We start from the raw sequence: 57671 nt of genomic DNA, 5'->3' as shown, positions 1-57671 counted from the left end.
GTCGCGCAGGCACCGTTGTGGTTCCTGGTCCCGCTGCTGCTCGCCGCCTCGCTCGGTTCGGTCGGCAACGCCGGTCTGATGCTCTACTCGATGGGCCTCGACCTGGACGCCATCGTCCCGCGTACCACCCGCACCCGGGCCACCTGGACCGTCGCGGGGCTGGCCACCCTCCTGGTCTACCTCGGCCACTTCGTGTGGGAGGCGCAGGACGCCATGACGGCCTTCGTGCTGCTGCTGACCGCGGTGGGCACCCCGTGGGCGGTGATCGTGCTGATCGGGCACGCCCGCTGCCGGGGCGTCTACGACGCCGACGCGCTGCAGGTCCTCAACCGGCGCTCCGTCGGCGGCCGCTACTGGTTCTCCGCAGGGTGGAACGTCCGCGCCACCGTGGCCTGGGCCATCGGCTCCGGCGTCGGCCTGCTGGCCGTCGACACGCCGCTGTACACCGGTCCGCTCGTGGCGGAGCTGGGCGGCTTCGACCTCAGCTTCCTGCTCTCGGCCGCCGTCACCGCCGCGGTCTTCGCGCTGGTGACGGCGGGCGCGCCGGGCCGCCCGCCGGTCGAGGCGCCCGCGGCGGACGCGACACCGGAGCCGGAAGAGGCGGCGGATCCGCCGAAGGCCACCGCCTGACCTGCCCGTCTTCTGTCCGGCGGTGCGGCGGCCCGCGCCGGGCGGCGGAACCGGTAGCCTCCGCTTCCGGTAACCGGCCCGGTTGCTGTGGAGTCCCCACAGCAACCGGGGCCTGTGATGAGAGGTTCCGCTGCTTGGGCCGGCCGGGCCCTCCCGGGTTCTGTCCAGCGCTGCCATGAATCCGCCGCGGAGACTGTACGGATCCGACGACGGTGATGCGGCCCCTTGTTTCGTAGGGTCTATACATGACCGATCCGTCCCAGCCGTCGCACCGCACCGACGAGGCCGCGCCGGGCGCCGTTCCGGCGCAGGACACCCGCGGGCGCGTCGCCGAACTGCACGCGATCCGTGCACAGGCGTTCCAGGGCCCCAGTGAGAAGGCGACCGAGGCGCAGCACGCCAAGGGCAAGCTGACCGCCCGCGAGCGTATCGACCTGCTGCTGGACGAGGGCACCTTCCGAGAGATCGAGCCGCTGCGCAGGCACCGCGCGACGGGCTTCGGGCTGGAGGAGAAGAAGCCGTACACGGACGGCGTGATCACCGGCTGGGGCACCGTCCACGGCCGCACCGTCTTCGTGTACGCGCACGACTTCCGGATCTTCGGCGGCGCGCTGGGCGAGGCCCACGCAACCAAGATCCACAAACTGATGGACAAGGCCATCGCGGCGGGCGCGCCGCTGGTCTCCCTCAACGACGGGGCCGGCGCCCGCATCCAGGAGGGCGTCGCGGCCCTGGCCGGGTACGGCGGCATCTTCCAGCGCAACACCAAGGCCTCTGGCGTCATCCCGCAGATCAGCGTGATGCTCGGCCCGTGCGCGGGCGGCGCCGCCTACAGCCCGGCGCTGACCGACTTCGTCTTCATGGTCCGCGACACCTCGCAGATGTTCATCACCGGGCCCGACGTGGTCGAGGCGGTGACCGGCGCCACGGTGACCCAGGACGGACTGGGCGGCGCGGACGTGCACGCGGCGACCTCCGGCGTGGCGCACTTCGCCTACGACGACGAGGAGAGCTGCCTGGAGGAGGTCCGCTACCTCCTCTCCCTGCTGCCGCAGAACAACCGCGAGAACCCGCCGTCCGAGCCCACCGACGACCCGGCCGAGCGGCGCGGCGACGCGCTGCTCGACCTGGTGCCCGCCGACGGCAACCGCCCCTACGACATGCGCAAGGTGGTCGAGGAGCTCGTCGACGACGGGGAGTTCCTGGAGGTGCACGAGCGCTGGGCGACCAACATCATCTGCGCGCTGGGGCGGATGGACGGCGAGGTCGTCGGCATCGTCGCCAACCAGCCGCAGTCGCTGGCCGGGGTGCTGGACATCGAGGCCAGCGAGAAGGCCGCCCGCTTCGTGCAGATGTGCGACGCCTTCAACATCCCGATCCTCACGCTGCTGGACGTCCCCGGCTTCCTCCCGGGCGTCGACCAGGAGCACGGCGGCATCATCCGGCACGGCGCCAAGCTGCTGTACGCGTACTGCAACGCGACCGTGCCGCGTATCTCCGTCGTCCTGCGCAAGGCCTACGGCGGCGCCTACATCGTGATGGACAGCCAGTCCGTGGGCGCCGACCTGACCTACGCCTGGCCGACCAACGAGATCGCGGTGATGGGCGCCGAGGGCGCCGCCAACGTGGTCTTCCGCCGCCAGATCGCCGCCGCCGACGACCCCGAGGCCATGCGGGCCCGCATGGTCAAGGAGTACAAGGCCGAGCTGATGCACCCCTACTACGCCGCCGAGCGCGGCCTGGTGGACGACGTCATCGACCCGGCCGAGACCCGCGAGGTGCTGATCAGGTCCCTCGCGATGCTGCGCAGCAAGCACGCCGACCTGCCGTCACGCAAGCACGGCAACCCTCCGCAGTGATGGGAGCACAGATGAACGAGACCCCCAAGGAGTCCGCCAGTACCGGCTCCGCCGCCACCGCCGGTGACGTGGTGCGCGTGGAGAAGGGCCAGGCCAACGCCGAGGAGCTGGCCGCGGTGACCGCGCTGCTGCTGGCCCGCGCCGCCGCCTCCTCGCACGCGGACAGGACGCCCGCCCACGGGCGCTCCACCCGCGCGACGAAGGCCGGATGGCGCCGGCTGGAGCGACAGCACGGCTTCCGCGCCCCGCACAGCTGGCAGGGCTGATCCACCACCGGCTCGCCCGGCCCGCCGCGCCCGCGGGCCGGGCGGTGGCCGGTCCGCGGAGTGGATCCGCTGAGAATCGATCGGCGTGAGCCGGTTCGCCGGCAGGCCGACGGGGCAGAGAAACGACCGAGGCGCGTGCCGGAACCCCGGGGACAGGGTTCCGGCACGCGCCTCGGTGTGGTGTGCGCGGGGACCGACCCGCGCGGGCGGGGCCGCGCCTCAGCTCGCGACGGGCTCGGAGTCCATCAGGACGGTGCGGCGCGGGTTGGCGGTCCGGGCCGGCAGGGCCGTGTCCGCTTCTGCCGCCTCCTGCGCCGCGTCCGCCTCGACCGCGTGGGTCGTCAGCTCGTCGGCGTCCTTCAGGTGCGCCAGGGTGGTGCGCTGCGGGTTGGCTATCTTGCCCATGGTCAGCGTGGACTTCACTGGATGCCCTTACCTCGCTCGGCTTGTCATTTCAGGATGAGATGTAAACGCCGAGACTAGGCCCGCTATTCCCCGCCGGAACGTGACCTAGGCAACGCCCGGCGTGTGAGTTTGCTCACGAGGCCGTTACCAAAACAGACATAAGTAATCGTCGAATCCAGCTTCTTAATCGGGCACAGCGGGCCAACCGGAGCATTCCGTGCGTGACGCCGGTCTCGCGCTTTCGGTGGCCCGCTGAGGCGGCGTGCGCCTCGGGTCGGGAGGAATCCGACATTCCGTGGCCGGTTCTCGACGCACCGTAAGTGCGTGCGTGCGGAAGGTTACTGATCTTCGGGGGTTATCCACAGCCCTTGTTGGAGGTCCGGCACTGTGCTGGAATTCCACGGACCGCCGCAGGACGAAACAGACCGGCGCGCGTCGGACGCAGGAAGCGGCGCCGCGCGACGGAGATGAGGGGACGCGCCGGTCATCACGACCGCCCTGGGGGCCTGGGACCCCCACGACTCGATACCGTCCCGCCGCCGTGACGGGGGACGCCTGGTCCAGAGGTTGCGACGCTAGTGCAGGGACGTTTCAAGAGGGATGGCAGCGCCGAGGGAGCCCCGGAGGCGCGCGGCTCAGCCGGCCGCGGGTCCCAGCCCGGGCGCGCCCAGGACGGCGGGCCCACCGGTGGTGGCCAGGGCGTGCCCTCCGGCCGGCAGGTGAACGGCGAGCAGGGCGCCGCGGTGGCCCCCACGGGCGCCGCCGAAGCGAGCGGCAAGCCCGCGAAGCCTGGCCGGACCGCGAAGAACGAGAAGGGCGACAAGGCAGCCAAGACAGCCAAGAACGGCAAGGCTGCCAAGGGCGACAAGGCCGGGAAGAACGAGAAGGCCGGCAACGTCGGTAACGTCGGTAAGAATGGCAAGGCTCCCGAGGCGCCGGCCGCTCCCGACCCCGGCTCCCGCATGGCCCTGCGCAACTGGCGCATCAGCACCCGCCTCGTCTCCCTCCTCGCCCTCCCGGTCATCGCCGCCACCACGCTCGGTGGGCTGCGCATCTCGGACTCGCTGCAGAACGTCGACCAGCTCGACAACATGAAAGACCTCACCGAGATGACGGAGCAGGCCACCAAGCTGGCGGCCGCGCTCCAGGAGGAACGGGACCGCTCGGCAGGCCCGCTGGTCAGTACGGGGAATGAGAAGGACGACGTCGTCGTCGGCGCCCGCCAGGACACCGACGAGGCGTTCCAGTCCTTCAAGGAAGCCACCGGCGACATCGACGGCAGCGACAAGGTGATGGCCGGGGTCCAGTCCACCGTCCTGGACATCACCCGTCAGCTCACCGCGATCAACACGATCCGCGAGCGCGCCTACGAGAACCCGGAGTACGTCTCCCAGACGGTCACCACCTACAACCAGCTCATCGAGTCCCTGCTCTCCCTCTCGCAGGACATGGCGCAGGCGACGAGCAACTCGGAGATGATCAACTCCACCCGTGCGCTGGCCGCGTTCTCCAGCGCCAAGGAGTACGCCTCCATCCAGCGCGCGATCATCTCGGCCGGACTGGCCCACCAGCCCACACCCAAGCTCTCCGAGAGCGACCGGCTCTTCGCCCGGACCGCCACCGACAGCGAGGGGGCCGAGCTCGACAGCTTCGGCCAGATCTACGGCGCCGGGGAGACCGACGACCTCCTCAAGCCCCTCGGCGGCGACGACGTCAACGTCGTCATGGCGAACAAGTACCGCGACCGGATGCTGCACGGCCCGGACGCCATCAAGAAGCAGAGCCGCACCTACGTCGACTGGATGGACCAGGACGAGTCCAAGATCGCGGCGATGGACAAGATCGAGCAGACGCTGCTGGAGAAGATGGAGCAGCAGGCTCGTGAGCTGCGCTCCGAGGCTCAGCGCGAAGCGCTCATCAGCGGTGCCATCATCCTGCTGGTCCTGGGCATCTCGCTGGTCGGCGCCTTCGTCGTGGCCCGCTCCATGGTCCGCTCCCTGCGCCGCCTCCAGGACACCGCGCAGGACGTCGCCCGCAAGCGGCTGCCCGAGCTGGTCAAGCAGATGTCCGAGGCGGAGCCGCAGGACGTGGACACCTCCGTGGAGTCCGTCGGCGTGCACAGCCGGGACGAGATCGGCAAGGTGGCCTCCGCGTTCGACGACGTCCACCGCGAGGCCGTCCGGCTCGCCGGTGAGCAGGCGCTGCTGCGGGGCAACGTCAACGCGATGTTCACCAACCTCTCGCGCCGCAGCCAGGGCCTGATCCAGCGTCAGCTCTCGCTCATCTCCGAGCTGGAGTCCCGCGAGGCCGACCCCGACCAGCTCTCCTCCCTCTTCAAGCTCGACCACCTGGCCACCCGCATGCGCCGCAACGGTGAGAACCTGCTGGTGCTCGCCGGTGAGGAGCCCGGCCGTCGCTGGACCCGCCCGGTCCCCCTGGTCGACGTGCTGCGCGCCGCCGCCTCCGAGGTGGAGCAGTACGAGCGCATCGAGCTCAACTCCGTCCCGGCGACCGAGGTCGCGGGCCGCGTCGTCAACGACCTCGTGCACCTGCTCGCCGAGCTGCTGGAGAACGCCACCTCGTTCTCCTCGCCGCAGACCAAGGTCAAGGTCACCGGCCACGCCCTGCCCGACGGCCGGGTCCTCATCGAGATCCACGACACCGGTATCGGGCTCTCGCCCGAGGACCTGTCCGCGATCAACGAGCGGCTGGCCGCCCCGCCGACGGTCGACGTCTCCGTCTCCCGCCGCATGGGCCTGTTCGTGGTCGGCCGCCTCTCCCTGCGGCACGGCATCCGCATCCAGCTCCGCCCCTCCGACTCGGGTGGCACGACCGCGCTGGTCATGCTCCCCGTCGACATCGCCCAGGGCGGCGCCAAGGGCCGTCCCGGCGCCCCCGGCGGCCAGTCGGGCCCGCCGCCCGCCCAGGCGCGCGGCGGCAGCAAGAGCGGCAACCTCGCAGCCGCGCTCCAGCGTGGCCCCCAGCAGAACGCGCCGGGCGCGCCGAGTCCCGGCGCGGGCTCCGGCCCGGCCGCGGGCAACCCCGGCCCTGGTACGGGAGCCGGCGCGGGCGCCTCGGGGACGTCGCGACTGGGCGCGCTGCCCACCCGCGGCCAGAACGGCGGCGGCTCGCGCGCTGCGCTGCCCGGCGGGCAGGGCGCCTCCGGCGGCAGCGCCGTCAACTTCTTCGGTGCGCCGCCCAATCCGGGCCGGCCGGGTCAGGCCCCCGCCGGCCCCGGCGGTGCGACGGACGGCACCCCGCCGCTGCCCACCCGCGGCGGCCCCGCGGCCCAGCTCCCGGGCGGCACCGGCCGGCCCGCGCAGCCGGGCGCCGACGACTCCTTCGCCCCGCCCCGGTCGGGTGGCCCGGCGGACACCGGTGCGTACGCGCAGCCCGGTTCGCCGGCCGAGGGTCCGGGCAGCACGAGCGAGATCCCGCGGGTCACCCCTGACGGTCCCGCCGAGACGGGCCGGTACGCCCAGTTGAGCGGCCCGCAGGACGAGGCCGGGGGCAGCACGAGCCAGTTCCCGCAGATCGGTGCGGGCGACTCCGCCCGCACGGGCCCGTACGCGCAGCCCGGTTCGCCGGCCGAGGGTCCGGGCAGCACGAGCGAGATCCCGCGGGTCACCCCCGACGGCCCCGCCGACACGGGCCCGTACCCCCGACCGGGCACGCCCGAGGGCACGGGGCAGTTCCCGCTGCCGGGTGGTCCGCAGGGCACCGGCCAGTTCGCGCGGCCGGGTGGCCCGCAGAACACGGGGCAGTTCCCGCAGCCGGGCACCTCGCCCGAGAGCACCGGCCCGTACGCGCAGCCGAACGGTCCGGAGCGCACCGGCCGGTTCCCGCAGCCGGGCGGCCCCGAAGGCACCGGCCAGTTCCCGCAGCCCGAGCCGGGCGGCCCCGCCGAGACGGGGCAGTTCGCGCTGCCCGCCTCGGGCGACTCCGACCGTACGGGGCCGTACGCGCAGCCGGGTACGCCGTCCGAGGGCACGGGCCGGTTCCCGCAGCCGAACGGTCCGGAGCGCACCGGCCAGTACGCGCGGCCCGGCACCCCGGAGACCACCGGTGCGTTCCCGGCGCCGCAGCAGCCCGACGGCCCTGCGGACACGGGTACGTACCCGCAGCCCGGTTCCCCCGCGGACACCGGTGAGTACGCGCAGCCGTCCGGCTCCGACGAGCCGGGCCACCCGGGACACTCCGGCTACCCCCTGGCGGGCGGCGCGGCGGACACCGCGCCCCACCGTCCGAGCTGGGCCCGCCCGGAGCAGGGCCCGGGCGGCGCCGACGCCCCGCGCGGGCACGACGAGCCCGAGAACACCGGCGAGCACGCCCGGCCCCACCAGGCCGGCGCCGGCTTCGACGGCGGCATACCCTCGGGGCCCCCGGCCCCGGACGACGCGCCGACCCCGATCTTCGCGTCGATGGAGTCCAACTGGTTCCGCGGTGCGGCCCAGCCCCCCGGGCAGCCGCAGCAGCACCAGCCCCGGCCGGACCGGACCGACGGCACCGACGGTGCGGACAGCAGCGGCTGGCAGCCCCCGACGCCGGCCTCCGGACCGTCCGTCCCGCGGCCGGGGCAGCCCGCCTCGGCCGTGCCCCCGCTCCCGCAGCGCCGCGCCACCCCGGGCACCCCGGCGGGCGACGCCGCACCGGCCAACGGGACGGCACCCACCGGCGGCAACGCCCCCGTCGCAGGGCCCTCGCTCGCCGTGGGCGACACATTGCACGGCGGCAACTGGGGGGCCACGCCCAACGACGAGCAGTGGCGGCAGGCCGAGCAGCTCCGCCAGCCCGCCGCGGGCGGTGTCACGACCTCCGGTCTGCCGCGCCGCGTACCCCGCGCCAACCTGGTCGCGGGCACCGCACAGCAGCAGTCCACCGCCCAGTCCGGTCCACAGGTCTCCCGCTCGCCCGATGACGTGCGTGGCCGGTTGACCAATCTCCGCCGCGGCGTCCAGCAGGGCCGACAGGCCGGCACGGACCCCCGCGGCGCAGGTCCCACCTATCAGCAGGAGCGTTAGTTGAGTCCGATGAGCCAGGCGGCGCAGAATCTGAACTGGTTGATCACCAACTTCGTGGAGAACACCCCAGGGGTTTCCCACACGGTGGTGGTCTCCGCCGACGGCCTGCTGCTGGCCATGTCGGAGGGCTTCCCGCGTGACCGTGCCGACCAACTGGCGGCGGTCGCCTCCGGCCTGACGTCGCTGACCTCGGGTGCGTCGCGCATCTTCGAGGGCGGGGTGGTCAACCAGACGGTGGTGGAGATGGAGCGCGGCTTCCTGTTCATCATGGCCATCTCCGACGGCTCGTCACTGGCCGTCCTCGCCCATCCGGAGGCCGACATCGGCCTGGTCGGCTACGAGATGGCGCTCCTGGTGGACCGTGCTGGAAGCGTACTGACTCCGGATGTCCGCGCGGAACTCCAGGGCAGCATCCTCAACTGATCGACACGCTCCCCGCACCTGAGCCACACAGTCCGTCCGCCGACCCCATGCCTCGCTCGGAGGAGCCATGACCCCGCCGCCCGCCTCGCACGACCCGTACGGCGCGTACAACTCCCATGCGCCGTACGGTGGCGAGGGCGACCAGCCGCTGGTGCGTCCCTACGCCATGACGGGCGGGCGCACCCGGCCGCGCTACCAGCTCGCCATCGAGGCACTCGTGAGCAGCAACGCGGACCCGATGCAGTTGCAGGGGCTGCTTCCGGAGCACCAGCGGATCTGCCACCTGTGCCGGGAGGTCAAGTCGGTCGCGGAGGTCTCCGCGCTGCTCGCCATCCCGCTGGGAGTGGCCCGCATTCTCGTCGCCGACCTCGCCGAAGCCGGCATGGTGGCCATCCACCAGCCGGGCAGCGCCTCGGACCCGGGCGGCGCCCCCGATGTGACGTTGCTGGAAAGGGTGCTCAGTGGACTTCGCAAGCTCTAGCCCGCAGATGGACCCGACAGGGCCCCGGCCGGCCCCGCCGATGGGCGCGATGGATCCCCCGGTCCCGACGGGTGCCATGGAACCGCAGGCTCAGCAGGGGTACGGGATTCCCGCGGCTGCCCGTTCGACGACCTCCGCGAAGATCGTGGTGGCCGGCGGTTTCGGCGTGGGCAAGACGACCTTCGTCGGCGCCGTCTCGGAGATCAACCCGCTGCGCACCGAGGCCGTGATGACCTCCGCCTCGGCCGGTATCGACGACCTCACCCACACCGGTGGCAAGACGACCACCACCGTGGCCATGGACTTCGGCCGCATCACGCTCGACGACGACCTGATCCTGTATCTGTTCGGTACGCCGGGTCAGGACCGGTTCTGGTTCATGTGGGACGACCTGGTGCGCGGTGCGATCGGCGCGGTGGTGCTGGTGGACACCCGCCGGCTTGCGGACTGCTTCCCGGCGGTGGACTACTTCGAGAACAGCGGGCTGCCGTTCGTGATCGCGCTCAACGGCTTCGACGGTCACCAGCCCTACTCCCCGGAAGAGGTCCGCGAAGCTCTCCAGATCGGGCCCGGTACCCCGATCATCACCACGGACGCCCGGCAGCGGGCGGACGCCAAGAGCGGGCTGATCACACTGGTCGAGCACGCGCTGCTGGCTCGTCTCAGCTAGCGCCGCCGCGCGCCGTACCGCGGACCGTACGAACGGCCGCGCGTCAAGCTGTGTTTTTCGCCATGTGCGGGAACTCGCACGGCCTCACGTTCATAACGTTTCGAGCGAGAAACACACTCGGACGAACACGGCGGGCGCGCAGAACGTCTCGCTCTGCGTACGGAACCCGCGCCATTTGGCGTCGCACGGCCCCAATGCCCGTTTTCCGCTCGCCCGCCGTGTGCTGCTTCCCGGCGCTCCCGTAGCCCTCCGTAATCCGCCAGGTGTTTGGACGGGGCGGCCCTGACGTGCTGGAATTCCCTGAACTCAGCAGTAGTGCAGGCGCGGCACGACCGAGGGCGCCGCACGCCGAGAGGTGAGAAGTCGAGTGAGGCGAAGGACCAGGGGTACGCCGGGCCCGGAACCGGAGGGCGCCGCGGGGGGCGGTACGGCGGCGTCGAGGGGCAACTTCACCCCACCGCCGCGTCCCACCCCGCCGCGCGGGGCGCAGGGTGGCCCGGCCGCCCGGCCGGTGCCCGCCACCGGCCCGGGCAGCCGGTGGTCGGCGCGCAACTGGCGGGTGGCCACGCGGCTGAACGCGATCCTGCTCATACCCGTGCTCGTCGCTCTCGTGTTCGGCGGGTTCAAGGTCCAGTCGGACATCTCCGCCTGGCAGGACGCCAAGGAGGCCCAGCGTACGGCGCAACTGGTCGAGGCGGCCGCCGACTACGGCAACGCCCTCATCGACGAGCGGGACCGTACCGCCGAGCCGCTGCTGCAGGACAAGAAGGGCAGCTCCGAGGTCAAGAAGGCCAGGGACGCGACGGACACGGCCGCGAAGAGGTTCCACCGCGCCGCCTCCCATCTGCCGGACAACCCCGGTCTCAAGCGCCGGCTCGCCGCGTTCGAGAAGGTCGAGCCGAAGCTGGCCGCCCTGCGCACCGGCGCGTTCTCCAAGGATCTGACCGGGGTGGAGACCGAGGAGGGGTACGTCGACGTCCAGCACCCGCTGATGGAGTTCTCCAACGAGCTGGGTCTGGGCACCGGCAACGTCACCTCCTACGGGCGCACCGTCTACGCCATCTCGCTGGCCAAGGCCGCCGAGTCCCTCCAGCGCTCCCTGGGAACCCATCTGCTGATCGAGCCGGGCCCGTCCGCCAAGGACAAGGAGGCCCAGCTCACCGCGCTGGCCTCGTACCACTACCTGGAGCGCATCGCGCTGGGTGAGTACAGCTCCGGTGGCCGGCCCGAGGACGTGGACCTGCTGAAGAAGGAGACCGCCAAGGCCAAGGCGGCCGGCGCCCGGAAGCTCGACGAGGCACGTGAGCAGGCCGCCTCCCAGGACAAGAAGTTCGTGGCTCCGCCCTCCATGGACGCCATGGTCAAGGCGATCGGTTCCGGGGCGAGCGCGTCGGAGCTGAAGTCCAAGGGCATCACCACCGACAGCTGGTTCGCCACCTCCACGGCGACGTTCGACGCCTACCGCGCCGTGGAGTCGCAGCTGACCCGCGACGCCGTGCAGGAGACCGAGAACATCGCTTCGGACGCCCGCCGTGACGCGCTCGTCAATTCGGCGATCGTGCTGGTCGCCCTGTTGCTTGCCTTCTTCGTCGCGGGCCGGATGGCCCGCTCGATGAGCCTGAACATGCGGGCGCTGCGGACGGCGGCCTTCGACGTCGCCCAGCAGCGGCTGCCGATGCTCGTCGACCAGCTCTCCCGCACCGACCCGGGCCGGGTGGACACCCGTGTGGCGCCCATCCCGCTCACCAGCAGGGACGAGATCGGGGAGATCGCCCGCGCGTTCGACCAGGTGCACCGCGAGGCGGTACGGCTCGCGGCCGAGCAGGCCATGCTGCGCGGCAACGTCAACGCGATCTTCACCAACCTCTCGCGCCGCAACCAGGGCCTGATCGAAAGCCAGTTGGGCCTGGTGACCGAGATGGAGAACAGCGAGGCCGACCCGGACCAGCTCGAAAAGCTCTTCCGGATGGACCACCTGGCCACCCGCATGCGCCGCAACGGCGAGAACCTGCTGGTGCTCGCGGGTGAGGAGCCCGGCCGCCGCTGGACGGAGCCGGTGCCGCTGGTCGACATCCTGCGCGCCGCCTCCTCCGAGGTGGAGCACTACGAGCGCATCGAGGTCACCGGCATCCCGGAGACGGAGATCCACGGTCAGGTCGTCAACGACCTCGTCCACCTGCTCGCCGAGCTGCTGGAGAACGCGGCCTCCTTCTCCTCGCCGCAGTCGAAGGTGCGGGTGACCGCCACCCGGCTGCCGGACGGCCGGATGATGGTCGAGATCCACGACAAGGGCATCGGGCTGACCGCGGAGGACTTCGCGGACATCAACCACAAGCTCGCCAACCCGCCGACCGTGGACGCCGCCGTCTCCCAGCGCATGGGCCTGTTCGTGGTCGGCCGCCTTGCCGACCGGCACGGTATCCGCGTCCAGTTGCGCCCGTCGGGCGAGCAGGCCGGTACCACCTCGCTGGTCATGCTGCCCGACGCGATCACACACGGCGGGGGAGGGGAGCAGCGCCCCGAGGAGCAGTTCACCGTCTCGCGGATCGTCCCCGAGCACCAGCAGCCAGCGCCTGCGCGCCCCGCGGCCGAAGGCTCCCGCTCCGCCGCCGAGCTGGGTTTCGACGACACCCGCTACAGCGGCGACCGCGGCTCCACGGGGCGGGCGAGGCTGCGCGAGGAGCGCCGGGCCGCGCTGGAGCCCCCGCAGGGCCGGACCCCGGGCGCCGGGCAGGTCCCCGGACAGCAGCAGCCGCACGCCGCGCCGGGCGGACCGCACGGACCGCACGGGTATGACCTGCAGTTCGACCAGCAGCACGGCGGGCAGCCGGGGCAGGACCAGCAGCCAGGCCCCGCGCCGCAGGAGTACGCCCGTCAGGCGTACGACCCGCAGGGGCAGCCCCTGGGCGCCTACGGGCAGCCGGTGGACCCCTACGCGCCGCGGGGCGGCTACCCGCAGGGGAGCGAGCCGACGGGCGAGATCGCCGCGCAGCAGTACACGGGTCCGGGCCCTGAGCAGGGGTTCGGCCGCCAGGACGAGAGCTACGACCCCTTCGCGCAGGGCGGAGCGGCCGACGGGGCCGGGCAGCCCTACGCGGACGGGTACGGCGCACCCTGGGACGGCACCGCGGACGCCGGTGCCGGCGGCTTCGAGCAGCAGGCGGCGGCGCCCCAACAGGCCCCGTACGACGGCCAGTACGGCTCGGCGCAGCCGCAAGCGGAATCTTCCGCCGGCATTCCCGAGGGGGAGTCCGAACGCGTAGGCTTCGACCGTCCGGGCCCCCTCCCGAGCAGCTACCGTTCCACCACCGGCGTGGGTCTTCCCCGCCGTGAGCCGGGACGATCGCCGCAGGAGGGCGGGCCGGGGGCGGGGCACCAGTCTTCGGCGCCGGGCCGGCCGGCCCCGTCCGAGGCGACCACGCAAGGGGCCTCACCGCAGGGAACCGGAACGCCCCCGCGGAATGAGAACGACGAACTCTGGGACAGGGCAGGGCAGTTGCGCGACCCGCAGGCCGGCGGCGTCACCTCCTCCGGTCTGCCCCGGCGGGTGCCCAGGGCCAACCTGGTCGCGGGCGCCGCGGAGGAGGGCCCGCAGGGCGGGCCCGCGGTCTCCCGTGCACCGGAGGATGTGCGGGGGCGGCTGAGCAACCTGCACCGCGGTGTCCGCCAGGGGCGCACGGCGGGCGACGGCAACCAGAACGACCGACAGGGCTTCGGCCCCGGCAGCACCTACGATCAGGAGCGTTAGTGTGAGCCCGATGAGCCAGGCGGCGCAGAACCTGAACTGGTTGATCACCAACTTCGTGGAGAACACCCCGGGGGTCTCCCACACGGTGGTGGTCTCCGCCGACGGACTTCTGCTCGCGATGTCCGAGGGCTTCCCGCGAGACCGCGCCGACCAACTGGCGGCGGTCGCCTCGGGGCTGACCTCGCTGACCTCGGGTGCGTCCCGCATCTTCGAGGGCGGGGTGGTCAACCAGACGGTGGTGGAGATGGAGCGCGGCTTCCTGTTCATCATGGCCATCTCCGACGGTTCCTCGCTGGCCGTCCTCGCCCATCCGGAGGCCGACATCGGCCTGGTCGGGTACGAGATGGCGCTGCTGGTCGACCGCGCGGGAGGCGTCCTGACCCCGGATCTGCGGGCGGAACTGCAGGGCAGTCTTCTCAACTAGGGCACAACTGGCCCGCGGCCGTGCGCATCGCGTCCGAGCACCATAAGGTGCCGGGAGCGCAGACGGCCGTATGTCCGTGAGTCGGAGGAGGAAACGTGGCAACGCCCCCAGGAGGTCCGTCGTCGTACGGCAGTGGTCATGCCGACCAGCCGGAGGACGTCCAGTCGGCCGCGGCCCCGGGCGGGGACGCACCGTTCCTGAACCGTTTCAACTTCCCCTCGGCGCCCAGCGAACACGTCCGGCGCCCTGCCGGCCCCGGCGACCGCCGCCCGACTCCGCCGCAGCCGCCCCGTCCCCACCAGGGGCAGCAGCCGCAGCACGGCACCCAGCACCAGGGGGAGCAGCCGCACCACGGACAGCCGTACCAGGGGCAGCAGGCGCCCGAGCAGGCACAGCCGCAGCCGGAACAGGGGCCTCAGCCCCACCCCGCGCAGCAGCCTCAGCAGCACCAGCCGCCGCAGCAGCGGCGGCCCCAACAGACCCGCATCCAGCCGGTGCAGCCCACCCACGGTGAGATGGCCGCCGCCAACGAGAGCGGCGCCGACCAGGCGCCGCCTCCCCAGCAGCCGCTGGTGCGTCCGTACGCCATGACGGGTGGCCGGACCCGTCCCCGCTACCAGCTCGCCATCGAGGCACTGGTGCACACCACGGCAGACTCGTCGCAGCTCCAGGGCCAGCTCCCGGAGCATCAGCGGATCTGCCGCCTGTGCTACGAGATCAAGTCGGTCGCCGAGATCTCCGCACTCCTGACCATCCCGCTCGGCGTCGCCCGGATCCTCGTCGCCGACCTGGCCGAAGCCGGGCTCGTGGCCATCCACCAGCCCGGTGGCGACGAGACCACCGCCGACGGCCAGCCAGACGTGACACTGCTCGAAAGGGTGCTCAGTGGACTTCGGAAGCTCTAGCGCCGGGCCCGTCGGGGGTACGACAGCCCGTTCGACGACCTCCGCGAAGATCGTGGTGGCCGGCGGTTTCGGCGTGGGCAAGACGACCTTCGTCGGCGCCGTCTCGGAGATCAACCCGCTGCGCACCGAGGCTGTGATGACCTCCGCCTCGGCCGGTATCGACGACCTCACGCACACGGCCGACAAGACGACCACCACCGTGGCCATGGACTTCGGCCGCATCACGCTGGACCAGGACCTGATCCTGTATCTGTTCGGTACGCCGGGTCAGGACCGGTTCTGGTTCATGTGGGACGACCTGGTGCGCGGTGCGATCGGCGCGGTGGTGCTGGTGGACACCCGCCGGCTTGCGGACTGCTTCCCGGCGGTGGACTACTTCGAGAACAGCGGGCTGCCGTTCGTGATCGCGCTCAACGGCTTCGACGGTCACCAGCCCTACTCCCCGGAAGAGGTCCGCGAAGCTCTCCAGATCGGGCCCGACGCCCCGATCATCACCACGGACGCCCGGCACCGCGGCGACGCCAAGAGCGCTCTGATCACGCTGGTCGAGCACGCACTGATGGCGCGGCTGCGCTAGTCGTCCGCAGCGGCACGGGACGGCCGGGGCGGGCGCGGCGGCCCCGCCCCGGCCGTCACCGCGCGTGGCATACGCTGGGTTCGACCCGGAAAGCAAGCCCCGCACCGCAAAGGACCCCCGTGCGCATCGCAAGATTCTCCCTGGACGGAACCGTGGGTTTCGGCGTCGTGGAAGGCGACCCCTCGTCCGCCGAGGGCCCCGTCCTGGACATCATCAAGGGCCACCCCTTCGCGGAGTTCGAGCGCACGGGCCGGAAACTGCCGCTGAAGGAGGTCCGGCTCCTCCCGCCCACTCTCCCCAACAAGGTCGTGGCGATCGGGCGGAACTACGCCGAGCACGCCAGGGAACTGGGCCACGAGGTCGACGACGTCCCCGTCACCTTCCTCAAGCCGGCCACCTCGGTGAGCGGTCCGGGCGACCCGATCGTCTACCCGTCCTTCTCGCAGGAGCTGCACCACGAGGCGGAGCTCGCGGTCGTCATCGGCCGGCTGTGCAAGGACGTACCCCGCGAGCGGGCCAAGGACGTCATCCTCGGGTACACCTGCGCCAACGACGTCACCGCGCGTGACACCCAGCGTACGGAGAAGCAGTGGGCCCGCGCCAAGGGCTTCGACAGCTCCTGCCCGCTGGGTCCCTGGACCGAGACGGACCTGGACGCCACCGATCTCGGCATCATGTGCACCGTCAACGGGGAGCAGCGACAGCTCGGCAGCACGAGCGAGATGGTCCGCCCGATCGAGGACCTGATCGTCCACATCACCGAGGCGATGACCCTGCTGCCCGGCGACGTCGTCCTCACCGGCACCCCGGCGGGCGTGGGCCCCCTCAACGTCGGCGACGAGGTCGCCGTCACCATCGAAGGAATCGGCACTCTCACCAACAAGGTGATCAAGCGTGACTAACGCGACCGCGGGCACGGACGTCCGCGTACGTTTCTGTCCCTCCCCGACCGGCAACCCCCACGTGGGTCTGGTCCGTACCGCCCTGTTCAACTGGGCGTACGCCCGGCACACCGGCGGAAAGCTGGTGTTCCGCATCGAGGACACCGACGCGGCCCGCGACTCGGAGGAGTCCTACCAGCAGCTGCTGGACGCCATGCGCTGGCTGGGCCTGGACTGGGACGAGGGCCCGGAGGTCTCCGAGGACGGGTTCGTCGCGGGCGGCGGCCCGCACGGCCCCTACCGCCAGTCCCAGCGGACGGAGATCTACGCGGACGTCGCGCGCAAGCTGCTGGACGGCGGTTACGCCTACCCCTGCTACTGCACTGCCGAGGAGCTGGAGCAGCGCCGTGAGCAGGCCCGCAAGGAGGGCCGCGCCTCCGGCTACGACGGCAGGTGCCGCACCCTGACCGGTGAGCAGATCGCCGCGTACGAGGCCGAGGGGCGCACGCACGTGGTCCGCTTCCGGATGCCGGACAAGCCGATCACCTTCACCGACGCGGTCCGCGGCGAGATCACCTTCCAGCCGGAGAACGTCACCGACTACGGCATCCTGCGCGCCAACGGTGCCCCGCTCTACACGCTCGTCAACCCCGTCGACGACGCGCTGATGGACATCACGCACGTCTTCCGCGGGGAGGACCTGCTCTCCTCCACCCCGCGCCAGATCGCGCTGTACTGGGCGCTGATCGAGCTCGGCATCGCCCGCCGCGTCCCGGAATTCGCACATCTGCCCTACGTGATGGGGGAGGGCAACAAGAAGCTCTCCAAGCGGGACCCGCAGTCCTCCCTCAACCTCTACCGCGAGCGCGGCTTCCTGCGCGAGGGCCTGCTCAACTACCTCTCCCTGCTGGGCTGGTCGCTTGCCGAGGACCGCGACATCTTCTCGGTGGACGAGATGGTCGCCGCCTTCGACATCCACGAGGTCAACGCCAACCCTGCGCGCTTCGACCTCAAGAAGTGCGAGGCGATCAACGCCACGCACCTGCGCGAGATGCCGCTGAAGGACTTCGTGGCCGCCTGCCGGCCCTGGCTGCAGGCGCCCTACGCGCCCTGGCCTGCCGCCAACTTCTCCCCGCAGGCGTTCGAGGAGCTGGCCCCGCTGGCCCAGACCCGGCTGACGGTGCTCTCCGACATCACCGACAACGTCGACTTCCTCTTCCTGGACCGCCCCGTGGAGGACGAGAAGTCCTGGCAGAAGGCGATGAAGGAGGGCTCGGACGCCCTGCTGCGCACCGCCCGCGCCAAGCTGGAGTCCGCGGACTGGACATCGCCCGACTCCCTCAAGGACGCCGTCCTGGCCGCCGGTGAGGAACACGGCCTCAAGCTCGGCAAGGCCCAGGCGCCGGTGCGGGTGGCCGTGACCGGGCGCACCGTCGGTCTGCCCCTGTTCGAGTCCCTCCAGGTGCTGGGCAAGGAGCGCACCCTGGAGCGCGTCGACGCGGCCCTGGCGAAGCTGGCGGCGCAGACCTCCTGACGGCTCCCGGCAGCGAAGGGCTCCGCGGAACATCCGTACCCGGAGCCCTTCTTGCACTCCGGGTCGCGGGCCGTTCCTGACCCGGGGGAACTCGTTTTGGAGCACCGTCGTCGATCGGGTAATGTTCTTCCTGTCGCCGAACGGGGCGGGCCGGAAAGGCCGACCCGGAGGCGGCCACACCAAACAAGATCCCCACCTGGGGTTGCGTTTTGGTGGGCTATGGTGTAATTGGCAGCACGACTGATTCTGGTTCAGTTAGTCTAGGTTCGAGTCCTGGTAGCCCAGCAAGATCCGCGTAAACGGCAGCGCATGTTTCCGTGAGATCGAGGCCCCCGTTGTGTAGCGGCCTAGCACGCCGCCCTCTCAAGGCGGTAGCGCCGGTTCGAATCCGGTCGGGGGTACGGATTCCGCCCATGCGGTCGGGATCAGCGCAGAGCCCCCGTTGTGTAGCGGCCTAGCACGCCGCCCTCTCAAGGCGGTAGCGCCGGTTCGAATCCGGTCGGGGGTACTCGATCGAAGGGCCCCGCACCTCACGGTGCGGGGCCCTTCACGTGCTGTCTCCGAGGCTCGTGCCGTCCTTGGTACGCACCCTCACCGGTCCTCCGCCTCGCTCGGGAGGTGGTCCAGTGCGTCGAGATCGGCCTGCCTGCGCGGCGCGCTCCGCTTCTCGCGCGTAGGGCAGCAGCCGCTCCGCGTCGTGCAGGCCAGACCGGGGAGGGTCGCCAGGTGCGCGCCAGGGCGTGGCCCGGTGAGGGCCGCGTATCGTCCGAGGAGAGCCGCGCGCTGCCCAGCCGGTGAGGGCCTGATCCGGTGGGAACGGCGCCGCCGCGCGGTGACGGCCGCCACCTGCCGGTGAGTTGCGCTGCGCCACCTGTCGAGTACAGACCGTAGCCCGCGGGTGGGGCGGTGTCCGCTCCGCACCGCGGGACCGGACTTGAGGGGTGACCGGGCCGGGGAGCGAGCGGGTTTCCGGCCCGGGGTCCGCGATGTGGTCCGGCTGCGGATCCGTCCGCTCAGCTCGGGCGGCGCAGCGACTCGCTGAGGCGGGCGGCAGCGTCGACGATGGCCTGGGCGTGCATCCGCCCCGGGTGGCGGGTCAGCCGCTCGATGGGGCCCGAGACGGAGACGGCGGCCACGACGCGGTGGGAGGGGCCGCGGACCGGCGCGGAGACGGAGGCGACACCCGGCTCGCGCTCGCCGATGGACTGGGCCCAGCCGCGGCGCCGTACGCCGGACAGCGCGGTCGCGGTGAACCGGGCGCCCTGCAGCCCGCGGTGCAGCCGCTCGGGCTCCTCCCAGGCCATCAGGATCTGGGCCGCCGAACCGGCCTTCATCGGCAGCGTCGAGCCGACGGGCACCGTGTCGCGGAGTCCGGAGAGGCGTTCGGCGGCGGCGACGCAGATGCGCATGTCGCCCTGGCGGCGGTAGAGCTGGGCGCTCTCGCCGGTCACATCCCGTAGGTGGGTGAGTACGGGGCCCGCCGAGGCGAGCAGCCGGTCCTCACCTGCCGCCGCGGCCAGCTCGCCCAGCCGCGGGCCGAGTATGAAGCGGCCCTGCATGTCGCGGGCCACCATGCGGTGGTGTTCGAGCGCCACCGCCAGCCGGTGCGCCGTGGGACGCGCGAGCCCGGTCGCGGAGACCAGCCCGGCGAGGGTGGCCGGACCGGACTCCAGAGCGCTCAATACCACAGCTGCCTTGTCGAGAACGCCGACGCCGCTAGAGTTGTCCATGCGTCGATACTCGCGTCTCAAAGTGTGAAACGCAAGTTCAATTTTCCGCGCAACCCGCCAACCTTGAAGGACGGCCGCCGCTCCACGGGGTCCCCCCGGCCGGAGGCTGGGGGCGGCGGAAAGCATCTCGACATGTGGTCGGCGGCGTTGCCGGCCGGAGGGAAAGCGATGGGACGCACACTCGCGGAGAAAGTCTGGGACGACCATGTCGTCAGGCGCGCCGAAGGCGAGCCGGATCTGCTCTTCATCGATCTCCACCTGCTCCACGAGGTGACCAGCCCGCAGGCCTTCGACGGTCTCCGCAAGGCGGGCCGCCGCGTGCGGCGTACCGACCTGACCCTGGCGACCGAGGACCACAACACCCCCACCCTGGACATCGACAAGCCGATCGCCGACCCGGTCTCACGCACCCAGTTGGAGACGCTGCGCAAGAACTGCGCCGACTTCGGGGTCAGGCTGCACCCGCTGGGCGACGTCGAGCAGGGCGTCGTCCACGTGGTCGGCCCGCAGCTCGGGCTGACCCAGCCGGGTACGACGGTGGTCTGCGGCGACAGCCACACCTCCACCCACGGCGCCTTCGGCGCGCTGGCCTTCGGCATCGGCACCTCGCAGGTGGAGCACGTGCTGGCCACCCAGACGCTGCCGATGGCCCCGTTCAAGACGATGGCGGTCACCGTCAACGGCGAACTGCCCGAGGACGTCACCGCCAAGGACCTGATCCTGGCCGTCATCGCGCGGATCGGTACCGGCGGCGGCCAGGGCTACGTCATCGAGTACCGCGGCGAGGCCATCGAGAAGCTCTCGATGGAGGCGCGGATGACGATCTGCAACATGTCCATCGAGGCGGGTGCCCGCGCCGGGATGATCGCCCCGGACGAGACCACCTTCGCCTACGTCCAGGGCCGCGAGCACGCCCCGCAGGGCGAGGACTGGGACGCGGCCGTCGCCTACTGGAAGACGCTGCGCACCGACGAGGACGCCGTCTTCGACCACGAGGTCGTCATCGAGGCGTCCGAACTGGCGCCCTTCGTGACCTGGGGCACCAACCCGGGGCAGGGTGCTCCGCTGTCCCAGTCGGTGCCGGACCCGGCCACCTTCACGGACGTCAGTGCGAAGCTGGCCGCCGAGCAGGCCCTGACGTACATGGGCCTGACCGCGGGTCAGCCGCTGCGCGAGGTCGCCGTCGACACCGTCTTCGTCGGCTCGTGCACCAACGGCCGTATCGAAGACCTGCGTTCGGCGGCCGCCGTGCTGCGGGGCCGCAGCGTGGCGGACGGCGTCCGCATGCTGGTCGTCCCCGGGTCCGTACGGGTGGCGCTGCAGGCCGTCGAGGAAGGCCTGGACAAGGTGTTCACCGAGGCCGGCGCCGAATGGCGGCACGCCGGCTGCTCCATGTGCCTGGGCATGAACCCCGACCAGCTCCAGCCGGGTGAGCGCGCCGCCTCCACCTCGAACCGCAACTTCGAGGGCAGGCAGGGCAAGGGCGGCCGCACCCACCTGGTCTCACCGCAGGTGGCGGCGGCGACGGCGGTGCTGGGTCATCTGGCCTCGCCCGCCGACCTGGCCGATGTCCGCGAGATGGCCGCGGTCTGAGAAGCGCACGGCACCCGAGGGAGAACGCAAAGATGGAAGCCTTCACCACCCACACCGGCCGGGTCGTCCCGCTGCGCCGCAGCAACGTCGACACCGACCAGATCATCCCCGCGCACTGGCTGAAGAAGGTCACCCGCGACGGCTTCGAGGACGGGCTCTTCGAGGCGTGGCGCAAGGACCCGGACTTCGTGCTGAACCAGTCGGCACACCAGGGGGCGACGGTGCTGGTCGCCGGCTCCGACTTCGGCACCGGCTCCTCGCGTGAGCACGCGGTCTGGGCGCTGCAGAACTACGGCTTCAAGGCCGTCATCTCCTCCCGGTTCGCCGACATCTTCCGCGGCAACTCGCTGAAGAACGGCCTGCTCACGGTGGTGCTGCCGCAGGAGACGGTGGAGGCACTGTGGAAGCTGACGGAGGCCGATCCGGCCACCGAGGTGACGGTCGACCTGGTGCAGCGCAAGGTGCTGGCCCCCGGCGTCGAGGCGGACTTCGAGCTCGACGAGAACTCCCGCTGGCGGCTGCTGGAGGGGCTGGACGACATCAGCCTCACCCTGAAGAACGAGGAGACCATCGCGGAGTTCGAGAGCTCCAGGGCCGCCTTCAAGCCCCGGACGATCGCCGCCTGAGCACGGCCTGAGTACCTGTCGAGAAGTCACTGCGCCCCCGCCGCACCACGGCGGGGGCGCAGTGCTTGCCAGTGCTTGCCAGGTGCGGTGCCACGCGGGGTGTGCGGCGCGCGTGCGCCGCCGAATGACGTGAATTAGTCTTGACGTCGGCTCCCGCCGCACTCAAGAACAGCGCTGTTCGCGACGCGCCAGCCCGACACGGCGCGAGGTGTCAACTCAGCCCCTGCCCAGCGGAGTTGCTGCTCACACCTCGCCTGTTCCCGTTCCCCGCCGACCCGCTGGAAGCGACAACTCACCCCAGATGGCACAATCACCGCATGGAACGCGACGGTCAACTGGAGCTCTACGACCGACTCGCCGCCCGACTCAAGGAGGCGCACTCCCGGGTGCGCTCCCCGCAGATCCCGCAGAGCGAGCGGGTCGCGCTGACCCGGAAGCTGCTCGTCATCACCGCGGCCTCCAAGCACGATCTCGCCACTGCCGAACGGCGTCTGGAGCGCCTGATGGCCGACGTCGACGAGGGGCGATTCACCGCAGGACAGCAGGGCGTGCGCGCGGACGGAACTCCGTGACGGGCCAGTTCGTTGCGACACAAGGGTGATTCGCCCGTTTCGTGTTTGATTTGCGGTATATATCTGCCTAACGTGCGAAAAAGCTGAACACATTCGTTCCGCAATGTCTCCGAAGGGGAAGACGTGAACAAGGCGCAGCTCGTTGAAGCAATCCAGGAAGATCTCGGCGGACGCCAGGATGCCGCCAAGGCAGTCGATGTGGTGCTGGACGCGATCGTGCGTGCGGTCGTGTCCGGGGAGCGTGTTTCGGTCACCGGCTTCGGCTCGTTCGAGAAGGTCGACCGCCCGGCCCGTTACGCCCGTAACCCCCAGACCGGCGAGCGTGTCCGGGTGAAGAAGACCTCGGTGCCGCGCTTCCGCGCCGGTGCGGGTTTCAAGGACCTGGTGAGCGGGACGAAGAAGCTCCCCAAGAACGATGTCGCCGTCAAGAAGGCCCCCAAGGGCAGCCTCTCGGGTGGCACGGCCACCAAGAAGGCCACGGCCAAGAAGGCCGGTGCGAAGAAGGCGACGGCCAAGAAGACCACGGCCAAGAAGTCGGCCCCGGCGGCGAAGAAGAGCACCGCCGCCAAGAAGACCACCACGGCGAAGAAGGCTCCCGCCAAGAGCACGGCGAAGAAGGCCACCCCCGCCAAGAAGGCCCCGGCCAAGAGCACGGCCAAGACGACGGCCAAGAAGGCGCCCGCGAAGAAGAGCACCGCCAAGAAGGCTCCCGCCCGCAAGACGGCCGCTCGCAAGACCACTGCGAAGAAGACCACCTCGCGCAGGCGGTAAGGACGCGGAGGCGGACACCGCTCTCCGCTGCCCCGCACCATGGCGGGGCGAAACGATCCCCTCCCGGACCAGGGCCCCGGGAACGGGATCCCAGCGGCGCTACGCCGCGTCGGCAACGCCGGGCCGGGCTCCCTCGGGGGAGCCCGGCCCGCGGCCGTTCCCAAACCCTCGCCCTCCACGCCGCCCGTGCGGCCGCAGGCCGGTGGCCGGTGACCACGTTTCCTGCTCCTGACCGGGTCCTGCTTTGGACCGCGCCGCGACAGGTGCACGGCGGCGTCCCCCGCTGCGGTGCGCTGCTCCGACGCCGGCTCGTGCGGCCGCTGTGCGCGCTTCGACACCGCGACGCGAGTCCCGTCGATGGCCCGCGGCGGCCCGTTCTCTGCGTCGTTCTCTGCGTCCGTCTCCGCTCTCCCCCTGCGGCCACCGCGTGCACGCCGTGCGGAGGGTTCTGTGCCGCGTTCTTCCTGCTGTACGCCGCGTCGTCCCGCCCTACCCGGCCCTGCGGGCGCGGCCAGGGGGTGCCCGGGCGTCGTCGAAGGGGCTCTCGGCCGTGGGGCCGTTGTCGCGGCGGCGGCTGCGACCGGGTGGCGCCCACCGCCACAACGGGCCCACGCGAGCGAGGATCCTGGAACGGGCCTTCGGGGCGGAGCGTGCGCGGATCAGAGGGTCTGGAGCGTCACCAGGGTGATGCGTCGGGACTCTGCGGTGCCCTCGGTCTCGATGCGGACGCGCTGCCCCGCGCGGAGCAGCAGGAGGTCGCCCGCGTCGAAGGCGGCTGCCTCGAAGGGGAGCGGGGTGCCGTCGTCCAGCAGGACGCTGCCGGAACGGGAATCCGGATCGAAGGTGTATGCGGTGGCCTGCATGACCGCAGCCTAGCCGCAGTGTCCCACCGGGTGCCCGGCGAGCAGTTCGGTGGTGAAGCCACCGACGCCCAGCGCCAGCGCGGCCCGCAGGTCGTCCGGGGTGTCCACGTCCTGGCGCACGCTGCGGACCTGGGAAGGGGTCAGCTCGACCGCCCCGGAGGCGCGGTGCCGGGCGCGGGAGGGTCCCCCGAATGCGGGGGAAAGGGCTGTCCCGGGCCGGGCCGTCAACAGCGTCGTGCCGATTTCCGCGGCGTCGGGCAGAAAGGCGCGCGGGAATTCCGCAGCGGCATTCAGAGCGCGCGCCAATTCCGCCGGGCGCAGGGCGGGCAGATCGGCGTTGAGAGCGGCCAGGGCCGTGTGCGGGCGGAGGGAGCGAGCCGCCGCCGCCCCGTGCACCAGGGCCGCGTTGAGGCCGTCGGCCGGTTCGTCCGGTACCGGGCGGGCGCCCAGGGCCGCCAGCGCCTCAGCGGCCAGCGGATCGTCCGTGACAACCACCACACCGGCCACCGCCGGGCAGGCGAGCGCGGCGCTCACGGTGTCCTGGGCGAACGCCAGCGCGAGCTGGGGGAGGGAAGTGCCCGGGGCGGCGCCCGCGAGCCGGCTCTTGGCCCGAGTCAGAGGCTTCAGCGGCACCACGAGGGTCCAGGCCACGGGCGTCACATGTTGCTGCATCGGCCCCATTCTCGCCTGCTTGCCCGGCGGCGCGACGGGCGTGGGGTTACGGTGTGCCAGCCGGCCGGGCACGGACAGTGTGCTCGACAGCGGGGCGCTTGGTGGCGACACTTGTGCGGTTGTCGATTGGCCCCAGCGGATGGGCCCCACAAGGAGCCCCCTGAAGGAGATGGTGTCCGGGTGTCCCGCCTCATCGTGCCCGCACCGGGAGCAACCCCGAGACCACCGGCCCCACATGCGGGGAACGGCGGGAGCGCCGGGACCACCGGGAGCAAGGGGGCGCGCGATGCCGGGGAGTGACGGTAAACGCAGGAAGGTCGGCTTCTGGTACCGGCTCGCCGCGTTCCTGGCGAAACCGCCGCTGATCCTCCTCTTCAAGCGGGACTGGCGCGGTACGGAGAACATTCCGCGCGACGGCGGCTTCATCACCGTCGTCAACCACAACTCGTATCTCGACCCGCTCTCCTACGCGCACTACCAGTACAACACCGGCCGGGTCCCCCGCTTCCTGGCCAAGGTCGGCCTGTTCAAGGGCGGCTTCGTCGGCGCCGTGATGCGGGGCACCGGCCAGATCCCCGTCTACCGCGAGTCCACCGACGCGGTCGGTGCCTTCCGCGCGGCCGTGGAGGCGATCGAGAAGGGCGAGTGCGTCGCCTTCTACCCGGAGGGCACCCTCACCCGGGACCCGCAGATGTGGCCGATGGCCGGCAAGACCGGCGCCGCCCGCGTCGCCCTGCTGACCAGGGCGCCCGTGGTGCCCGTCGCCCAGTGGGGCGCCAACCTGGCCATGCCGCCGTACGCCAGGGAGAAGAAACTGCGGCTCTTCCCCCGCAAGACCCTCACCGTGCAGGCCGGGCCGCCTGTCGACCTGTCGGCGTTCTACGACCGCGAGCCCACCGCCGAGGTGCTCCGCCAGGTCACGGACGTCATGATGGACGCGGTCACCGAACAGCTCGCCGACATCCGCGGCGAGTCCGCACCCGGCGAGCGGTACGACCTGCGCAAGGCCGCCGCCCGCAAGCGGGACCAGCGCGTCCCCGGTGGGGACGCCGGAACGGGTGCGGCGGACGAGCAGCAGCAGGCGAGCGGCCCGGCTCCGGCCGCGGCCGAGGCGGCAGAGGGAGAGAAGAACGCGTGAGGCCCAGCCAGCCGGATCCGGCCGGGGAGGAGCCCGCTTCCGCGGGAGGCGGGGCGACCACCGGGGCGCGCGCTGTCGAACCTCGGAGGAAGGCCGCCGTCTTCGGTACCGGCTCCTGGGGTACCGCCTTCGCCACGGTGCTCGCCGACGCCGGGTGCCGGGTCACCCTGTGGGGCCGGCGGCCGGAGGTCGTCGAGGCGATCAACTCCACACGCCGCAACCCCGGCTACCACGCCGACCTGGAACTCCCGGACCGGGTGCGGGCCACCACCGACCCCGCCGAGGCCGCGCGGGACGCCGCGTTCACCGTGCTGTCGGTACCGTCCCAGACGCTCCGCGCCAACCTGGAGTCCTGGCGCGGACTGCTCCACCCCGGCACCGTGCTGGTCTCCCTGATGAAGGGCGTCGAACTCGGCACGGCCAAGCGGATGAGCGAGGTGATCGAGGAGGTGGCCGATGTTCCCGCCGAGCGGGTCGCCGTGCTGACCGGCCCCAACCTCGCCACGGAGATCGCCGCCCGGCAGCCGGCCGCGGCGGTCGCCGCCTGCACGGACGAGGAGGCGGCCCAGGCGCTGCAGCACGCCTGCCACACGCCGTACTTCCGCCCCTACACCAGCACCGACGTGGTCGGTTGCGAGCTGGGCGGCGCCGTGAAGAACGTCATCGCGCTCGCCGTGGGCATCGCCGACGGGATGGGTCTGGGCGACAACTCCAAGGCCTCGCTGATCACCCGCGGCCTGGCCGAGACCACCCGTCTCGGGCTGGCCATGGGCGCCGAGGCGCACACCTTCGCGGGGCTGGCCGGCATGGGGGATCTGGTGGCCACCTGCTCCTCCCCGCTGTCCCGCAACCACACCTTCGGCACCAACCTCGGCCGGGGGATGACCCTGGAGGAGACGATCGCGGTCACCCGGCAGACCGCGGAGGGCGTCAAGTCCTGCGAGTCCGTGCTGGACCTGGCCCGCCGGCACGGTGTGGAGATGCCGATCACGCAGACCGTCGTGGGCATCGTCCACGAGGGCAAGTCTCCGCACGTGGCGCTCAAGGAGCTGATGTCCCGCAGCGCCAAACCCGAGCGGGCCTGAGCGCTCGCGGTCCCTGAGCCCCTGCCGGACCCGTTGCCCGGTCTGTGCGGGCCCGGCGTCCGGCCCGTGCGGCGACGCCCGTGCGCCACGGGGGCGTGCGCCTCGGCGGCGCGCCCCCGACGCGGTAAAGTCCCAGCGATATGAGCAGCCAGAGCCCCGCCCCCAAGCCCCGAGTCGCCGTCGTCTTCGGCGGCCGCAACTCAGAGCACCAGATCTCCGTCCTGACGGCCGGTGCGGTGCTGGGCGCCATCGACCGCGACAAGTACGAGGTGCTGCCCATCGGCATCACCGCCGACGGCCGCTGGGCGCTGGCCGCCGACGACCCGGACCGTATGGCCATCGAGGGCCGCAGCCTGCCCACCGTGGCGGACCTGTCCGAGTCGGACACCGGCGGGGTCCTGCTGCCGCTGACGCCCGGCAGCCGCGAGGTCGTGCACACCGAGCCGGGCCAGGTGCCCAAGGCACTCGGCGAGATCGACGTGGTCTTCCCCGTCCTGCACGGCCCCTACGGCGAGGACGGCACCCTGCAGGGGCTGCTGGACCTGGCCGGAGTGCCGTACGTGGGCTCCGGCGTGCTCTCCAGCGCAGTCGGCATGGACAAGGAGTACATGAAGCGGATCTTCCTCTCCTTCGGACTGCCGGTCGGCCCCTACGTCACCGTCCGCCCGCGCGAGTGGGAGACGGACCCGGCGGCGGCCCGCAAGAAGGTCGTCGACTTCGCCTCCGAACAGGGCTGGCCGGTCTTCGTCAAGCCCGCGCGGGCCGGTTCCTCGATGGGCATCACCAAGGTCGAGGAACTGGGCGGGCTCGACGAGGCGGTCGAGACGGCGCGGCGCCACGACCCGAAGATCATCGTGGAGTCGCTGCTGCGCGGCCGGGAGATCGAGTGCGGCGTCCTGGAGTTCGAGGACGGCCCGCGGGCCAGCGTGCCCGCCGAGATCCCGCCGGTCAGCGACCACGACTTCTACGACTTCGAGGCCAAGTACATCGACTCGGCCTCCGGGATCGTCCCGGCGCCGCTGACCGGGCAGCAGACGGACCGGGTGCGTGAACTGGCCGTGCAGGCCTTCGAAGCGGCCTCCTGCGAGGGGCTGGTCAGGGCCGACTTCTTCCTCGGTGAGGACGGCGAGTTCGTCATCAACGAGATCAACACCATGCCGGGCTTCACGCCGATCTCCATGTACCCGCGCATGTGGCAGGAGAGCGGCGTGAGCTACCCCGAGCTGGTGGACCGCCTCATCCAGGCGGCGCTGCACCGGTCCACGGGGCTGCGCTGAGCGTTCCCCTGCTGCCGGGCGCGCTGTCCGGCCGCGGACCGGACCGAGGCGCTCAGCGCTTGTCCTTCCTCTTCGGCACCGTGCGCTTGACGGCGTCGCCGAGGTCGGACAGCGCGCCGACTTCGGGCGCGTAGTGGTGGGGGACGGTCAGTTCGACGTAGGCGCTGTAGTCGGTGGTGACGAAGCGGTAGCCGTCGTCCTGCTTCTCCATCAGCCAGGAGACCCCGTTCACCTCCGCTGCGGGCGCGGTGGGGTTGTACTCTTCGTTGCCGGGCGTGAGCTTCGCCGGCCGCGGTATGCCGCAGCGCAGTTCGATCGCGGGGTCGCCCCAGGCGGCGGTGTAGTCCGAGACGGGGTCGGTCTCCCCGCGGTGCTGCCCGTCGACCTTGTCGGGCAGCGTCTTGTGCAGAGCCCGGCAGGCCCGCGCGGTCTTGCCGGAGGGATGGGGGGCCGCGGGGCCGGTGCCGCCGACGAGGGAGCAGGCGGAGGTGAGAGCGGCCAGCAGGCCGCAGACAGCGAGGTGACGGGCGGGAGGGGACATCGGGGATGCCCGGCGTCGGATGCTCACCGGGCGAGCATACGGGGGGCCTACAGGTGCACGATCGGGCAGGTGAGGGTGCGGGTGATGCCCTCCGCCTGCTGGACCTTGGCGACCACCATGCGCCCGAGGTCGTCCATCGTGTCGGCCTGGGCCCGCAGGATCACATCGTATGGACCCGTTACATCCTCGGCCTGGATCACGCCAGGGATCTTGGAGACGATCTCGGCAACGGTCGAGGCCTTGCCGACTTCGGTCTGAATCAAGACGTACGCCTGTACCACGGAACCTCCCAGGGGGCCACGAGGATCATGCGGGGCGAGAGAGACGCCACCGTACCGCGTCGCTGCGGCCGTCGGGAGACCGCCGGGCCGTCCTCGTGGCGCCGAGACAGCACTTCAGCGATCCGCCTCGGCGACGTGCGGGGCCCTCGCACGAGACCGGGTGCGGGACGAACGACAGCAGCGAAATGGGGCAGAGCAATGCGTGATCTGAACGGCGGCACCGCGCCCGGGGCTTCACCCTCCGGCGCGGACGCCCCCTACGGGCACGGGCCGGCACGGGAACGGACCAAGGGCACCGTGGGGGAGTTGGGGGAGTTCGGGCTGATCCGGGAGCTGACCTCCCGACTGCCCTCCTCGACCGCCGTGCGGATCGGCCCCGGTGACGACGCCGCCGTCGTGGCGGCGCCGGACCGGCGGGTCGTCGCCACCACCGACGTCCTGCTCGAAGGGCGGCACTTCCGCCGCGACTGGTCCACCGCCTACGACGTGGGCCGCAAGGCCGCCGCCCAGAACATGGCCGACATCGCGGCCATGGGTGCCTACCCCACCGCCCTGCTGCTCGGTCTGATCGTCCCGCTGGACCTGCCCGCCAACTGGCCGACCGAACTGATGGACGGTATCCGGGACGAGGCCCAGGTCGCCTCCGCGGCCGTCGTCGGCGGCGACGTGGTACGCGGCGACAGCATCGCCGTCTCGGTCACCGCCCTCGGCGACCTGCGCAACACCGAGCCGGTCGCCCGCTCCGGCGCCGGAGCGGGCGACGTGGTGGCCGTCACCGGCTGGCTCGGCTGGTCCGCCGCCGGACACGCCGTGCTCTCCCGTGGGTTCCGCTCCCCGCGCGCCTTCGTCGAGGCCCACCGCCGCCCCGAACCCCCTTACCACGCGGGCCCGGCCGCCGCCGGGCTCGGCGCCACCGCCATGATCGACGTCAGCGACGGGCTGGTGGCCGACCTCGGGCACATCGCGGAGGCCAGCAAGGTCCGCATCGACATCCGCTCCGCCGACCTGGACGTGCCCGCGCAGATGTCCGACATCGGCCAGGCCGTCGGCGTCGACCCCCTCCAGTGGGTGCTCACCGGCGGTGAGGACCACGCCATCGTGGCCACCTTCCCCCGCGAGCAGAAGCTCCCCGCCCGCTGGCGCGTCATCGGCGAGGTGCTCGCCCCCTCCGCGCTGCCGCACGTGACCGTGGACGGCGCCCCCTGGACGCGGACCGCCGGGTGGGACCACTTCTCGGACGACGTGGAGGGCTGAGTACCGTCGAGGCCATGGACGATGTGAACTCCACCCGTGGCACTCATGGGCGGCCGCCCCTGGTGCTGACCGTCGCCGGGTCCGACTCCGGCGGCGGCGCCGGCATCCAGGCCGACCTGAAGACCATGCTTGCCCTGGGCACCCACGGCATGAGCGTGATCGCCGCCGTCACCGCTCAGAACTCGCTCGGTGTCCAGGGGTATTGGGAGCTCCCGGTGGAGGCCGTACGCGCGCAGTACCGCAGCGTCGTGGACGACATCGGTGTGCAGGCCGTCAAGACGGGGATGCTCGCCTCGGCCGCGCTGGTGGAGACCGTCGCCGACCTGCTGGCCGCCACCTCCGCGCCGGTCGTCGTCGACCCCGTGGGCGTCTCCAAGCACGGGAACTCGCTGCTGGCCGCCGACGCCGTGGACTCCGTGCGGACGAAGCTGCTGCCCACCGCCACCGTCGTCACCCCCAACCTGGACGAGGTCACCCAGCTCACCGGCGTGCGGGTCACCGACGAGGAGGGGCTGCGTCGGGCCGCGGTCGCCGTGCTCGCCCACGGGCCGCGCTGGGCGCTCATCAAGGGCGGCCACCTGCCCGGCGAGGCCGTCGACCTGCTCACCGACGGCAGCGAGGAACACTGGCTGCGCGCCCCCCGCCACGACAACCGGCACACCCACGGCACCGGCTGCACCCTGGCCAGCGCCCTGGCCGCCTCGCTCGCCCAGGGGCTCGACGTGCCGGCTGCGGCGCGCGCCGCCAAGGAGTACGTGACGGGCGCCATCGCCGCCGGCTTCCCCCTGGGCGCCGGACTCGGCCCCGTGGACCACGGCTGGCGGCTCGGGACGCGCTGAGCGTTCTCGTCACCGGACGGCGACGGACGGCTCGGAGGAGCGGCCCGCCCCGGCAAGGGGCCGCCCCGGCAACCGGTACGGGAATGTCTTCGAAGACGGCCCCGGACGCAGAGAACCGGCCCGCTGTGAGCGGGCCGGTTCTGTCGTTCTGCTCGGCGTGGGGCCGCGCGGTTACGTCGGTGACGTCAGCGCGAGACCTTGCCGGCCTTGATGCACGAGGTGCAGGCGTTGAGGCGCTTCGGCGTCCCGCCGACCACGGCACGCACGCGCTGGATGTTCGGGTTCCAGCGACGGCGGGTGCGGCGGTGCGAGTGGGAGATGTTGTTGCCGAACTCCGGCCCCTTGCCGCAGACGTCGCAGTTCGCAGCCACGGGTCACTCCAAAGACTTCAGATACACGTACGGTGAATCCCGGCCACGCGGGATCACAAGTGACCGGACGCGCCAGGGAGGGACGTCGCCGACCGGATCAGACCATCCGGATAAGGCAACCGGAGCAGCATACAACGGCCGGTCTCGAACACGGAAACCAGGGCTGTCCACCCCGCCCCCGACCTGGGATTCCGCCGAGGAGCGCACTAGCCTTCCGGCAACACGGCGCCCCGGGTCGCGGCCGAGCGGGCCACCCCCCGGGTCCCGTGGAACGTCCACCGAAGGAGGCCCCGCACGTGCCGCAACCGCTCGACGCCGCCGCGGTACGCCGCTGGAGCTGCCTGGGACGGGAGGCGCTGCGCGCTCACTGTGCGCACATGGACGCCATCAACGTCTTCCCGGTCGCCGACGGTGACACCGGTACCAACCTCTGCCTCACCTTCGAGGCCGCGGTGGCGGCGGTCCCCGAGGAGGGGCTCGCCGGGACGACCGGTGCCGAGGTGCTGCGGGCCATGGGCCGGGCGGCGCTGCAGGCCGCCCGGGGGAACTCGGGCGCCATTCTGGCCGAGTACCTGCGGGGGATGGCGCGGGGCCTCTCGGCCGGGGGCGACATCGGCGCAACGCTGCGGAGCGCCGCTCAGGCCGCGCATGCCGCGGTCGCGCACCCGGTCGAGGGCACGGTGCTGACGGTCGCCGCGGCTGCCGCCGACGCCGCCGAGGCCGGCGGTGACCCGGCCGCCGCCGCGCACGAGGCGCTCAGCGCCACCCCGGGGCAGCTCGCCGTGCTCTCCGGTGCCGGAGTCGTGGACGCCGGCGCGTACGGGCTCACCGTTCTGCTGGGCGCCCTGTGGACGGCGCTGGGGGAGCAGGCACCGGACCCGGCGCCCGACGGCACCGGGTCCGGCGCTGGACCGAGGCCCGCGGGCGCTCCCGTCGGCCCCGGAGCGGACCCCCGTCCGGAGCCTGGTGCGGACCCCCGTCCGGAGCCTGGTGCGGACCCCCGTCCGGAGCCTGGTGCGGGGCCCCGTCCGGAGTCTGGCCCGGGGCCCCGGCCCGAGTTCGAGGTCATGTACCTGCTGGAGGCCGACGACCCCGGCACCGCCGAGACGCTCCGCGAACGGCTCGACCCGCTCGGTGACTCCCTCGTCGTCGGCGGTGGCGAGGGGCTGTGGAGCGTGCACGTCCATGTGGCCGATGCCGGGGCGGCCGTGGAGGCGGGGCTGGCCGTCGGCCGTCCGTACCGCATCCGCATCACCCACCTGCCCACGGCCCGTCCCACGCCGTACGAGGACGCGACCGCGTGCCCGGCGCCGCCCGCTGCCGCCGACGGCCGGGCCGTCGTCGCCGTCGTGCCCGGGGAGGGGCTGGCGGGGCTGTGCCGCGAGGCCGGGGCGCGCACCCTGCCCGCCGCCGACGCCGCCCGCCAGGACGCGCTGCTCGCGGTGGTACGCGCGGCCGGAGCGGCCGAAGTGGCGCTGCTGCCCAACGGGACGGAGCTGCACGCTGTCGCGGCGCGCGCCGCCGACGCCGCCCGCGCGGAGGGCATCCGGTGCGCCGTCATCCCCACCCGGGCCGCCGTCCAGGGGCTGGCCGCCCTCGCCGTGCACCAGCCGGACCGCCGCTTCGACGAGGACGTCGTCACGATGACCTCGGCCGCCGGTGCGACCCGGTACGGGGAGGTGACGCACGCCGCCCGCCAGGCGTGGACCAGCGCAGGGGTCTGTCAGGCCGGGGACGTGCTCGGGCTCGTCGAGGGCGACGTCGCCCTCATCGGGGAGGGCACCCCGCAGGTCGCCAAGGAGCTGCTCGACCGGATGCTGGCGCCCGGAGGAGAGCTGGTCACCCTCGTCCTCGGTGCGGACGCCCCCGAGGGCCTGGCCGCCGAACTGGAGGCGTACGTCCGGGCCGGGCACCTCGCCGTCGACACCGTGGTCCACGAGGGGCGGCAGCACGACGCGCCGCTGCTCATCGGCGTCGAATAGCCGCTGCCGGCACCCGTCCGCCGCCCGGCCGGAAGCGTCCGCACGTGGCGGTCGGGCCCGGGCGTGACACGGGAGCTCTGCGAGTGACACGGGCGCTGTCACAACCGTCCGCCAGTATGGAGGCGTGCCCTCGACAGAAACGACGCCAAGCGAACCGCTCCAGGAGCCGCTCAAGACGCTGCTCGGCGGCAACACCGCCAAGGCCATGGCCGAGCATCTCGGCCTGCACACGGTCGGCGACCTGCTGCACCACTACCCGCGCCGGTACGCCGAACGCGGGGAGCTGACCCGGCTGTCCGAGCTGCCGCTGGACGAGCACGTGACCGTGGTCGCCCGGATCCACGACGCGCGTGTGCACAAGTTCAACCGGGGCAAGGGGCAGCGCCTGGAGGTCACGCTGACCGACGGCAGCGGCCGGCTCCAGCTCGTCTTCTTCGGCCGCTCCGTCCACTACCACCAGCGGGAGCTGCTGCCCGGCAAGCGCGGCATGTTCGCCGGCAAGGTCGGAGTCTTCAACCGCAAGCTCCAGCTCTCCCACCCCGACTACAAGCTGCTGGACGAGGAGAGCGGACAGGAGACGGTGGAGCGGTTCGCCAACGCGCTGCTGCCCCTCTACCCGGCGTGTCGGCAGCTCTCCTCCTGGAGCATCGAGCAGTCGGTGGCCACGCTGCTGACCGCCCTGGAGGCCACCGGCTGGCGGGGCCTGAGCGACCCGCTGCCCGAGGCGCTGCGCACCCAGCGGGGGCTCGTCCCGCTTCCCGAGGCCTTCGAGAAGGTGCACCGCCCGCGCACCAGGGCGGACATCTCCCAGGCCCGTTCCCGGCTCAAGTGGGACGAGGCATTCGTCCTTCAGGTCGCTCTGGCCCGGCGCCGTGCCAAGGAGAGCGAGCTGCCCGCGGTGCCCCGCCGCCCGGTGCCCGGCGGACTGCTGGAGGCCTTCGACGCGCGGTTGCCGTTCACCCTGACCGACGGCCAGCAGAAGGTCGGCCGCGAGATCTTCGCCGACCTGGCCACCGAACACCCCATGCACCGGCTCCTGCAGGGCGAGGTCGGCTCCGGCAAGACGCTGGTGGCGCTGCGGGCCATGCTCGCCACCGTCGACGCGGGCGGTCAGGCCGCGATGCTCGCCCCCACCGAGGTCCTCGCCCAGCAGCACCACCGCTCCGTCACCGAGATGATGGGCGAGCTGGCGGAGGGCGGGATGCTGGGCGGCGCCGAACAAGGCACCAAAGTGGTGCTGCTGACCGGCTCGATGGGCGCCGCGGCCCGCCGCCAGGCCCTGCTGGACCTGGTCACCGGGGAGGCCGGGATCGTGGTGGGCACCCACGCGCTGATCGAGGACAAGGTCACCTTCCACGACCTGGGCCTGGTCGTGGTGGACGAGCAGCACCGTTTCGGTGTCGAGCAGCGCGACGCGCTCCGCTCCAAGGGCAAGCAGCCGCCGCACCTGCTGGTGATGACGGCGACGCCCATCCCGCGCACCGTCGCCATGACCGTCTTCGGCGATCTGGAGACCTCCGTCCTGGACCAACTCCCCGCCGGACGCTCTCCGATCGCCACCCACGTGGTCCCCGCCCAGGACAAGCCGCACTTCCTCGCCCGCGCCTGGGAGCGCGTACGGGAGGAGGCCGAGGCGGGGCACCAGACGTACGTCGTCTGCCCCCGGATCGGCGACGCCGCAGACGGGTCGGGAAAACCAGACGGAACGGGCGAGGCGGGCAAGGCGGGCGGGAAGGGCGCGGGTGCCCGCGGGAAGCGCCCCGTCGACGAGGAAGAGCTCGACGGCGGCCCCGAGGCGGGGGAGGAGGACGGCGCCGAGCAACGGCCCCCGCTTGCCGTCCTCGACGTCGCCGCGCAACTGGCGGCCGGGCCGTTGGCCGGTCTGCGGGTCGAGCCCCTGCACGGGCGGATGCAGCCCGAGGTGAAGGACGAGGTGATGCGGCGCTTCGCTGCCGGCGAGGTCGACGTGCTGGTCGCCACCACCGTCATCGAGGTCGGCGTCAACGTGCCCAACGCCACCGGCATGGTCGTGATGGACGCCGACCGGTTCGGCGTCTCCCAGCTCCACCAGTTGCGCGGTCGCGTCGGCCGCGGCTCGGCGCCCGGGCTGTGCCTGCTGGTCACCGACGCGCCGCAGGCCGGCCCCGCGCGGACCCGCCTGGAGGCCGTCGCCGCCACCCTCGACGGCTTCGAGCTCTCCCGCATCGACCTCGAACAGCGCCGCGAGGGCGACGTGCTGGGCCAGGCCCAGTCCGGTGTCCGCTCCTCCCTGCGGATGCTCGCCGTCATCGAGGACGAGGACATCATCGCCGCGGCCCGCGACGAGGCCGCGGCGCTGGTGGCCACCGACCCCGAGCTGGCGGACCACCCTGAGCTGCGCACGGCGCTGGACGCACTGCTGGACGCGGAGCGCGAGGAGTATCTGGACAAGGGATGAACCGGGGTGCGGCGGACGGGGACACGTGGAGGGAGCGCGCGGGGCATGAAATCCTCTCCACCGGGGCCGGTGCCCCGCCCGTACCCCCGACCACTGCGAAGGACCCCGCACCCATGACCCGCGTCATCGCCGGAGCCGCAGGCGGTCGGCAGTTGGCCGTGCCGCCGGGCACCGGTACCCGTCCGACCTCCGACCGGGCCCGCGAGGGGCTCTTCTCCAGCTGGGAGGCCCAGCTCGGTGGCGCCGCCGCCTGGCGCGGGCTGCGGGTGCTGGACGCGTACGCGGGTTCCGGCGCGGTCGGCCTGGAGGCCCTGTCGCGAGGCGCGGCGCACGCCCTGCTCGTCGAGACCGATCCCAAGGCACTGCGCACCATCAAGCAGAACGTGCGCGCTCTGGGGCTGCCCGGAGCCGAGGTGCGCCCGGGCAAGGCGGCCCAGGTCGTGGCGGGGGAACCGCCGCGGTCCCCGTACGACCTGGTCTTCCTCGACCCGCCGTACGCCGTCTCCGACGACGATCTCAGGGAGATACTGCTCACACTCCGTGCCGGACACTGGCTGGCCGACGATGCCCTGGCCACCGTGGAGCGCAGCACCAGGGGCGGTGATTTCGCCTGGCCGGAGGGTTTCGAGGGGCTGCGGTCCCGTCGCTACGGCGAAGGGACGCTTTGGTACGGTCGCGCCGCCGCGCGAGAAGTTACTCCCGCGTCATGTCGAGATCACCTGTGAGGCAGGGCCTGCGGCCCGCCCGTGAGGAGAGCGAGGAAGTGCCCGTGCGTCGCGCCGTCTGTCCGGGGTCCTTCGACCCCATCACCAATGGCCACCTCGACATCATCGAGCGCGCTTCCCGGCTGTACGACACGGTCCATGTCGCCGTGATGATCAACAAGTCCAAGCAGGGCCTCTTCACGGTGGACGAGCGGATCGAGCTGATCCAGCGCGTCACCGAGGCCTTCGGCAACGTACGGGTCGAGGCCTTCCACGGGCTCCTCGTCGACTTCTGCAAGGAGCGGGACATCCCCGCCATCGTCAAGGGCCTGCGTGCGGTCAGCGACTTCGACTACGAGTTGCAGATGGCGCAGATGAACAACGGCCTCTCCGGTGTCGAGACGCTCTTCGTGCCGACCAACCCGACCTACAGCTTCCTCTCCTCCAGCCTCGTCAAGGAGGTCGCCGCCTGGGGCGGTGACGTCTCCCACCTGGTGCCCGAGGCCGTGGGCAGCGCGCTCGCCGAGCGGTTGAGCAAGCCCTGACACCCGCCCGCGGGGGAGGCGACCCGCGGAAGAGGTGACGAGCCGGCCCTGACGGGTCGTACAGTCACCCTCGTGGACGTACAGCAGAAACTCGACGAGATCGTGGCGACCGTCGACGGCGCGCGCTCGATGCCCATGTCCGCCTCCTGCGTGGTGAACCGCGCCGAACTCCTCGCCATGCTGGAGGACATGCGCCAGGCGCTGCCGGGCTCGCTCGCCGAGGCGCGCGAAGTCCTCGGAGGCCGGGAACAGGTGGTCGCCGACGCCCATCAGGAGGCGCAGCGCATCATCGAGACGGCGCAGGCCGAGCGCGCTTCCCTGGTCACCGGTACGGAGGTCGCCCGCCACGCCCAGCAGGAGGCGGACCGCATCCTGGCCGAGGCCCGCCGGGAGGCCGAGGAGATCCGCGTCGAGGCGGACGACTACGTCGACAGCAAGCTCGCCAACTTCGAGGTGGTCCTCTCCAAGACCATCGGCTCGGTCGACCGGGGCCGCGAGAAGCTGCTGGGCAGCGGCCCGGGCGCGGAGGAGTGGAACGAGGCGTACGCCGAGGACGCACCCGAGCGGACCGCGGACCCGCGCGAGCTGCAGCGCCGTGCGGACAGCTACGTGGAGGCCCGGCTCGGCTCGGTCTCGGCGGTGCTGGCCAAGACGCTGGAGGCCGTCGGCCGGGGCCGCCTCAAGCTGCGCGGCCACGAGCCCGTCGACGAGCTGGCCGCGCACATGGCCGCGCAGGACGGAGGCGAGGGTTACGCGGCGCACACCAGCGACGCCGACTACCTGGCGGGCCTCGCCACCGCCGACCCGGCCGCGGCCGCCGGTGCCCCCGGCGCCGACGGCTCCCTCCCGCCGCACGCCCACGGCGGGCCGCACGCCGCCGCACCACCGCAGGCCCCGCACATCCCGCCGCAGCCGCAGTCCGCACCCGTCGCCGCGGACCCCTACTACGGGCAGCAGATGCCGCAGCAGCCGTACGACGTGGGCGGTCCGCAGCACGACCCCTACGGCGCCTACGCACAGCACGGCGGCTACTACGCCCAGCAGCAGGATCCCTACGGTTACGGCCAGCAGCAGGACCCGTACTACGCCCAGCAGCCGCAGCATGCCCAGCTGCCCCAGCAGCACTCCTACGAGCAGCAGGCCCACCAGCAGCAGGTCCAACTGGACGAGACGAGCCTGTTCGACACCAGCATGATCGACATCGAGCAGGTCCGCGCCTACGAACAGCGGCACGGGCAGGGCGGCTGACCGGTTCCCCCACCCCACCGGGCTCGGATTGGGTCATGGGGGAGCCGTCAAGTATCCTGTCTCTTCGGCCGTGGATACGTGCGGCCACAGCCCCACCCGTAGAAAGCAGGACGCCCTGAACGCCCCCCTCGACGCCCGCTCCCCCCTCGTGTTCGATACGCGCGAGCTGGGGCGACGTCCTGGTGCGATGAAGCGGCTGACCCGCGAGGTGGAGTCCCCCGGTGACCTGGGCGTCGAGTTCATCAAGGTGCCCGACGGCGCCACGATCGACCTCGATCTCAGACTGGAGTCGGTCATGGAGGGGGTGCTCGTGACGGGCACCGCCCGTGCACCGCTCACCGGGGAGTGCGTAAGGTGTCTGGAGCCGCTCGACCAGAGTGTCGAAGCGGACTTCCAGGAGATGTTCTCCTACCCCGAGGCCGACGAGCGGGGCCGCCCTGTGGCGGAACCCGACGAGGACGAGGCCGACGAGGAGACGTTCTTCCTCGAGGGCGACCTGTTCGACCTCGAACCCGTGCTGCGCGACGCGGTGGTGCTCGCACTGCCGCTGCAGCCGGTGTGCCGCGCGGACTGCCCCGGCCTGTGCCCCGACTGCGGGGCCAAGCTGGCGGACGAGCCCGACCACGCGCACGAAGATGCCGTCGACATCCGGTGGGCGGCACTGCAGGGACTCGCTGAATCCATCAAGGACGGCGAGCAGGACAACGAGCCCCGCGCCGACGGGGATGACTCACAGGAGAAGTAGCCGTGGCTGTTCCGAAGCGGAAGATGTCGCGCAGCAACACGCGCCACCGCCGGTCGCAGTGGAAGGCTGCGGTCCCCACCCTGGTGAAGTGCGAGCGTTGCCGCGAGCCCAAGCAGCAGCACATCGCGTGCCCGAGCTGCGGCACCTACAACAAGCGTCAGGTCCTCGAGGTCTGATCGGCGGGTGACAGGCTTCATGTCCAGTGCCGGTACACCGAAGAACGCCGCTCCCGCGAAGGGAGGGGATTCGGCGGAGCTGGTGGACGCGGCCTCGTCCCACGCGGTCCTGGAAGGGCGGCTCGGCTACAAGCTGGAGTCCGCCCTTCTGGTGCGTGCGCTGACGCACCGCAGCTACGCGTACGAGAACGGCGGCCTGCCCACCAACGAGCGCCTGGAGTTCCTCGGCGACTCGGTCCTCGGGCTGGTCGTCACCGACACCCTCTACCGGATGCATCCCGACCTTCCGGAGGGGCAGCTCGCCAAGCTGCGGGCCGCGGTGGTCAACTCGCGTGCGCTGGCGGGTGTCGCGCGCGGTCTCGACCTGGGCGCGTTCATCCGTCTGGGCCGGGGCGAGGAGGGCACCGGCGGCCGTGACAAGGCCTCCATCCTCGCCGACACACTGGAGGCGGTCATCGGCGCCGTCTACCTCGACCAGGAGCTGGAAGCGGCGTCCGAACTGGTGCACCGCCTCTTCGACCCGCTGATCGAGCGCTCCTCCAGCCTCGGCGCCGGCCTCGACTGGAAGACGAGCCTCCAGGAGCTGACGGCCGCAGAGAGCCTCGGCGTCCCCGAGTACCTGGTCTCCGAGACCGGTCCTGATCACGAGAAGACCTTCACGGCTGCTGCCCGCGTCGGTGGTGTCGCGTACGGCACCGGCACAGGACGCAGCAAGAAGGAGGCCGAGCAGCAGGCCGCCGAGACCGCCTGGCGCGCCATCTCGGCCCGCAGCGAGACTGCTGCCGCGGCGTCCGGAGGCGAGACCGGCAACCCCGGGGAGACCGGGCAGCCCTCCGCCGACCGCGGTGGGACGGCCGCCCCGGAGCAGTCCCGGGACGGTGCGGACACACCCGCGCCGGACGTTCAGCGCGGCGAGCTGGACGAAGACACCGCCGCTCCCCACTGACGCGCGCCGATCGCAGCATCTGTCCCACTGGGACAGTGGCGCGGTCGGCGGGCGCTCGCCTGCCGCCCCGAAGGCGTCCTTTCTGCGGTGTGTGCCGTGGTGCGGAGCGCTGTTGTCGGCTGCAACGTCCGACGTGGTGCGGCAGTGCTGTCGGCCGGGGCGCGCGTCGTGCTGGTGGGCGCGTGGTCGGGTCACGTCTGCGACACCGAATCGGTGGGCGCCGGTCGCGGCTGGACGTTTCCGGGTGGGCGTGCGGGCGCGGGCCGTGGCCACGACCGGCCGCCGGAACACCGGCCGCGGTCGGCGCGGGTCGTGCCGGTGCGCGTCGGAAGGGGGCTCGTCCGGCGGCGGACCGCTCCGCGCCCCGAAATGCGTGCTGCTGACGTGCAAACGGCTGCCCCGCCGGGGGTGGCCGCTGGTGGTGCCGCCCCGGTGAGCGCGGGGCCCGATCGCTGGAGGAGCCGTGCCCGAGCTGCCGGAAGTCGAGGTCGTCCGCCGTGGCCTGGAGCGCTGGGTCAGCGGCCGGACGGTCACCACGGCCCACGTGCTGCATCCCCGCGCCATCCGGCGTCACGCCGCCGGACCGCTGGACTTCACCGCCCGTCTCGCGGGCCGCCGGATCGGGCCGGCCAGGCGGCGCGGCAAGTACCTGTGGCTGCCCGTCGACGACGGAGCGCATGCCGTCCTGGCCCACCTGGGAATGAGCGGGCAGCTCCTCGTCCAGCCCGCCACCGCGCCCGATGAGCGGCACCTGCGGATCCGCTTCACCTTCGAGGACACGGACGAGGGCGAGCTGCGCTTCGTCGACCAGCGCACCTTCGGCGGGCTCTCGCTGCACCCGGCGGTCGAGGACGGGCTCCCCGACGTCATCGCCCACATCGCCCGCGACCCCCTCGACCCCGCGTTCGACCAGGACGCGTTCCACGCCGCTCTGCGCCGCCGCCGCACCACGGTCAAGCGTGCCCTGCTGGACCAGTCCCTGATCAGCGGCGTCGGCAACATCTACGCCGACGAGGCGCTCTGGCGCGCCCGTCTGCACTACGACCGCCCCACCGCGACGCTGACCCGCCCGCAGACCACCGAGCTGATCGGCCACGTGCGGGACGTGATGACGGCCGCACTGGCAGCCGGCGGCACCAGCTTCGACAGCCTGTACGTGAACGTCAACGGCCGGTCCGGCTACTTCGAGCGCTCCCTGGACGCCTACGGCCGCCAGGACGAGCCCTGCCGCCGCTGCGGCACCCCGATGCGCCGCAGCGCGTGGATGAACCGCTCCAGCTACTTCTGCCCCCGCTGCCAGCGGGCCCCACGCCCCCGCCCCACGCGGGCGTGACGTCGGGCGGCACGCTCCCGCCCGACGGCCCCGCAGACGGGTCTCAGAACCCGAAGTCCTGCGTCCACCAGGGCCCGCCCTCGGCGAAGTGGGCGCCCACGCCCAGGGTGCGGTAGTCGCAGTTGAGGATGTTGGCGCGGTGCCCCGGACTGTTCATCCAGGAGTCCATGACGGAGCGCGCGTTGGCCTGGCCCCGGGCGATGTTCTCGCCGCCCAGGTCGTCGACCCCGGCAGCCTCCGCGCGGTCCCAGGGGCTGTTGCCGTCGGGCGAGGTGTGCGAGAAGAAGCCGCGCCGGGCCATGTCCTCGCTGTGGTTGCCCGCCAGTGCCGCCAGGTCGCCGTCGGCGCGGACGGGACGGCAGCCCTGCTCCGCGCGCTCCTGGTTGACCAGCGTGAGGACCTCCTGTTCGGCGGCGCTCTCCTGGTCGGCGACGGCCGTGCCGCCGCCGGAACCGGCGTGGGCCGGCTCCCTGCGGTCGCGGGCCCGGTCGTCCGGCGAGCTGTGCCGCTGCCCGCCCTCCCGCTCCGCGCCGCCTGCCGAGCGCGAGGGGGAAGGGCTCGTGCGCGGAGCCGACGAGGAGTGGCCTGCCGAGGAGGAGGGCCGTGCACTCGGGCTGCGGGTCTGTCCGCCCTCGTCCTCGGACGGTGAGGAGGTGGACGTGTCCGAGGGGGTGCCGGATATCGCGGGCGACTCCGCGCCCTCCGTCCGGTCGGCCCGGACCCGGCCGTCCTCCGGGCCCAGCCCGCCGGGGGCGGGCACCAGGCCCGAGGCCACGGCGACGGCACCCATCGCCAGCGCCGCGGAGGCGCCCAGCAGGCCCGTCCGTACGGGAGCCTTGGTGCGCCGGTGGGGGCTGCCGCCGCGCCGCCGGGCCCCGCGTGGCGCCGCGCCGTGCTGTGCGGCGGGGGCTTCCGTCGGGGCGGACGGGGTGGGGGTAGCGCGTCGATGGCGGCCCATCTGTGCTGTCCTCACGTTGCTCGGCGGTCACGGCGGACTGACGGTTCACCCCCTCCGCCGCCCGAAGTGTGCGGAGCGTGTGAAGAGAGTTGCCGGGCAATGTACGGCATCCGCACGGGGGCGGATGTGTCCGCTCGGGAATTGTCCGGATAGCGTGCGTGGCATGGTTGCCATCAACCCGACCGACGACAGCACGGACGGAACGCTGCGCGCACGGGAGCAGGAGCCCGGGAGCAGCGCAGGACCGGATCATGAGCCCGCCGACCTTCCCGTGGTGCACGGGCAGGTACCGGGCCAGTCGACCGGCGAGCGGCCGCAGGAGCCCGCACGGATGACCGCCTGGGTGCGCGGCGAGGTGCAGGGGGTCGGCTTCCGCTGGTTCACCCGCGCTGCGGCGCTGCGCATCGGGCGGCTCGTCGGCTTCGCCCTCAATCTGGGCGACGGGCGGGTGCAGATCGTGGCGGAGGGTACCCGCGCCGACTGCGATCAGTTGCTGGAGTGGCTGCGCAGCGGTGACACGCCCGGTCGCGTGGACGGCGTCACCGAGATCTGGGACACACCCCGCGGCGGCTACCGCGGCTTCGCGATCCGGTGATCCACAACGGTTGCCATTCGGGCCGTGGCGTGCAAAGCTGCCGCAACGAGTCAGCGTGGTGGATCTTCCTCGCAGCCCCCGGAGGGCAGCCTGCTCCGGCGCCGGTCGCCGTCGAGTCGAGGCACACCCCGGGGCACGACGTGTGATCGTGTTGACCGTCAAACCTTTTGGTGAGACCCTGGAATCCCCGCGCACCTGAGCTGTTTGATCGAAGATTCTTCAGTAAAAGTCCAGAACAGACCCTCAACGGTGCGATTCCCTCACGACCCACCAGACCACGGTCGGTCACTCAGTGTGGAGGACCATCCATCATGGCAAAGGCGCTTCTCGGTCACGTCGGCGGCTACGACCCCCGAATGCTCGCCGAGATGCGACGGCTGCAGCAGCGTGTCCAGGACCTGGAATCCGAACTCGTACGGATGCAGGCCGAGAACGACGCTCTGTCCGCCGCCGCCCGGCGTGACGCGGTGTTCGACGACATCGACGTGACGACGGCCGAGCCCGCGCTGACCTGACCGGCCCCTCGGGCCGGGAAGGCTGAGCAGGCCAGCCGTACTCGGAAATCTGTAAGGGACGCTTCGGCGTCCCTTTGCTTTTGCCCTGATGCCGCCCTGCGGTCGAAGTGCACTTCGTTACGTCTGGTGTGCCCTGGTGCCTGACCGGTGAAACCCGCCGGGGAATCCGGCGTGGGCAACGGTGCGGTCCGCGCGACATCGCCGGGCCAACCTCGGTAAGGTCCGGACGCGTGCACCTCAAGAGCCTGACACTGCGAGGGTTCAAGTCCTTCGCCTCCGCCACGACGCTGCGCCTCGAGCCCGGCATCACCTGCGTCGTCGGCCCCAACGGCTCCGGCAAGTCGAACGTGGTCGACGCCCTCTCGTGGGTGATGGGCGAGCAGGGCGCCAAATCGCTGCGCGGCGGCAAGATGGAGGACGTCATCTTCGCCGGGACCACGGGCCGCCCCCCGCTGGGCCGCGCCGAGGTGTCGTTGACCATCGACAACGCCGACGGCGCACTCCCCATCGAGTACTCCGAAGTCACCATCACGCGGATCATGTTCCGCAACGGCGGCAGCGAGTACCAGATCAACGGTGACACCTGCCGGCTGCTCGACATCCAGGAGTTGCTGTCCGACTCGGGTATCGGCCGCGAGATGCACGTCATCGTCGGCCAGGGGCAGCTCGACGGGGTGCTGCACGCGGATCCGGCGGGCCGCCGCGCCTTCATCGAGGAGGCGGCCGGGGTTCTCAAGCACCGCAAGCGCAAGGAGAAGGCGCTGCGGAAGCTGGACGCCATGCAGGCCAACCTGGCCCGTGTCCAGGACCTCACCGACGAGTTGCGCCGTCAGCTCAAGCCGCTCGGCCGTCAGGCGGCAGCCGCGCGCAAGGCGCAGGTCATCCAGGCCGAACTGCGCGACGCCAGGCTGCGGCTGCTGGCCGACGACCTGGTCTCGCTGCGGGAGGCGCTGCGTACGGAGGTCGCGGACGAGGCGGAGCTCAAGCAGCGCAAGCAGACCACCGAGGCCGCGCTGAAGGAGGCTCTGCGCCGCGAAGCGGACCTGGAGCAGCAGGTGCGCACTCTCGCTCCGCGCCTGGACCGTGCCCAGCAGACCTGGTACGAGCTCTCCCAGTTGGCGGAGCGGGTGCGCGGCACGATCGGCCTGGCCGACCAGCGGGCCCAGCACGCCGCCGCCCCGCAGCCCGAGGAGCGCCGGGGGCGTGATCCGGAGGAGATGGAGCGCGAGGCCGCCCGGGTGCGTGAGCAGGAGGGGGAGCTGGAGGCGGCGTTGGAGGCCGCCACGGTCGCGCTGGAGGAGACGGTCGCCCACCGTTCGGAGCTGGAGCGGCGGTTGGGAGAGGAGGAGCGTCGGCTGCGCGACGAGGCCCGGGCCCTGGCCGACCGCCGCGAGGGGCTCGAACGGCTGCGTGGCAAGTCCGGCACGGCCCGCAGCCGGGTCGCCTCCGCGCAGGCGGAGATCGACCGCCTCGTCGCCGCCCGGGACGACGCTCTGCGGCGCGCAAGGGCGGCCGAGGAGGAGTACGAGGCCCTGCGCGGCGAGGTCGAGGGCCTCGACGAGGGCGACGAGGAACTCGCGGCCCGCCACGAGGCCGCCAAGCGCGAAGCGGCCGACGCGGAGGCCGCCTTCACGGCGGCCCGTGACGCTCTCACCGAGGCGGAGCGGGAACGCGCCGCCGTCTCGGCGCGGCACGACGCCCTCGCCCTCAACCTGCGCCGCAAGGACGGTACGGCCGCGCTGCTGGCCGCCAGGGAGCGGCTGGCCGGGCTGCTCGGTCCTGCGGCCGAACTGCTGAGCGTCACCTCCGGATACGAGCTGCCGATAGCGGCGGCCCTGGGCGCTGCTGCCGACGCGGTGGTGGTGGCCGACGTGTCCACGGCCGCCGAAGCGCTGCGTCTGCTGCGCAAGGAGGACGGCGGCCGGGCGACGCTGCTGGTGCAGTCCGAGGGCGAGGGCGGGCGGCCGTCCGCGCCTCCGCTGGGCACCGCCGCGGCGGCGCTGGTGACCGCTCCGGACAAGCTGCGGCCCACCGTGGACGAGCTGCTGGCCCGCACTGTCGTGGTGGACACGTTGCAGACCGCGGAGGATTTGGTACGGGCGTACCCGGAGCTGACCGCGGTCACCGCCGAGGGTGATCTGCTCTCCGCCCACCGCGCCGGCGGCGGTTCGGAGGGCGCCCCCTCCCTGCTGGAGGCGCAGGCGGCGGTGGACGAGGCGGCGGCCGAGCTGACCGGGCTGGAGAGCCGCTGCGCACGCCTCAAGGACGAGCAGGCCGAGGCGAGGGAGGTCCGCGCGGCGGCTGCGGCCGCTCTCGACGACCTCGCCGCGCAGCGCAGCTCCGCGGAGCGCGAGAAGTCCCGCGTCGCGGGCCGGGTGGGCACTCTCTCCGGACAGGCCCGTGCGGCCCGGGGCGAGGCCGACCGTGCCGAGGCGGCGGTCGCCAAGGCCGAGGAGGCCCTGACCCGGGCCCGGCAGGAGGCCGAGGAGCTGGCCGAACGGCTCGCCGTCGCCGAGGAGGCGCACGAGGCGGAGGCCTCCGCGGATCCGGACACCTCCGTCCGCGACCGACTGGCGGCCGACGGGGCCAATGCCCGGCAGACGGAGATGGAGGCGCGTCTTCAGGTCCGTACCCACGAGGAGCGGGTGAAGGGCCTCGCCGGGCGCGCTGACTCCCTGGACCGCGGAGCCCGCGCCGAACGTGAGGCCCGGGCGCGCGCGGAGGAGCGCCGGGCGCAGCGGCGCCACGAGGCGGAGGTCGCCGGGGCCGTCGCCGACGGCGCCCGGCAGCTCCTCGCCCACGTCGAGGCCTCGCTGGAGCGGGCCCGCGAGGAGCGGGAGGCCGTCGAGCGGGCCAAGGCCGAACGCGAGCAGGCGCTGGCCCAGGAGCGCGGCCAGGGCCGGGAGCTGAAGGACGAGCTCGACAAGCTGACCGACTCGGTGCACAAGGGCGAGGTCCTCGGTGCCGAGAAGCGCATGCGGATCGAGCAGTTGGAGAAGAAGGCCCTGGAGGAGCTGGGGGTCGAGCCGGAGGGGCTGGTGCGGGACTACGGCCCGGACCAGTTGGTGCCGCCCGCCCTGCCCGCCGGGGGCGAGGAGACGCCGGGGACGGGGGACGGCGCCGAGGGCGGGGCTGCCGGGACGGCCGCGGAAGCGGACGGGCGTGGCGGTGAGCCGGTGCCGTTCGTGCGCGCGGAGCAGGAGAAGCGGCTGAAGGCGGCCGAGCGGGCCTTCCAGAAGCTCGGCAAGATCAACCCGCTGGCGCTGGAGGAGTTCGCGGCGCTGGAGGAGCGGCACCAGTTCCTCAGCGAGCAGTTGGAGGACCTGAAGAAGACGCGCGCCGACCTGCTGCAGGTGGTCAAGGAGGTGGACGAGCGCGTCGAGCAGGTGTTCACGGAGGCGTACCACGACACCGCGCGGGAGTTCGAGGGCGTCTTCTCACGGCTCTTCCCCGGGGGAGAGGGGCGGCTGGTGCTCACCGACCCCGACGACATGCTGACCACCGGTGTGGACGTGGAGGCCCGTCCGCCGGGCAAGAAGGTCAAGCGGCTCTCGCTGCTGTCGGGCGGCGAACGGTCGCTGACAGCCGTCGCGCTGCTGGTGTCGATCTTCAAGGCGCGGCCCAGCCCGTTCTATGTGATGGACGAGGTCGAGGCCGCGCTGGACGACACCAACCTGCAGCGGCTCATCCGGATCATGGAGGAGCTCAAGGACAGCTCCCAGCTCATCGTGATCACCCATCAGAAGCGCACGATGGAGGTCGCCGACGCGCTCTACGGCGTCTCCATGCAGGGCGACGGTGTCTCCAAGGTCATCAGCCAGCGTCTCAGCTGAACCGGCGCCGCTCTTCTTTCAGAAGCTGAACGCATTCTCCGTGAACGTGTGAGCAGCCTGGCGGTGCCCGACCTATTGACTTCATGAATTGAAGACTTACAGTCTGAGGTGCCCCCGCGAACCGGGAGGCAGTCGTGCGTTCCGCTGAGCTGCCTTCGACCTTTTGAGGGTGGCGTCACCGCCCGGCACCGTCGCCGGGGTATCTCAGGAGAACAACGTGACCAGCACAGCGCAGGCAGCGTCGCAGACGCGACCCGGCCCTGGAGCACACACCGCCGCCCCCCTCGGCCGTGTCGTCTTCATCACCGCCGCAGCCGCCATGGGTGGCTTCCTCTTCGGCTACGACAGCTCAGTCATCAACGGAGCGGTGGAGGCGGTCCGCGGCCGCTTCGACGTCGGCTCCGCCCTGCTGGCGCAGGTCATCGCTGCCGCCCTGATCGGCAGCGCCGTCGGTGCCGCGACAGCCGGACGCATAGCCGACCGCATCGGCCGCATACCCGTCATGCGGCTGGCCGCCGTGCTGTTCGTCGTCAGCGCCGTCGGCTCGGCGCTCCCCTTCGCCCTGTGGGACCTGGCCCTGTGGCGCGTGCTGGGCGGTATCGCCATCGGCATGGCCTCCGTCATCGGCCCGGCCTACATCGCCGAGGTCTCACCTCCCGCCTACCGGGGCCGGCTCGCCTCCTTCCAGCAGGGCGCCATCGTGCTGGGCATCGCCGTCTCGCAGCTTGTCAACTGGGGCATCCTCGCCCTCGCGGGCGGTGAGCAGCGCGGCTCCCTCGCGGGACTGGAGGCCTGGCAGTGGATGCTCGGCATCATGGTGCTGCCGGCGCTCGCCTATCTCCTGCTCTCCTTCCGTATCCCCGAGTCGCCGCGCTTCCTGATCTCTGCCGGACGCGCAGCGGAGGCCCGCCGGGTGCTGGCCGGTGTCGAGGGCGAGCGCACCGACCTCGACAGCCGCATCGAGGAGATCGAGACGGCGATGCGCAGCGAGCACAGGTCCACGTTCCGCGATCTGCTGGGCGGGCGCTTCGGGCTGCTGCCCGTCGTCTGGGTCGGTATCGGGCTGTCGGTCTTCCAGCAGCTCGTCGGCATCAACGTCGTCTTCTACTACTCCTCGACGCTGTGGCAGTCGGTGGGCATCGACCCCAGCAGCTCGTTCCTCTACTCCTTCACGACCTCGATCGTGAACATCGTCGGCACGGTCGTCGCGATGCTCTTCGTCGACCGGATCGGCCGGAAGCCGCTGGCGCTGATCGGCTCGGTCGGCATGACGGTCTCGCTGGCGGCGGTCGCCTGGGCGTTCTCGTCCAAGACGGGCTCCGGCGACAACGTCTCGCTGCCGGACACCCAGGGTGTGGTCGCCCTCGTCGGCGCGCACACCTTCACGCTGTTCTTCGCCCTCTCGTGGGGCGTGGTCGTCTGGGTGCTGCTCGGCGAGATCTTCCCCAACAGGATCCGCGCCGCCGCGCTCGGCGTCGCCGCCTCCGCACAGTGGGTCGCCAACTGGGCGATCACCGCCAGCTTCCCGAGCCTGTCGGAGTGGAACCTGTCGACGACGTACATCGCGTACACCGTCTTCGCCCTGCTCTCGATCCCCTTCATCCTCAAGTGGGTGCCGGAGACGAAGGGCAAGGCGTTGGAGGAGATGGGCTGAGCCCCCGCCGCCCGCTCCTCGCACACCGCTGCCCCGGCCCCCTCGCCAGGTGCCGGGGCAGCGGACTGTCCGGCCTCAGTCGGCCGGCTCCGCCAGGTACGGGAGCACCTTCTCGGCCAGCAGCCGCAGTGAGCGCCACCCCTCCTCCACGGGCATCCCGCCGCACAGCGGGTGCAGCAGCAACTGGCGTGCCCCGGCCGGCTGCCGGGCCACCGTCGCCAGGCACTCCTCGGGCGTGAGGAACCGGTAGAGGCCCTCCGCGCGCAGGTCCTCCGCGGTGGCCGAACGCGCCGTCATCAGCGAGTGCACATCCGCTGTCTGCCAGGCGGCGTACTGCCGTGCCTCGTGCAGGAAGTGCCCGCCCAGCTCGGCCCAGGCACGGTCCGGGTCGTCGGTGAGGTGGACGACCGGCAGCTCGGGCGGCGGCATCAGGCACAGCGGGTCCCCGCCCGTCTCGGCGCACCGCTGTTCGTAGTAGCGCGCCAGCTCGGGCAGGTGGGCGGGCAGGAACATCGGCAGCCCGAGCCGGGCGGCGCGGCGTGCGGCGGGCCGCGAGCTGCCGCCGACGAACAGGGGCGGGTGCGGACGGCTGCCCGGCCGCGGGGTGACCTGCACGGTGCGGCCGCGGTAGGTGAACGGCTCACCTGTCCATGCGGCCAGCAGCGTCTCCAGCGCCTCGTCCTGCAGCGCGCCGCGCCGGGAGAAGTCCAGGCCGAACGCCTCGTACTCCGCGCTCCGGTAGCCGAGGCCCGCGACGGTGACCAGCCGGCCGCCGCTCACCAGATCGAGCACTGCGATGTCCTCGGCCAGCCGCAGCGGGTCGTACAGCGGTGCCAGGACCGCGCAGGCGGTCACCAGCGTGCGTCGGGTGCGGCCCAGGAGCGCGCCCGCGAGAGCGAGCGGTGCGGGCAGCCACCCGTCGGGTGAGCCGTGGTGCTCCTCGACGATGAGAGACGTCACACCCTGCTCGTCGGCGTACGCGGCCATCTCCAGGGCGGCGCGGTAGCGGTCGCCCAGCGGTTCGGCCGAGGGCGCCGGCGAACGTGGTGCGGGCTGGACCAGGTTGAAGCGGAGGACGGTCGTCACGGTCACGGGGGCCTCCCGGCAGGTGGCGCGGCGGGTCACGGACCGTAGCTCAGCGCGCGCGAAGAGGGAATGGCGGTGAAGCATCGACGGTGGCGGATACTGGAGCCGCTATGGAAATCGTCATCCTTGTCGTAGTCATCGCTGTCGTCGCGCTCGTCGCGATCAGCGGGCTCGTGGTGACCGGCCGTCGCAGGAAGAAGGCCGGCACCGCGGAGCCCCGAACCCCCGAGAGCACCGTCGAGGCGCCCCCGCGGACCGCGGAGCCGTCGGTCGGTGAGGAGGCCGAGGCCCCACCTGAAGGTGACCGCCGCACCATCGAGGAGGTCGGCCTCCCCGAGGCGGAGGAGGCCGAAAGGGAGGCCCCGGCCACCCCCGAGGCCGCCGAGGCACCGCCCGAGGTGGAGACCCCCGCGCCGGCCGCGGGCCGCCTGGTGCGGCTGCGCGCGCGGCTGTCCCGCTCCCAGAACTCCCTCGGCAAGGGGCTGCTGAGCCTGCTGTCCAGGGAGCACCTGGACGAGGAGACCTGGGAGGAGGTCGAGGACACCCTGCTGACCGCGGACGTCGGTGTCGGCCCCACCCAGGAGCTGGTCGAGCGGCTGCGGGAGCGCGTGAAGGTGCTGGGCACCCGCACGCCGGAGGAGCTGCGCACCCTGCTGCGCGAGGAGCTGCTCACCCTCGTCGGCGCCGATCTGGACCGCACCGTGCACACCGAGACGCAGGGCGCCCAGGACCGCCCCGGTGTCGTCCTCGTCGTCGGCGTCAACGGCACCGGCAAGACCACCACCACGGGCAAGCTGGCCCGGGTGCTGGTCGCGGACGGCCAGTCCGTGGTGCTGGGCGCGGCCGACACCTTCCGTGCGGCGGCCGCCGACCAGTTGGAGACCTGGGGCACCCGCGTGGGCGCCCGTACCGTCCGCGGCCCCGAGGGCGGCGATCCGGCCTCTGTTGCCTTCGACGCCGTCAAGCAGGGCACCGAGGCGAGCGCCGACGTGGTGCTGATCGACACCGCCGGACGACTGCACACCAAGACCGGGCTGATGGACGAGCTCGGCAAGGTCAAGCGCGTCGTGGAGAAGCAGGGCCCGGTGGACGAGGTGCTGCTGGTGCTGGACGCCACGACGGGCCAGAACGGGCTGGTGCAGGCCCGGGTCTTCGCCGAGGTCGTGGACATCACCGGCATCGTCCTCACCAAGCTGGACGGCACCGCCAAGGGCGGCATCGTCGTCGCCGTACAGCGCGAGCTGGGCGTGCCCGTGAAGCTGGTGGGACTGGGCGAGGGCGCCGACGACCTGGCGCCGTTCGAGCCGGAGGCGTTCGTCGACGCCCTGGTGGGCCCGGACGGCGAATGAGCCGGAACCGCGGGTGCGGGGGCCGGGCCCCCGCACCCGCCTGACCCGGTCACCGGGTCAACGCGCGGCAGCGGTCCCGCCGCCCGCCACGCGTGGGCGCACCACACGCGAGCGGTGGCAGACGTAGGCCAGCGTGCCCAGCAGCAGCCGTGCCTGCGGCGGGCGCCCGGCCGCCTCCAGGGTGGGCGGACGCAGCCAGCGGACCGGCCCGAGGCCGGCCAGGTCCGAGGGCGGCGCCGTGATGTGCTCCCCCTCGCCCCGGCCCCGCAGGTCCAGGTCGGCGTCGTCCCAGCCCATCCGGTAGAGCAGCTCCGGCAGCTCGGCCGCCGCGCCCGGGGCGACCAGGAACCACGTACGGCCGTGCGGCGTCGCCGCCACCGGGCCCAGCGGCACTCCCATCCGCTCCAGCCGCACCAGCGCGCGCTCGGCCGCGGCCCGGTCCACCTCCAGCGCGTCGAAGGCGCGCCCGGTCGGCAGCAGCATCGCCGCGCCGGGCACCTGCGCCCACGCGCGGCTGGCCTCGTCCAGGGTCGCGCCCGCAGGCACTTCGAGGGTGGCGTCGAGGGGATGGTCGCCGGGGGCGGGGCAGGCTCCGGCGCCGCAGGAACAGGTGGCGCGCCCGCCGGCCCGGGTGGCCCGCGCGCCGGGGACGACGTCCCAGCCCCACAGGCTCGTGTACTCCGCCACGGTGGTGCACACCTGGGCGCGGCTGCGCCTGCGTGAACCTGGCCGCAGTTCGCGGATCTCGCGGATGCCGCTGAGACCGCCGATGGCGCCGATCGTGAAGCCCATGCTCACTCCAACGGGTCCCGAATGCTGATGGTTACGACGTTGTTGCACACAGTGACGACCGGTCTGCTGGGGGCACGGCGGGGAAGGGGCGTTCTCCCTAAGGGGTGATGCCCGGTGTCAAGTCAAGCGCTTACTGGCGCCGAAGGGTTCATTCGAAGGGGTGGCGAATGGTGGCGATTCTGCAATTACGCTCGCCTGGCTCGTGATCGTAGGATTACTTTCGGTACACACAGTGGACAGAGCGCGGCAGTGGACCATGCCGGAGGCATGGCGGGGCCGAGGGCGGCCGGGCGCGCGGGGGAGCGCGGTCAGGACCCGGCCCGGCGCACGTCGCCGCGGCGGGATGGGGGCGTTACCAGTGGCTGAGCGAGGCCAGAGCAGCAAGAACCCGAACGAGCGCCTGGGTTCGTGGTTCGTGCGCAGTGGCTGGTCCAAGGGTGAACTGGCGCGCCAGGTCAACCGCCGGGCGCGCCAGTTGGGCGCACACCACATCAGTACCGACACCTCGCGGGTACGCCGCTGGCTCGACGGTGAACAGCCCCGCGAACCCATCCCCCGCATCCTCTCGGAGCTGTTCTCCGAACGCTTCGGCTGCGTCGTCGCCGTCGAGGACCTCGGTCTGCGCCCCGCCCGGCGCTCGCCCGCCGCCTCCGGAGTCGACCTGCCCTGGGCCGGGCCCCGCACCGTGGCGATGATCAGCGACTTCACCCGCAGTGATCTGATGCTGGCCCGCCGCGGCTTCCTGGGCGCCTCCCTCTCCGTCTCCGCGGGGCCCGCCCTGATCGAACCCATGCAGCGCTGGCTGGTGCCCGGCCCCCAGCCGGACGCCCCGGCGCACCCCGCGGACAGCCCCTGGGCGGGCGCCGTGGACGAAGCGGGACAGGGGCCTGCCGTCCCCGCCCCCCGTGCGCCGGCGTGCCGGCCCTCGGGCGGGATGCGGCGCGCGCAGCAGCTCTCCGGTCCCGAACTGGAGCTGCTGGAGCAGACCACCCAGATGTTCCGCGCCTGGGACGCGCAGTGCGGGGGAGGGCTGCGCCGCAAGGCCGTCGTCGGGCAGCTCCACGAGGTGACCGACCTCCTCCAGGAACGCCACCCCGCACCGGTGCGGCACCGGCTCTTCCGCGTCACCGCCGAACTGTCCGAACTGGCCGGCTGGATGAGCTACGACATCGGCCTGCAACCCACCGCTCAGAAGTACTTCGTGCTGGCCCTGCACGCCGCGAAGGAGGCCCAGGACCGGCCGCTCGGCTCGTTCGTGCTCAGCAAGATGGCCCGCCAGATGATCCACCTCGGCCGCCCCGAGGACGCCCTGGAGCTGACCCACCTCGCCCAGTACGGCAGCCGGGAGGGCTCCACCCCCCGCACCCAGGCCATGCTCCACGCCATGGAGGCCCGCGCCTACGCCAACATGGGCCAGCCCGGCAAGTGCAAGCGCGCGGTGCGGATGGCCGAGGAGACCTTCTCCGACATCGACCACGCAGACGCCGACCCCGACTGGATCCGCTTCTTCTCCGAGGCGGAACTGTGCGCCGAGAACGCCCACTCCTACCGTGACCTCGCCTACTCCTCCGGCCGCAGCCCCACCTACGCCTCCCTGGCCCGGCCCGCCATGGAACGGGCCGTCGACCTCTTCGCCCGCGAGGCCCGGGAGGCGGAGGGCGGCGGCCACCAGCGCTCCTACGCCCTCAACCTGATCGGGATGGCCAGCGTGCACCTGCTCCAGCACGAGCCGGAGGGCTGCGCCGCCCGTGCCGGCGAGGCTCTCGGACTCGCCAAGCAACTGTGCTCCGAGCGGGTCAACACCCGGCTGCGCCGCACCACCGCGGGGGCAGTACGGGAGTTCGGCCAGGTCGCGGACGTCGTCCACCTCAGCGAGCGGTTGCGCGTCGAACTGGCCGAGAGCGAAGCGGCAGTCGGCTGAGGGGCCGGGCGGCGGGGCGCCCGGCCGACGGGCCGGGCACCGGGGGCACCGTGGCGGCCGACCGGCCCGGAGCGGCGCCCGTCACCTCTTCGTAACACCGGCACGGCGGTTTTCACCAGGGTGAAACACCGCGCGGCGACGACGGAAACCGGACGTCGGAAACCTGGCAGACATGCCAGCCCGCCGATCCGGCCCGCCGGGCCGCGACCCGAGGAGACGCCTGCTGTGAACGGCGCGGATACCGCTTTCGTCCTGGTCAGCGCATTCTTCGTGCTGCTGATGACGCCCGGCCTGGCCTTCTTCTACGGAGGCATGGTGCGGGTGAAGAGCGCCCTCAACATGCTGATGATGTCGTTCGTCTCGCTGGCGGTCGTCAGCGTCCTGTGGGTGCTCTACGGCTACTCGCTGACCTTCGGCCCCGACACCGCCGGAGTGATCGGCAACCTCGACGCCGTCGGGCTCAAGGGCATCTCGCCCGACTCCCTCACCGAGCAGGGCGGCATCCCCGTCCTGGCGTTCGTCCTCTTCCAGATGATGTTCGCGATCCTCACCCCGGCCCTGATGAGCGGAGCCCTCGCCGACCGGGTCAGATTCAGCGCGTGGGCCGTCTTCCTCACCCTGTGGGTCAGCCTCGTCTACTTCCCCGTCGCCCACTGGGTGTGGGCCGACGGCGGCTGGCTGCACGACCTGGGGGTCATCGACTTCGCGGGCGGCACCGCCGTCCACATCAACTCCGGCATCGGCGCGCTCGCCGCCGTCCTCGTGGTCGGCAAGCGTCTCGGCTTCCGCAAGGACCCGATGCGCCCGCACAACCTGCCGCTCGTCGTCCTCGGTGCCGCCCTGCTGTGGTTCGGCTGGTTCGGCTTCAACGCGGGCTCCGCGCTCGCCGCCGACGGCACCGCCGCCACCATGGCGCTCAACACCCAGGTGGCCACAGGCGCCGCCGTCGCCGGCTGGCTCGCCTACGAGCGGCTGCGGCACGGTGCCTTCACCACACTGGGCGCCGCCTCCGGCGCGGTCGCCGGACTGGTGGCCATCACCCCGGCCGGTGCCTCGGTCTCCGCCCTGGGCGCCCTGGCCATCGGCGTGGTGGCGGGCGCCGTCTGCTCCTGGGCGGTCGGCTGGAAGTTCCGGCTCGGCTACGACGACTCGCTCGACGTGGTCGGCGTCCACCTCGTCGGCGGTCTCGTCGGCACGCTGCTGGTCGGGTTCCTGGCCGTGGACGGGGCCGGCGGGCTCGCACAGTTCGGCAAGCAGGCGCTCGGGGCGTTCTCCGTGATCGCCTTCTCCTTCACCGTCTCCTGGCTGCTGGCCAAGCTGGTCCAGGCCACCGTCGGCTTCCGTGCCGCCCCGGACGACGAGACGACCGGCCTCGACCAGGCATTCCACGCCGAGACCGCCTACGACCTCGGTGCCGTCAGCGGCTCCGTGGCCCGCACCCGCGGCACCTCCGCCGCGCCGTCACGGTCCACCGCCCCGCACCCCGACCACGAGACCAAGGTGGACGCATGAAACTCCTCACCGCCGTGCTCAAGCCGCACCGGCTCGACGAGGTCAAGGAGGCGCTGCGGGCCTTCGGCGTCGACGGCCTCACCGTGACCGAGGCCAGCGGGTACGGCCGTCAGCGCGGCCACACCGAGGTCTACCGGGGCGCCGAGTACACCGTCGACCTCGTCCCCAAGGTGCGGATCGAGGTCCTGGTCGAGGACGAGGACGCCGAGCAGCTCACCGAGATCGTGGTGCAGGCCGCCCGCACCGGAAAGATCGGCGACGGCAAGGTGTGGGTGCTCCCCGTGGAGACCGCCGTCCGCGTCCGGACAGGCGAACGCGGACCGGACGCCCTGTGACGACCGGAGGACGGGGCGGGAGGGGGTACGGCCCTGCGGTGGGCAGGGAGGACGGCTCGGCGGTTGGTGCGCGTGAGGGCCGGTCCGCCCGGATCCGGGCGGGCGCCCCTGCCCGCGAGGACGGTGACGAGACTGCCGTCCCGCGCCGCGAGAACGGCTTCGTCGACGCGGCGGAGGCGCCGCCCGGCCCGGCCGGCGGGGCACAGCCCGGCGCGGCCGGAGAAGCGGGAGGCGGCTGGCGCCCGGCGCCGGGCGAGGGGTACGCGGCAGCCCGCAGGCGGCTGCTTCAGGACGGGGGACCCGGCGGTACCACGCGGCGGCGGGCGCTCGCCGAGCTGACCGACCGGTGGCTTGCCGGACTGTTCGCCGCCGCCGCGCCGCCCACCGGCACCGCGCTCGTGGCGGTCGGCGGGTACGGGTTCGGCGAACTCTCCCCGCGCAGCGACCTCGACCTGCTCCTGCTGCACGACCAGAGCGCCGACACCGGTGCGGTGACGGCGCTCGCCGAGCGGCTCTGGTACCCCGTCTGGGACCTCGGCCTCGCCCTCGACCACGCCGTCCGCACCCCGGCCGGGACCCGGGGCGCCGCTCGGGACGACCTGAAGGTCCAGCTCGGGCTCCTGGAGGCCCGCCACGTGGCCGGGGACCCGGCGCTCAGCACCGCGCTGCGCGCCGCCGGGCTCGCCCAGTGGCGGCAGCACGCCCGCACCCGGCTGCCCGAACTGCGCTGGCTCACCCTCGAACGGGCCCGGCGGCACGGCGAGTTGCGGTTCCTGCTGGAGCCCGACCTGAAGGAGGCGAGCGGCGGACTGCGCGACCTGACCGCACTGCGCGCCGTCGCGGCCTCCTGGCTCGCGGACGCGCCCCGCGAAGGGCTGGGGCAGGCGCGGGCCACCCTCCTCGACGTCCGGGACGCGCTGCATCTGACCACCGGCCGTGCCACCGACCGCCTCGCCCTGGAAGACCAGGACCAGGTCGCGGCCGCCCTCGGGCTGTCGGACGCCGACGCCCTGCTGCGCCGGGTCTACGAGGCCGCCGGCGTCGTCTCGTACGCGCACGAGGTGACCTGGCGGGAGGTGGAGCGACTGCTGCGGCCCCCCGCCGCCGCCCGGCGGGGCACCCGCCCGCGGGCCGGGGAGCGGGCGCCGTTGGCCGAGGGGGTCGTCGAGCACGCGGGTGAGGCCGCACTGGCCCGCAGCGCCCGCCCCGACCGGGACCCCGTCCTCCCGCTGCGAGCCGCCGCGGCGGCAGCCCAGGCGGGCCTCCCGCTGGCGCTCCCCACGGTCCGGAAGCTGGCCCGTAGCGCGTGCGCCCTGCCGCAGCCGTGGCCGCGCCGGGCCCGCGAGGAGTTTTTGCGGCTCCTCGGGGCGGGCCCGGCGGCCGTGCCCGTATGGGAAGCCCTGGACACGGCCGGGCTGATCACGCGGCTGCTGCCCGACTGGGAGCGGGTGCGGCACCGCCCGCAGCGCAACCCCGTACACCGCTGGACCGTGGACCGGCACCTGGTGCAGACCGCGGTCCGGGCCGCCGCCCTCACCCGCCGGGTCTCCCGCCCCGACCTGCTGCTG

Annotated in this window: 49 protein-coding genes, 3 tRNA genes and 1 pseudogene (2 of these 53 cut by a window edge); 43 read left to right on the top strand and 10 right to left on the bottom strand. The window is 72.5% G+C overall.

From position 1 onward, the window contains the following. From H297_RS33705 to H297_RS0100500, 3 genes and pseudogenes are all read left to right on the top strand, one after another. A pseudogene (locus H297_RS33705) lies at nucleotides 1-630 on the top strand (cytosine permease); it begins 830 nt to the left of the window's first position. Between the two features lie 245 nt (nucleotides 631-875). Next, nucleotides 876-2489: an acyl-CoA carboxylase subunit beta gene (locus H297_RS0100505; RefSeq protein WP_027735445.1), complete on the top strand. Its 1614-nt coding sequence runs from the start codon at nucleotides 876-878 to the stop codon at nucleotides 2487-2489. Between the two features lie 11 nt (nucleotides 2490-2500). Then, complete coding sequence (locus tag H297_RS0100500) at nucleotides 2501-2755, top strand: acyl-CoA carboxylase epsilon subunit (protein ID WP_051351376.1); 255 nt, start codon at nucleotides 2501-2503, stop codon at nucleotides 2753-2755. Between the two features lie 219 nt (nucleotides 2756-2974). Here H297_RS0100500 and H297_RS0100495 read toward each other — a convergent pair whose 3' ends face one another. After that, nucleotides 2975-3178 carry a hypothetical protein gene (locus tag H297_RS0100495; protein WP_027735443.1) on the bottom strand — a complete coding sequence of 68 codons (204 nt, stop codon included), beginning with the start codon at nucleotides 3176-3178 and terminating at the stop codon, nucleotides 2975-2977. Between the two features lie 560 nt (nucleotides 3179-3738). Between H297_RS0100495 and H297_RS0100490 the strand changes: the two genes are divergently transcribed. The 13 genes from H297_RS0100490 to H297_RS0100430 all read left to right on the top strand — a co-directional run bounded on the left by H297_RS0100490 (nucleotide 3739) and on the right by H297_RS0100430 (nucleotide 18332). Then, complete coding sequence (locus H297_RS0100490) at nucleotides 3739-8181, top strand: nitrate- and nitrite sensing domain-containing protein (RefSeq protein ID WP_027735442.1); 4443 nt, start codon at nucleotides 3739-3741, stop codon at nucleotides 8179-8181. Between the two features lie 9 nt (nucleotides 8182-8190). Then, nucleotides 8191-8604: a roadblock/LC7 domain-containing protein gene (locus H297_RS0100485; RefSeq protein ID WP_037792443.1), complete on the top strand. Its 414-nt coding sequence runs from the start codon at nucleotides 8191-8193 to the stop codon at nucleotides 8602-8604. Between the two features lie 67 nt (nucleotides 8605-8671). After that, complete coding sequence (locus H297_RS0100480) at nucleotides 8672-9085, top strand: DUF742 domain-containing protein (RefSeq protein ID WP_027735440.1); 414 nt, start codon at nucleotides 8672-8674, stop codon at nucleotides 9083-9085. Nucleotides 9086-9161: 76 nt separating this feature from the next. Further along, on the top strand, nucleotides 9162-9755 hold the full coding sequence (locus H297_RS0100475; RefSeq protein ID WP_027735439.1) for a GTP-binding protein: 594 nt from the start codon (nucleotides 9162-9164) through the stop codon (nucleotides 9753-9755). Between the two features lie 367 nt (nucleotides 9756-10122). Beyond that, nucleotides 10123-13503 carry a nitrate- and nitrite sensing domain-containing protein gene (locus H297_RS0100470; RefSeq protein WP_027735438.1) on the top strand — a complete coding sequence of 1127 codons (3381 nt, stop codon included), beginning with the start codon at nucleotides 10123-10125 and terminating at the stop codon, nucleotides 13501-13503. Between the two features lie 10 nt (nucleotides 13504-13513). After that, nucleotides 13514-13927, top strand: a complete 414-nt coding sequence (locus H297_RS0100465; RefSeq protein WP_037792627.1) for a roadblock/LC7 domain-containing protein — start codon at nucleotides 13514-13516, stop codon at nucleotides 13925-13927. Between the two features lie 95 nt (nucleotides 13928-14022). Further along, nucleotides 14023-14832, top strand: coding sequence for a DUF742 domain-containing protein (locus tag H297_RS40950; protein ID WP_027735436.1), 810 nt, complete (start codon nucleotides 14023-14025; stop codon nucleotides 14830-14832). Next, nucleotides 14813-15409, top strand: coding sequence for a GTP-binding protein (locus tag H297_RS0100455; protein WP_078513645.1), 597 nt, complete (start codon nucleotides 14813-14815; stop codon nucleotides 15407-15409). The genes H297_RS40950 and H297_RS0100455 overlap by 20 nt, the downstream gene beginning before the upstream one ends. Nucleotides 15410-15528: 119 nt before the next feature. Further along, nucleotides 15529-16311, top strand: a complete 783-nt coding sequence (locus H297_RS0100450; RefSeq protein ID WP_027735434.1) for a fumarylacetoacetate hydrolase family protein — start codon at nucleotides 15529-15531, stop codon at nucleotides 16309-16311. Beyond that, the gene (gene gltX / locus H297_RS0100445; RefSeq protein ID WP_027735433.1) at nucleotides 16304-17824 is read left to right on the top strand and encodes a glutamate--tRNA ligase; all 1521 of its coding nucleotides are present in this window, start codon (nucleotides 16304-16306) and stop codon (nucleotides 17822-17824) included. Before H297_RS0100450 ends, gltX begins: the two co-directional genes overlap by 8 nt. A 213-nt stretch (nucleotides 17825-18037) precedes the next feature. Next, nucleotides 18038-18109: transfer RNA gene (locus H297_RS0100440), tRNA-Gln, on the top strand. A gap of 43 nt (nucleotides 18110-18152) precedes the next feature. Then, nucleotides 18153-18225, top strand: a tRNA-Glu gene (locus H297_RS0100435). A gap of 34 nt (nucleotides 18226-18259) precedes the next feature. After that, a tRNA-Glu gene (locus H297_RS0100430) sits at nucleotides 18260-18332 on the top strand. Nucleotides 18333-18837: 505 nt separating this feature from the next. On the opposite strand, the gene ndgR is transcribed toward H297_RS0100430, so the two are convergent. After that, on the bottom strand, nucleotides 18838-19554 hold the full coding sequence (gene ndgR / locus H297_RS0100425) for an IclR family transcriptional regulator NdgR (protein WP_037792436.1): 717 nt from the start codon (nucleotides 19552-19554) through the stop codon (nucleotides 18838-18840). Between the two features lie 168 nt (nucleotides 19555-19722). On the opposite strand from ndgR, the gene leuC reads away from it, so the two are divergent. The 4 genes from leuC (at nucleotide 19723) to H297_RS0100405 (ending at nucleotide 23116) form a co-directional block, all read left to right on the top strand. After that, nucleotides 19723-21147, top strand: a complete 1425-nt coding sequence (gene leuC / locus H297_RS0100420) for a 3-isopropylmalate dehydratase large subunit (RefSeq protein WP_027735431.1) — start codon at nucleotides 19723-19725, stop codon at nucleotides 21145-21147. Nucleotides 21148-21179: 32 nt separating this feature from the next. Beyond that, entirely contained in the window at nucleotides 21180-21773 is a 594-nt protein-coding gene (leuD, locus tag H297_RS0100415) for a 3-isopropylmalate dehydratase small subunit (protein ID WP_027735430.1), read from the top strand. 317 nt (nucleotides 21774-22090) lie between these two features. Beyond that, nucleotides 22091-22345, top strand: a complete 255-nt coding sequence (locus tag H297_RS0100410) for an SCO5555 family protein (RefSeq protein ID WP_027735429.1) — start codon at nucleotides 22091-22093, stop codon at nucleotides 22343-22345. A 123-nt stretch (nucleotides 22346-22468) separates the two neighbouring features. After that, nucleotides 22469-23116: an HU family DNA-binding protein gene (locus H297_RS0100405; RefSeq protein WP_027735428.1), complete on the top strand. Its 648-nt coding sequence runs from the start codon at nucleotides 22469-22471 to the stop codon at nucleotides 23114-23116. 659 nt (nucleotides 23117-23775) lie between these two features. On the opposite strand, the gene H297_RS0100400 is transcribed toward H297_RS0100405, so the two are convergent. Beyond that, a complete protein-coding gene (locus H297_RS0100400; protein ID WP_027735427.1) occupies nucleotides 23776-23979 on the bottom strand; it encodes a hypothetical protein in 204 nt (67 codons plus the stop codon). Nucleotides 23980-23988: 9 nt separating this feature from the next. Next, nucleotides 23989-24630 carry a 2-phospho-L-lactate guanylyltransferase gene (cofC, locus tag H297_RS0100395; RefSeq protein ID WP_037792434.1) on the bottom strand — a complete coding sequence of 214 codons (642 nt, stop codon included), beginning with the start codon at nucleotides 24628-24630 and terminating at the stop codon, nucleotides 23989-23991. Between the two features lie 307 nt (nucleotides 24631-24937). Here cofC and H297_RS0100390 point away from each other — a divergent pair, with 307 nt between their 5' ends. From H297_RS0100390 to H297_RS0100380, 3 genes are all read left to right on the top strand, one after another. Continuing rightward, nucleotides 24938-25789 (top strand): lysophospholipid acyltransferase family protein, encoded by an 852-nt coding sequence (locus H297_RS0100390; protein ID WP_027735425.1) that lies wholly within the window; start codon nucleotides 24938-24940, stop codon nucleotides 25787-25789. Beyond that, a complete protein-coding gene (locus tag H297_RS33695; RefSeq protein ID WP_486589355.1) occupies nucleotides 25786-26874 on the top strand; it encodes an NAD(P)H-dependent glycerol-3-phosphate dehydrogenase in 1089 nt (362 codons plus the stop codon). The genes H297_RS0100390 and H297_RS33695 overlap by 4 nt, the downstream gene beginning before the upstream one ends. Nucleotides 26875-27014: 140 nt before the next feature. Beyond that, a complete protein-coding gene (locus tag H297_RS0100380) occupies nucleotides 27015-28151 on the top strand; it encodes a D-alanine--D-alanine ligase family protein (RefSeq protein WP_027735424.1) in 1137 nt (378 codons plus the stop codon). Nucleotides 28152-28203: 52 nt separating this feature from the next. On the opposite strand, the gene H297_RS0100375 is transcribed toward H297_RS0100380, so the two are convergent. Together H297_RS0100375 and H297_RS0100370 are read right to left on the bottom strand one after the other, a co-directional pair. After that, nucleotides 28204-28719 carry a DUF3515 domain-containing protein gene (locus H297_RS0100375; RefSeq protein WP_486589354.1) on the bottom strand — a complete coding sequence of 172 codons (516 nt, stop codon included), beginning with the start codon at nucleotides 28717-28719 and terminating at the stop codon, nucleotides 28204-28206. 20 nt (nucleotides 28720-28739) lie between these two features. Continuing rightward, nucleotides 28740-28973: an Lrp/AsnC family transcriptional regulator gene (locus H297_RS0100370; protein ID WP_016470079.1), complete on the bottom strand. Its 234-nt coding sequence runs from the start codon at nucleotides 28971-28973 to the stop codon at nucleotides 28740-28742. A gap of 198 nt (nucleotides 28974-29171) precedes the next feature. Here H297_RS0100370 and H297_RS0100365 point away from each other — a divergent pair, with 198 nt between their 5' ends. Then, on the top strand, nucleotides 29172-30227 hold the full coding sequence (locus tag H297_RS0100365) for a thiamine-phosphate kinase (protein ID WP_078513644.1): 1056 nt from the start codon (nucleotides 29172-29174) through the stop codon (nucleotides 30225-30227). A gap of 14 nt (nucleotides 30228-30241) precedes the next feature. Beyond that, nucleotides 30242-31066 (top strand): bifunctional hydroxymethylpyrimidine kinase/phosphomethylpyrimidine kinase, encoded by an 825-nt coding sequence (thiD, locus tag H297_RS0100360; protein WP_051351375.1) that lies wholly within the window; start codon nucleotides 30242-30244, stop codon nucleotides 31064-31066. A 185-nt stretch (nucleotides 31067-31251) separates the two neighbouring features. Here the strand turns inward: thiD and rpmB are convergent, their stop codons facing one another. Continuing rightward, nucleotides 31252-31437: a 50S ribosomal protein L28 gene (rpmB, locus tag H297_RS0100355; RefSeq protein ID WP_016470082.1), complete on the bottom strand. Its 186-nt coding sequence runs from the start codon at nucleotides 31435-31437 to the stop codon at nucleotides 31252-31254. A 296-nt stretch (nucleotides 31438-31733) separates the two neighbouring features. On the opposite strand from rpmB, the gene H297_RS0100350 reads away from it, so the two are divergent. From H297_RS0100350 to mutM, 9 genes are all read left to right on the top strand, one after another. Continuing rightward, a complete protein-coding gene (locus H297_RS0100350) occupies nucleotides 31734-33419 on the top strand; it encodes a DAK2 domain-containing protein (protein ID WP_027735420.1) in 1686 nt (561 codons plus the stop codon). A gap of 205 nt (nucleotides 33420-33624) precedes the next feature. Then, nucleotides 33625-35856, top strand: coding sequence for an ATP-dependent DNA helicase RecG (gene recG / locus H297_RS0100345; RefSeq protein WP_486589397.1), 2232 nt, complete (start codon nucleotides 33625-33627; stop codon nucleotides 35854-35856). 113 nt (nucleotides 35857-35969) lie between these two features. Further along, complete coding sequence (gene rsmD / locus H297_RS0100340; RefSeq protein ID WP_027735418.1) at nucleotides 35970-36581, top strand: 16S rRNA (guanine(966)-N(2))-methyltransferase RsmD; 612 nt, start codon at nucleotides 35970-35972, stop codon at nucleotides 36579-36581. A gap of 44 nt (nucleotides 36582-36625) precedes the next feature. After that, nucleotides 36626-37105 carry a pantetheine-phosphate adenylyltransferase gene (gene coaD / locus H297_RS0100335; RefSeq protein WP_027735417.1) on the top strand — a complete coding sequence of 160 codons (480 nt, stop codon included), beginning with the start codon at nucleotides 36626-36628 and terminating at the stop codon, nucleotides 37103-37105. A gap of 72 nt (nucleotides 37106-37177) precedes the next feature. Next, a complete protein-coding gene (locus H297_RS0100330) occupies nucleotides 37178-38353 on the top strand; it encodes a hypothetical protein (protein ID WP_027735416.1) in 1176 nt (391 codons plus the stop codon). 187 nt (nucleotides 38354-38540) lie between these two features. Then, nucleotides 38541-39098, top strand: coding sequence for a YceD family protein (locus tag H297_RS0100325; protein WP_486589353.1), 558 nt, complete (start codon nucleotides 38541-38543; stop codon nucleotides 39096-39098). Nucleotides 39099-39100: 2 nt separating this feature from the next. Then, nucleotides 39101-39274 (top strand): 50S ribosomal protein L32, encoded by a 174-nt coding sequence (rpmF, locus tag H297_RS0100320; protein WP_016470089.1) that lies wholly within the window; start codon nucleotides 39101-39103, stop codon nucleotides 39272-39274. A 19-nt stretch (nucleotides 39275-39293) separates the two neighbouring features. Further along, a complete protein-coding gene (gene rnc / locus H297_RS33690) occupies nucleotides 39294-40220 on the top strand; it encodes a ribonuclease III (protein WP_078513642.1) in 927 nt (308 codons plus the stop codon). Nucleotides 40221-40683: 463 nt separating this feature from the next. Further along, complete coding sequence (gene mutM / locus H297_RS0100310; RefSeq protein WP_027735414.1) at nucleotides 40684-41553, top strand: bifunctional DNA-formamidopyrimidine glycosylase/DNA-(apurinic or apyrimidinic site) lyase; 870 nt, start codon at nucleotides 40684-40686, stop codon at nucleotides 41551-41553. A 43-nt stretch (nucleotides 41554-41596) separates the two neighbouring features. Here mutM and H297_RS0100305 read toward each other — a convergent pair whose 3' ends face one another. Continuing rightward, nucleotides 41597-42511, bottom strand: a complete 915-nt coding sequence (locus H297_RS0100305; protein WP_027735413.1) for a CAP domain-containing protein — start codon at nucleotides 42509-42511, stop codon at nucleotides 41597-41599. A gap of 274 nt (nucleotides 42512-42785) precedes the next feature. Here H297_RS0100305 and H297_RS0100300 point away from each other — a divergent pair, with 274 nt between their 5' ends. From H297_RS0100300 to H297_RS0100285, 4 genes are all read left to right on the top strand, one after another. Then, nucleotides 42786-43106, top strand: a complete 321-nt coding sequence (locus H297_RS0100300) for an acylphosphatase (protein ID WP_486589396.1) — start codon at nucleotides 42786-42788, stop codon at nucleotides 43104-43106. A 311-nt stretch (nucleotides 43107-43417) separates the two neighbouring features. Further along, nucleotides 43418-43621 carry a hypothetical protein gene (locus tag H297_RS0100295; RefSeq protein ID WP_027735411.1) on the top strand — a complete coding sequence of 68 codons (204 nt, stop codon included), beginning with the start codon at nucleotides 43418-43420 and terminating at the stop codon, nucleotides 43619-43621. 230 nt (nucleotides 43622-43851) lie between these two features. Then, nucleotides 43852-47454, top strand: a complete 3603-nt coding sequence (smc, locus tag H297_RS0100290; protein WP_027735410.1) for a chromosome segregation protein SMC — start codon at nucleotides 43852-43854, stop codon at nucleotides 47452-47454. A gap of 217 nt (nucleotides 47455-47671) precedes the next feature. Continuing rightward, nucleotides 47672-49108 carry a sugar porter family MFS transporter gene (locus tag H297_RS0100285; RefSeq protein ID WP_027735409.1) on the top strand — a complete coding sequence of 479 codons (1437 nt, stop codon included), beginning with the start codon at nucleotides 47672-47674 and terminating at the stop codon, nucleotides 49106-49108. A 75-nt stretch (nucleotides 49109-49183) separates the two neighbouring features. Here the strand turns inward: H297_RS0100285 and H297_RS0100280 are convergent, their stop codons facing one another. Further along, nucleotides 49184-50200, bottom strand: a complete 1017-nt coding sequence (locus H297_RS0100280) for an LLM class flavin-dependent oxidoreductase (RefSeq protein ID WP_027735408.1) — start codon at nucleotides 50198-50200, stop codon at nucleotides 49184-49186. Between the two features lie 104 nt (nucleotides 50201-50304). Here H297_RS0100280 and ftsY point away from each other — a divergent pair, with 104 nt between their 5' ends. Beyond that, nucleotides 50305-51543, top strand: a complete 1239-nt coding sequence (gene ftsY / locus H297_RS0100275) for a signal recognition particle-docking protein FtsY (RefSeq protein ID WP_027735407.1) — start codon at nucleotides 50305-50307, stop codon at nucleotides 51541-51543. A gap of 57 nt (nucleotides 51544-51600) precedes the next feature. On the opposite strand, the gene H297_RS0100270 is transcribed toward ftsY, so the two are convergent. After that, a complete protein-coding gene (locus H297_RS0100270; RefSeq protein WP_027735406.1) occupies nucleotides 51601-52335 on the bottom strand; it encodes a bifunctional DNA primase/polymerase in 735 nt (244 codons plus the stop codon). Nucleotides 52336-52678: 343 nt separating this feature from the next. Between H297_RS0100270 and nsdA the strand changes: the two genes are divergently transcribed. The 4 genes from nsdA to H297_RS33685 form a co-directional block, all read left to right on the top strand. Then, on the top strand, nucleotides 52679-54256 hold the full coding sequence (nsdA, locus tag H297_RS0100265; RefSeq protein ID WP_037792432.1) for a transcriptional repressor NsdA: 1578 nt from the start codon (nucleotides 52679-52681) through the stop codon (nucleotides 54254-54256). Nucleotides 54257-54481: 225 nt separating this feature from the next. Then, a complete protein-coding gene (locus H297_RS0100260; protein WP_027735404.1) occupies nucleotides 54482-55768 on the top strand; it encodes an ammonium transporter in 1287 nt (428 codons plus the stop codon). Beyond that, nucleotides 55765-56103 (top strand): P-II family nitrogen regulator, encoded by a 339-nt coding sequence (locus H297_RS43920; RefSeq protein ID WP_027735403.1) that lies wholly within the window; start codon nucleotides 55765-55767, stop codon nucleotides 56101-56103. Before H297_RS0100260 ends, H297_RS43920 begins: the two co-directional genes overlap by 4 nt. Nucleotides 56104-56141: 38 nt before the next feature. Beyond that, a protein-coding gene (locus tag H297_RS33685) for a [protein-PII] uridylyltransferase (RefSeq protein WP_064744766.1) crosses the window boundary here: on the top strand, nucleotides 56142-57671 show its 5' portion. 1206 nt of this gene lie beyond the right edge of the window; the window shows 1530 of its 2736 coding nt (coding positions 1-1530); it begins with the start codon at nucleotides 56142-56144; its stop codon lies off the right edge, out of view.

The organism is Streptomyces sp. CNT360 (assembly GCF_000424785.1).
The sequence above is the reverse complement of the archived record's forward strand: the minus strand, read 5'-3'. Positions and strand labels throughout refer to the sequence as shown.

Excerpts from the sequence above, each read along its gene's own strand:
- thiD (WP_051351375.1), top strand. The coding sequence starts at position 30,242 with ATGGACGATGTGAACTCCACCCGTGGCACTCATGGGCGGCCGCCCCTG.
- recG (WP_486589397.1), top strand. The coding sequence starts at position 33,625 with ATGGCCGAGCATCTCGGCCTGCACACGGTCGGCGACCTGCTGCACCAC.
- H297_RS0100505 (WP_027735445.1), top strand. The coding sequence starts at position 876 with ATGACCGATCCGTCCCAGCCGTCGCACCGCACCGACGAGGCCGCGCCG.
- H297_RS0100465 (WP_037792627.1), top strand. The coding sequence starts at position 13,514 with ATGAGCCAGGCGGCGCAGAACCTGAACTGGTTGATCACCAACTTCGTG.
- leuD (WP_027735430.1), top strand. The coding sequence starts at position 21,180 with ATGGAAGCCTTCACCACCCACACCGGCCGGGTCGTCCCGCTGCGCCGC.
- H297_RS43920 (WP_027735403.1), top strand. The coding sequence starts at position 55,765 with ATGAAACTCCTCACCGCCGTGCTCAAGCCGCACCGGCTCGACGAGGTC.
- H297_RS0100480 (WP_027735440.1), top strand. The coding sequence starts at position 8,672 with ATGACCCCGCCGCCCGCCTCGCACGACCCGTACGGCGCGTACAACTCC.
- H297_RS0100380 (WP_027735424.1), top strand. The coding sequence starts at position 27,015 with ATGAGCAGCCAGAGCCCCGCCCCCAAGCCCCGAGTCGCCGTCGTCTTC.
- rsmD (WP_027735418.1), top strand. The coding sequence starts at position 35,970 with ATGACCCGCGTCATCGCCGGAGCCGCAGGCGGTCGGCAGTTGGCCGTG.
- H297_RS0100365 (WP_078513644.1), top strand. The coding sequence starts at position 29,172 with ATGCGTGATCTGAACGGCGGCACCGCGCCCGGGGCTTCACCCTCCGGC.
- rnc (WP_078513642.1), top strand. The coding sequence starts at position 39,294 with ATGTCCAGTGCCGGTACACCGAAGAACGCCGCTCCCGCGAAGGGAGGG.
- H297_RS0100500 (WP_051351376.1), top strand. The coding sequence starts at position 2,501 with ATGAACGAGACCCCCAAGGAGTCCGCCAGTACCGGCTCCGCCGCCACC.
- H297_RS0100475 (WP_027735439.1), top strand. The coding sequence starts at position 9,162 with ATGGAACCGCAGGCTCAGCAGGGGTACGGGATTCCCGCGGCTGCCCGT.
- nsdA (WP_037792432.1), top strand. The coding sequence starts at position 52,679 with ATGGGGGCGTTACCAGTGGCTGAGCGAGGCCAGAGCAGCAAGAACCCG.
- H297_RS0100270 (WP_027735406.1), bottom strand. The coding sequence starts at position 52,335 with ATGGGCTTCACGATCGGCGCCATCGGCGGTCTCAGCGGCATCCGCGAG.
- H297_RS0100485 (WP_037792443.1), top strand. The coding sequence starts at position 8,191 with ATGAGCCAGGCGGCGCAGAATCTGAACTGGTTGATCACCAACTTCGTG.
- H297_RS0100295 (WP_027735411.1), top strand. The coding sequence starts at position 43,418 with ATGGCAAAGGCGCTTCTCGGTCACGTCGGCGGCTACGACCCCCGAATG.
- ftsY (WP_027735407.1), top strand. The coding sequence starts at position 50,305 with ATGGAAATCGTCATCCTTGTCGTAGTCATCGCTGTCGTCGCGCTCGTC.
- H297_RS0100305 (WP_027735413.1), bottom strand. The coding sequence starts at position 42,511 with ATGGGCCGCCATCGACGCGCTACCCCCACCCCGTCCGCCCCGACGGAA.
- H297_RS0100390 (WP_027735425.1), top strand. The coding sequence starts at position 24,938 with ATGCCGGGGAGTGACGGTAAACGCAGGAAGGTCGGCTTCTGGTACCGG.
- H297_RS0100410 (WP_027735429.1), top strand. The coding sequence starts at position 22,091 with ATGGAACGCGACGGTCAACTGGAGCTCTACGACCGACTCGCCGCCCGA.
- H297_RS0100400 (WP_027735427.1), bottom strand. The coding sequence starts at position 23,979 with ATGCAGGCCACCGCATACACCTTCGATCCGGATTCCCGTTCCGGCAGC.
- leuC (WP_027735431.1), top strand. The coding sequence starts at position 19,723 with ATGGGACGCACACTCGCGGAGAAAGTCTGGGACGACCATGTCGTCAGG.
- H297_RS0100325 (WP_486589353.1), top strand. The coding sequence starts at position 38,541 with ATGAAGCGGCTGACCCGCGAGGTGGAGTCCCCCGGTGACCTGGGCGTC.
- ndgR (WP_037792436.1), bottom strand. The coding sequence starts at position 19,554 with ATGGACAACTCTAGCGGCGTCGGCGTTCTCGACAAGGCAGCTGTGGTA.